This window comes from Cronobacter sp. 153480017-3 (assembly GCF_053627815.1).
Map to the genome: position 1 here is coordinate 225941 of NZ_JBSEYN010000007.1, position 57671 is coordinate 283611.

A 57671-nucleotide genomic window follows, 5' to 3' on the forward strand; every position below is an offset into this window, starting at 1 on the left:
AAGAGGGCGATTTTTTTAGTGCGCCTGTGAGGCGGTTGCGGTATTCACCGGCGAGCGGGCAGGGCCGTTATTTTTATCCAGCGAGTAGATATCGTAAAACGATAAGGCTTTCTTACGAGTCAGCATCTTCTCAAGCTGCGCTTTTTGTTCAGCGCTCACGCGCGGGGACGCCTGAATTTCTTCTATCAGACTCTCCGGCACGTCGCGGGTGTTATACCATTCGCCGTTATAGCACACGCGCAGATCCAGCACGTCGATATCTTCGTAGCGGTAGCGTGGATTCACGTCAAAAAAGAAAAAGCCGTTTAACAGCACAAACAGCACGACCAGCAGCCAGACTGAGCCTGCCAGCGTTTCTGACTGTAACATCACCGCAAGCGTTGCCAGCCAGCCCAGATACATAGCGATAAACAGGCCAGGGTGCTTACGGATAAAGCTGATGCTAAAGCGTGGACGGTTGTCGCGCTTCTCTTCTTTGTTGAGTCGGTCAATGGTGGCCGTCAGCAGTCGCTGGATTTCAGTCATGCAAAACCTTCAGAATCGGTGTCGCGCGTGCGCGGGAATGGGCATTTTATGAGGCCGCCGTTCACGAAAAAAGTAACAGACGGCCAACAAAAAACCATAACAGTTAACCGAAGCGGCGCTCAAAGGCGGCGAATCACCCGCGCCGGATTGCCGGCGACCACGCAGTTGGCTTCCACGGAATGCGTCACCACGGCACCGGAACCGACCACCACGTTATCACCAAGCGTCACGCCCGGATTAATAATCGCGCGCCCGCCAATCCAGACGTTATCACCAAGGGTGACGGGTTTTGCAAACTCCAGCCCGCTGTTGCGCTCGGTCGGATCCAGCGGATGCGTGGCGGTATAAATATGCACGCCGGGTGCCAGCATAACGTTCGCGCCGATATGCACCGGACAGACATCCAGAATCACGCAGTCGAAATTGGCGTAGAAATTCTCGCCCAGGTAAATGTTATAGCCGTAGTCGCAGCGGAAGGTGGGCTCTATGTACGCGTTGCCGGCTTCCCCCAGCAGAGATTTGAGGATCGCCTGACGCTGTGCCTTCGCATCCGGCGCGCTGTGATTGTATTCATGCAGCAGATGCCGCGCGCGCAGGCGGTCCTCACGCAGCTCCGGGTCGTTCGGGCGGTAAAGCTCGCCCGCAATCATCTTGCGTTTCTCTTCGCTCATGGTGGTTTCGCTCCGTGAATGGAAACTCTGATAGTAGCGACTAAACGCGCGGCTGACCATTCACTGCATTTGAGGGGAAGAGAACAGGAGAGAGAAGCCATGCTAATGGAGGACATATCCGGTGTGGCACCCACAACGCGAATCGCTCGACACTAACATGGCGTCGACAATATCAAAGCCAGATAATCACATACAAAATAGCGGGAGATTAACGAACGAACTTCCACACGGCGGTCGGAATTTTATCGTAGAGCTTATTCATCGTCAGTTCAGCCAGACGATGATCCGCCGCTGAATAAAATACCGCCAGTTCGTTGTCGGATAATTCATATTTATTTTTTTCAATAACGCGCTCAAGCGTGTCAATTGTCTGACAACGTCTCAGTCGCATTAAATAATCGGTTTTGGTTAATGGTTTGGTCGTCATAATACACCTAAGTAGTTGTTCTATTTTTAAAAAGACAAGCTTACAGGGTTTTCTTTGCTGGCGTTTACGAAACACCGGAAAAGCCTGTTTCCGGACTTGCGCCATTTTTGTAAATCTTGCGCATTGATACCGTAATTGCTGAACAGCATAAAGGTATCATCCAGATATTCATCTAATTGCTCAATGAGAGCTGCGTCATCTTCATGCTTAATTTTATAATTCAGGCCGAAGCTGGCAATATGCTCAATCAAGTCGTTGAGTTGCAGGTTAACGGCGGAAGTGGGGTCGTTAACCCAGCCATGCTGGTTTTCGCCGAGCGTGGCAAGGCAATCATGATACAGGCTTTCGCAAAGAAATTTAAGCTGCGCTATATCATGCCGTTTTGGTGAGTATTCGTCCATAACGTATCCCCTTTTTAGCGAAAAATTTTAGTCAACAGCACCGCAGGGGCAGATACACAACCAGTGTCTGGAGCCGTGGCGCTCCATTTTTAATCTACTGTTACTATAAAACACCCTGGGGATTTTTTCCTGGCACGATTACGAAAAATTACATTTCCGCGGTTAATCGCACATCGGCGCAGACTCTTTTACGCGAATCAATAAAGGCAAGGCACGCAGACGCATTCAGAAAGAAAACTTAACCTTTAAGTCTTAGTTTAACCTTAGTTTAAAACGTTTATTTATTCACGCCTGAAGAATATTCTGTAATAAAGGTTTTTTCTGCATCAGATTAATCCCAATAAAATATTTATAGCGAAAAAAAGAGAAACGAAAGGCGCGAGTGATGTTTTTTTGCGCGAAGCGTTAAAACACGTATGCAGGGAAGGGGTAAAAAAAAGGCCGCATCTGCGGCCTTTCTTATTAGTGATGCTCAACCGGATGGCTGTGCTCGATATCTTCACTCTTACGGCTGAAGCGGCGGCGAACCACCACAAAGAACACCGGAACGAAGAAGATAGCCAGAATGGTTGCGGTCACCATCCCGCCCATTACGCCGGTACCGACGGCGTTCTGCGCGCCGGAGCCTGCGCCCGAGCTAATCACCAGCGGCATTACGCCGAGGATGAACGCCAGCGAGGTCATCAGGATAGGACGCAAACGCATACGTACCGCTTCAAGCGTCGCCTCGATAAGACCTTTACCTTCTTTTTCCATCAGATCTTTGGCGAATTCCACAATCAATATGGCGTTCTTCGCCGACAGGCCGATAGTGGTGAGCAGACCCACCTGGAAATAAACGTCGTTGTTAAGGCCACGCAGCGAGGCTGCCAGCAGCGCACCGATAACCCCAAGCGGGACCACCAGCATGACCGAGAACGGGATTGACCAGCTTTCATACAGCGCCGCCAGACACAAGAACACCACGATAAGCGAAATGGCGTAAAGCGCAGGCGCCTGGTTGCCGGACAGACGTTCCTGATAGGACATGCCGGTCCAGTCGTAGCCGATACCGGTCGGCAGCTTGCTGGCAAGCTGTTCCATCATCGCCATCGCTTCACCGGTACTCTTACCCTGCACCGCCTGGCCCTGGATCTGCATGGACGGCAGGCCGTTATAACGCTCCAGACGCGGTGAGCCATATTCCCAGTGAGACGTCGAGAAGGCAGAGAATGGCACCATCTGGCCGTTTGTCCCACGCACATACCAATTGTTGATATCACCTGGCAGCATACGGTATTGCGCCTGCGACATGACGTACACTTTCTTCACGCGACCGCGGTCGATGAAGTCGTTGACGTAGCTGCCGCCCCACGCAGAAGCAAGCGTGGTGTTGATATCGCTGATAGAAACGCCCAGCGCCTGTGCTTTTTCCTGGTCGATGTCGATTTTAAATTGCGGCGTATCTTCCAGACCGTTCGGACGCACCTGCGAGAGCAGATCCGGGTGCTGCGCCGCTTCGCCCAGCAGCTGGTTACGGGCCTGCGTCAGCTTGTCATGCCCAAGGTTGCCCTGGTCGATAAGCTCGAAGTCAAAGCCGGTCGCCGTACCGAGTTCCACAATCGCCGGCAGGTTAAAGGCGAACACCATCGCATCTTTAATCTGCGAGAAACGGCCCATCGCACGGCCGGTAATAGCCGGAACTTTGTTTTCCGCACCCGGACGCTCATCCCAGTTTTTCAGCGAGACGAACGCCAGACCGGTGTTCTGGCCGCGACCGGAGAAGCCAAAGCCGTTAACGGTAAAGACGGAGTTAACGTTGTCTTTCTCCTGGGTGAGGTAGTAGTCGGTCACCTCATCCAGCACCTTCTGGGTACGCTCCTGGGTGGCACCCGCTGGCAGCTGCGCCATCGTCAGGAAGACGCCCTGATCCTCATCCGGCAGGAACGAGCTTGGCAGACGGATAAACAGGAACGCCATCGCCACGACAATCAGCAGATAGAGCAGCAGATAACGACCGGTGCTGCGCAGAATGTTGCCTACGCTGTCGGTGTAATGGTGCGTGCTCTTGTCGAACATGCGGTTAAACCAGCCGAAGAAGCCTTTTTTGCCTTCGCCGTGATCGCCTTTCGCGACAGGTTTAAGCATGGTGGCGCACAGCGCTGGCGTCAGGATCAACGCCACGATAACCGACAGCACCATCGCGGAAACGATAGTAATGGAGAACTGACGGTAAATCGCACCGGTCGAGCCGCCAAAGAACGCCATCGGGATAAATACCGCCGAGAGCACCAGCGCGATACCGACCAGCGCGCCCTGAATCTGACCCATCGATTTGCGGGTCGCTTCTTTGGGCGGCAGGCCTTCTTCAGCCATCACACGCTCGACGTTCTCAACCACCACGATGGCGTCATCCACCAGCAGACCGATGGCGAGCACCATCCCGAACATGGTGAGGGTGTTTATCGAGTAACCGAAGGCCGCCAGTATCGCAAACGTACCGAGCAAGACGACTGGCACCGCAATGGTCGGGATAAGCGTCGCGCGGAAGTTCTGGAGGAACAGATACATCACCAGGAACACCAGCACGATTGCTTCGACCAGCGTTTTCACCACTTCGAAAATAGAGATTTTAACGAACGGCGTGGTGTCGTACGGGTAAACAACTTTCAGACCGCTTGGGAAGAACGGCTCAAGACCGGCAATGGTCTTGCGCACCGCTTCAGCGGTATCCAGCGCGTTCGCGCCGGTCGCGAGCTTGATACCGAGACCCGCCGCCGGCTGGCCGTTATAGCGTGCGATAATGTCATAGTTCTCGCCGCCGAGCTCAACCTTCGCCACGTCTCGCAGCAGCACGCGCGAACCATCCTGATTGACTTTCAGCAGGATTTTGCTGAACTCATCGGCAGACGTCAGACGGGTCTGCGCGATAATCGAGGCGTTCAGCTGCTGGCCTTTCACCGGCGGCGTACCGCCAAGCTGACCGGCCGCCACCTGGGCGTTCTGCGCTTTAATGGCGCTGATAACGTCCACTGGCGTTAACTGGAAGTTGTTCAGTTTGTTCGGGTCGAGCCAGATACGCATCGCGTACTGAGAACCGAAGAGTTGTACGTCGCCCACGCCCGTGGTACGGCTGATCGGGTCTTTAATGTTCGCGCCCGCGTAGTCCGCGATATCTTCCTGCTTCATCGAGCCGTCGGTGTTAATAAGGCCTAACACCATCAGGAACGAGCTGGAGGATTTCTCAACGCTCACGCCCTGTTGCTGCACTTCCTGCGGCAGGAGCGGCATAGCGAGCTGCAGTTTGTTCTGCACCTGTACCTGCGCGATGTCCGCGTCGGTGCCGGATTCGAACGTCAGCGTGATCTGCACGGTGCCCGAAGAGTCGCTGGTGGAGGACATGTACATCAGGCCATCGATACCGTTCATGTTCTGTTCGATAACCTGCGTCACGGTATCCTGCACCGTTTTCGCATCCGCGCCCGGATAGGTCGCGTTAATCGTCACCGCTGGCGGCGCAATCGACGGATATTGCGCCACGGGCAGTTTCATAATGGACAAGCCACCTGCCAGCATGATGATGATGGCGATCACCCACGCGAAGATGGGGCGATCGATAAAAAACTTAGCCATGTTTTAACGGCTCCTGTTAACTCAAGACTGCGGTTGCTGTGACTGCGTCTGACCAGCGGCGCCGGATTGCTTTTGTTGCTGCTGGTTGTCAGTCACTTCCTGCGCTTTGACCTGCGCGCCCGGGCGAACCTTCTGCAACCCGGTGACGATCACGCGATCGCCGGCCTTCACGCCGTCCGTCACGACCCATTTGTCGCCCATCGCCTGGCCGACCTGCACCGGACGCACTTCCACTTTGTCGCCTTCGCCCACGACCATGACGGTCGCGTCACCGCGCGGAGTACGGGTTACGCCCTGCTGCGGTACCAGAATCGCGTTCGGGTTAACCCCTTCTTCGAGACGCGCGCGGACAAACATGCCCGGCAGCAGCGTGTGGTCAGGGTTCGGGAAAATCGCGCGCAGCGTGATGGAGCCGGTGGTCTGATCCACAGTCACATCGGAGAACTCCAGCGTGCCGTCCTGCGGATATTTCAGGCCGTCAGCGGTTGAGAGTGTGACTTTCGCTTTCCCGTTTTCCTGTTTCAGCTGACCGCTCGCCAGTTCCTGTTTAAGGCGCAGGAAATCGTTGCTGGACTGAGTCACGTCAACATAGATAGGGTCAAGCTGCTGAACGACGGCGAGCGCGGTGGTCTGGCCGTTCTGCACCAGCGCGCCTTCGGTCACGTTCGATTTACCGATACGACCGCTGATAGGGGAGGTCACTTTGGTGTACGCGAGGTTGATACGCGCGGTTTCAACCGCCGCTTTCGCCGCGACCACGGCGGCGTTTGCCTGCTGGGCTTCGGCCTGCGCATTGTCATAATCCTGCTTGCTGATGTACTGCGTGCCGAGCAGTTTCTGATAACGGCTGAGCGTCACCTGCGCGATATTCGCGCTGGCCTGGGCTTTCGCCAGATCGCCTTTCGCGCTTTCGTAAGAGGCCTGATAAGGTGCCGGGTCGATTTGATAAAGCGACACGCCAGCCTTGATCTCGCTGCCTTCTTCAAAATTACGCTTGAGAATAATGCCGCTGACCTGCGGACGAACTTCCGCCACACGATAAGCGAGGGTGCGGCCCGGGAGTTCAGTTGTGATTTGCAGAGGTTCGCTTTTCAGCGTCACTACACCCACTTCGGGCGCCTGTGGCGCTTGTTGCTGAGCCTGTTCACCGTCACATCCTGTTAGCGCAAAGCTGCCTGAGAGCATCAGAACGACCGCCAGAGGCGTGAACCCTCTGTTTTTGTTCATATCTAAACCTCGAGTGTTCGATTCCAAAAAATGACCAATGGATCAAAAGTCCGCAAACCCATTGCTGCGTTTATAGTGTCGTCATGCTATGGTACATACATACAAAAATGTATGTAAGTCTGACTCCTGTAAATTCACCGACCTATGGCACGAAAAACCAAACAGCAAGCCCTGGAGACGCGTCAACACATTCTGGATGTGGCGATTCGCTTGTTCTCGCAACAGGGTGTGTCAGCCACGTCCCTTTCAGATATTGCTCAGGCGGCGGGCGTAACGCGAGGCGCGATTTACTGGCATTTCAGGAACAAGTCGGATTTGTTTAGTGAAATCTGGGAATCATCAGAGGCCAGCATTGGCGATCTTGAAAATGAGTATCGGGCAAAATTCCCAGACGATCCACTCTCTGTTTTACGGGAGATTCTCGTTTATATACTTGAAGCTACGGTGACAGAAGAGCGCCGTCGCCTGATGATGGAAATAATTTATCACAAATGTGAGTTTGTTGGAGAAATGGCTGTGGTGCAACAGGCGCACCGCAGTTTGTGCTTCCAGAGTTACGACCGTATCGAACACACATTAAGGCAGTGCATACAAAGCGGCATGCTGCCGGAAAACCTGCAAACCCGCCGCGCCGCTATCCTGATGCGCAGCTATATTTCAGGCCTGGTGGAAAACTGGCTTTTTGCGCCACAGACGTTTGATCTTAAAAGCGAAGCGCGCGAACTGGTGGCGATTTTACTGGAGATGTATCAGTTTTGCCCGAGCCTGCGCCGCGCCCCGGATGCCGCGCCCGCACAAGACGCCTGCTAAAATATTCTTAAAGCCCGGCGGGCCGCTATTCCATGCGCGAGAGCCGTGGTATTCTCAGCGCCGTTCCAGTATCCCCGCAGGCATTCCGCGTGCGGTCCGGCCATGACTTCATTCAAATGATTATGCAGCACACAATCCTTTCGCGACGCCTGGCGTCCGCTGTACTTTTTGCCGTTCTGCTGGTGTTCGGCGCGCTGTTGTCCGTTGCGGCGCAGGCGGCTCCTGCGAGCGGCGATCTTCCGTCACGCGCTGACGTGCAGGCGCAGCTCGACGCGCTCGGCAAACAAAAAAACCACTCCGCGCAGGACAAACTGACAACCGAAGATTTGACGGCGACGCTTGAGACGCTGGATAAAATCGAGCGCATCAAACAAGAAACCGTGCAGTTGCGCCAGCAGGTCATGCAGGCGCCCGAGAAAATGCGCCAGGCGACAGACAACCTCAGCGCGCTGCAAAACCAGGACAGCGACGAGGTGGTGCGCCAGACGCTGAAAAACCTGTCGCTGCGCCAGCTGGAGTCGCGCGTCACCTCCGTCCTTGACGACCTGCAAACCGCACAAAACGATCTCGCGACGTACAACAGCCAGCTGGTCTCGCTACAGACCCAGCCGGAGCGCGTCCAGAACGCGATGTACAACGCCTCGCAGCAGCTTCAGCAGATCCGCAATCGCCTGAATGGCACCGCACCTGGTGAAGAGGCACTGCGCCCGTCGCAGCAGACGCTCCTGCTCGCGCAACAGGCACTGCTCAACGCCCAGATAGAACAGCAGCGTAAAAGTCTTGAAGGCAACACGGTTCTGCAGGACGCGCTGCAGAAACAGCGCGACTACACCACCGCGAATATCAACCGTCTTGAGCATCAGTTACAGCTGTTGCAGGAGGCGGTGAACAGCAAACGTCTGACGCTGACCGAGAAAACCGCGCAGGAGGCGATAGCCCCGGAAGACGCTTCCAGCATTCAGAACAACCCGCTGGTACGCCAGGAGCTGGAGATCAACCACCAGCTCAGCCAGCGCCTGATCGACGCGACCCAGAGCGGCAATACGCTGGTGCAGCAGAATATCCGGGTGAAAAACTGGCTCGACCGCGCGCTGCAATCTGAGCGCAACCTCAAAGAACAGATCTCTGTGCTGAAAGGCAGCCTGTTGCTGTCGCGCATTCTGTATCAGCAACAACAAACGCTGCCTTCCGCCGATGAGCTGGAAGATATGACCAACCGCATCGCGGATCTGCGTCTTGAACAGTTCGAGGTGAACCAGCAGCGCGACGCCCTGTTCCAGAACGACGCCTTCGTCGAGAAGCTGGAAGAGGGGCACAAAAGCGAAATTAATGACGACGTACATGACGCGCTGTTACAGGTAGTCGATATGCGCCGTGAGCTGCTGGATCAGCTCAACAAGCAGCTCGGCAACCAGCTGATGATGGCGATTAACCTGCAAATTAATCAGCAGCAGTTAATGAGCGTCAGCACCAACCTGCGGGAAATGCTCACTCAGCAGATCTTCTGGGTGAACAGTAACAAACCGATGGACTGGGAGTGGGTGAAAGCCTTCCCGCAGGCGCTGCACGATCAGTTGAAGTCGATGAAAATCACCTTTAACTGGGAGAAAGCCTGGCCTGCGATGTTAAAAGCGCTGCTGGCGGGGCTGCCGCTGTTGCTGATTGCCGGGCTTATCCGCTGGCGTTTCGGCTGGCTGCGCCAGTACCTGAATACGCTTGCGGGTGAAGTCGGTCAGCTGCGCAACGACAGCCAGTTGCACACGCCGAAAGCGATACTGATTAACCTCGTCCGCGCGCTACCGGTTTGCCTGATTATTCTGGCCGTCGGGCTCATTCTTTATGTGATGCAGCTGAACATCAGCGATCTGCTCTGGGCGTTCAGCAAAGAGCTGGCGGTGTTCTGGCTGGTCTTCGGCCTCTGCTGGCGCGTGCTGGAAAAAGACGGTATGGCGGTCAGCCACTTCAATATGCCAGCCACGCTGACCAGCCACTGGCGTCGTCAGATTGTGCGCGTCAGCCTGGCGCTGCTTCCGCTGCTGTTCTGGTCGGTGCTGGCAGAACTCTCACCGCTGCATCTGATGGACGACGTGCTCGGCCAGAGCATGATTTTCCTGAATCTGCTGTTAATCAGCGCCCTGGTGTGGCCGATGTGCCGCGACAGCTGGCGTGATAAAGAGTCGCACACCATGCGGCTGGTCACGGTCACTGTGCTCTCGATTGTACCGGTCGCGCTGCTGGTGCTCACCGCCACAGGCTATTTCTATACCACGCTGCGTCTCGCCGGGCGCTGGATAGATACCGTCTATCTGGTGATTGTCTGGAACTTGCTTTATCAGACCGTGTTGCGCGGCCTGAGCGTAGCGGCGCGCCGCATTGCGTATCGCCGCGCGGTGGCCCGTCGCCAGAATATGGTGAAAGAGGGCGCTGAAGGGGCTGAGCCGGTAGAGGAAACGTCGCTGGCGCTCGATCAGGTGAACCAGCAGACGTTGCGTATCACCATGCTTTTAATGTTCGCGCTGTTTGGCGTGGTGTTCTGGGCTATCTGGTCTGATTTAATCACCGTTTTCGCCTATCTCGACAGCATCGTGCTGTGGCACTACAACGGCACCGAAGCCGGGGCGGCGGTCACGAAGAACGTGACGCTCGGCAGCATTCTGTTCGCGGTGGTGGCGTTTATGGTCGCCTGGGCGCTGATTCGCAACTTACCAGGCCTGCTGGAAGTGCTGGTGCTTTCACGCCTGAAAATGCGCCAGGGCGCGTCGTACGCCATTACGACCATCCTGAACTATGTGATTATCGCGGCAGGCGCGATGACCGTGTTCGGTTCGCTCGGCGTGTCGTGGGATAAACTGCAATGGCTGGCGGCAGCGCTGTCGGTGGGTCTCGGTTTCGGCCTCCAGGAGATCTTCGGTAACTTCGTCTCCGGCCTGATTATCCTGTTTGAGCGCCCGGTGCGTATCGGCGATACCGTCACCATCGGCACCTTCTCGGGCACGGTCAGCAAAATCCGCATCCGCGCCACGACCATTACCGATTTTGACCGTAAAGAAGTGATTATCCCGAACAAAGCGTTTGTGACGGAGCGTCTCATCAACTGGTCGCTGACGGACACCATCACCCGCGTGGTGATCCGCATTGGCGTGGCGTATGGATCGGATCTCGACAAAGTGCGCGAGATCTTACTGAAAGCGGCGATGGATCACCCGAAAGTGATGCACGATCCGGAACCGGCGGTGTTCTTCACCACCTTCGGGCCAAGCTCGCTGGATCACGAACTGCGTCTGTATGTGCGTGAACTGCGCGACCGCAGCTATACCGTGGATGAGCTGAACCGCACCATCGACAGACTGTGCCGTGAAAATAATATCGATATCGCCTTCAACCAGCTGGAAGTGCATCTGCATAACAACAACGGCGAGACGCACACCGAAGTGAAGCGCGATTTACGCAGTGACGATAACGGCGAGGCGAACGCCGCCAAAGCCTGACGCCGGTGCTCGCCCTTTCCCCACCAGGGGGAAGGGCGATTACTGTTCTGCTTCGGCAAGCTTTCGCAGATAGTCGTTACGCACAATCTCCAGCGCCGCCAGCACCGTCTGCGGCGCAATGTCATGATTCTCCAGCAGCATAATCAAATCGACCGCGAGTTTGACCTCATCAGGGGCTTGTTCCAGCGACATCGTTTCTCTCCTCGTCATTGATTCAGCGCGTAATGCGCTCAAGCGCGCGCTCGGTGCGGGCGATAGCCGTGCGACAGCGCGTAAGGCGCTCGTCAAGCGCGGTGATTTCACGCGCCAGTTGCGGGTCATGGCGTTCAGCATAGCGCTGCTCGCGCTCGCTTTTCATTGCCAGCAGGCGACGTTCATATTCCTGATACTCCGCAAGCCGCGCGTGCAGCCGACCGCCGGGCAAATGCGCGTTCTCATGACGACGCAGCGTGGCGGTGGCCGCCTCGCGCTGTAACGCCTCGATTTGAGCCGCGAGCCGTTCGGCAAGCCACGCCACGCGCGTCGCGTCACCCTGATTCACCGCCGCTTCCAGGTGCGTGAGGCTCTCTTCGGCTTCCGTCAGATAATCACCGAGCCGTGCGCCGCGGCATGCAAACAGTTGTCTGTCGAAGCGCGGTGAAAAGTGACGCTGCGAGGCGAGCGGCCCGATAAGCGTATGCAGCGCGGCGACACGGGTCTTCAGCGATTGTAATAATAGGGGCGTTCTCATTTTACTCCGGGCGTCTGGCCATGCGGGCTGTGCTACAGTACATCACCTGCTTTCGCGAGTACGATTATGCAAAGGACTATTTTACTCATCCTGGGGTGGCTGGCGGTAGTGCTGGCGACGCTCGGCGTGGTGCTGCCGCTGCTGCCGACGACGCCGTTTCTGCTGCTGGCGGCCTGGTGTTTTGCGCGCTCATCGCCGCGTTTTCATCACTGGCTGCTCTACCGCTCGTGGTTTGGCGGTTATCTGCGCCACTGGCAGCAGCACCGCGCAATGCCGCCCGGCGCGAAACCGCGTGCGATGCTTTTTATTCTCGCCACGTTCGCTATCTCACTGTGGCTGGTGAAGATTTTCTGGGTGCGTATTCTGCTATTGGTCATCCTTTCCGGGCTGTTGATTTTCATGTGGCGCATCCCGGTGATTGATGAAAAACAACAAAACGGGTAAAGCCTGCCCGCAGTGGTTGCATTTACCGCGCGCAGCCAGTAAATTCGAGCGTTTTCGAGTACAGGGGCCGTTGATTAAAGGGTGAGCAAATTCGCCTTTCAGTCGTGTCCGGCAACCTGTGAGTAATACCGTTTTTATCAGGCATACATCCATGACCGCAACTGCGCAGCAGCTTGAATATCTTAAAAATAGCATCAAAAGCATTCAGGATTACCCGAAGCCGGGCATTCTCTTTCGCGACGTCACCAGCCTGCTGGAAGACCCTAAAGCCTATGCGCTGAGCATCGAACTGTTAGTGGAGCGCTATAAAAACGCGGGCATCACGAAGGTGGTGGGCACCGAAGCGCGTGGTTTCCTGTTCGGCGCGCCGGTCGCGCTGGCGCTGGGCGTGGGTTTTGTCCCGGTGCGCAAACCGCGTAAGCTGCCGCGTGAAACGATCGCAGAAAGCTATGAGCTGGAGTACGGCACCGATCAACTGGAGATCCACGTTGACGCGATCAAGCCTGGCGACAAAGTGCTGGTGGTCGACGATCTGCTGGCGACCGGCGGCACCATTGAAGCCACCGTGAAGCTTATCCGTCGTCTGGGCGGCGAAGTGACCGACGCGGCGTTTATCATTAATCTGTTCGACATCGGCGGCGAAGAACGCCTTAACAAGCAGGGCATTACCTGCTACAGCCTCGTGCCGTTCCCGGGCCACTGATCTTCCTTCCCGGCAGCCTCGCCCATCGGGTGGGGCTGTGTTAGCATTACCCCTTCAGAATCCACCACTCAAGCGTTTCAGAGCCTGCCCATGAGTTATCAGGTCTTAGCCCGAAAATGGCGCCCACAAACCTTTGCTGACGTCGTCGGCCAGGAGCACGTGCTCACCGCCCTGGCGAACGGTTTATCGCTGGGCCGAATTCACCACGCCTACCTCTTTTCCGGTACGCGCGGCGTCGGCAAGACTTCTATCGCCCGTCTTCTGGCGAAGGGGCTGAACTGTGAAACCGGCATCACCGCCACGCCGTGCGGCGTGTGCGACAACTGCCGTGAAATCGAGCAGGGGCGTTTTGTCGATCTGATTGAAATCGACGCCGCCTCGCGCACCAAAGTGGAAGATACCCGCGACCTGCTGGATAACGTCCAGTACGCGCCCGCCCGTGGCCGCTTTAAAGTTTATCTGATTGATGAAGTGCACATGCTCTCGCGCCACAGCTTCAACGCGCTGTTGAAAACGCTGGAAGAGCCGCCTGCGCATGTGAAATTTCTGCTTGCGACTACCGATCCGCAAAAGCTGCCGGTGACTATCCTCTCCCGCTGTCTGCAGTTCCATCTGCGGGCGCTGGATCCGGATCAAATCCGCCAGCAGCTTGAACATGTGCTAACGCAGGAAGGCATCGCGAATGAGCCGCGCGCGCTGCAACTGCTGGCCCGCGCCGCCGATGGCAGCCTGCGCGACGCGCTTAGCCTCACCGATCAGGCCATCGCCAGCGGCGACGGGCAGGTGACCGCCCAGGCGGTAGGCGCGATGCTCGGCACGCTGGATGACGATCAGGCGTTAAGCCTCATTGAAGCGCTGGTCGCCGCCGACGGCGAGCGCGTCATGCAGCAGATTAACGACGCTGCCGCGCGCGGCGTCGAATGGGAAGCGCTGCTGGTCGAAATGCTCGGCCTGCTGCATCGTGTCGCGATGGTGCAGCTCTCGCCGTCAGCGCTCGGCGCGGATATGGCACCGCTGGAGCCGCGCCTGCGCGAACTGGCGCGCGTCGTGCCGCCGGGTGATATTCAGCTCTACTACCAGACGCTGCTCATCGGTCGCAAAGAGCTGCCGTGGGCACCGGAGCGCCGGATGGGCGTGGAAATGACCATGCTGCGCGCGCTGGCGTTCCACCCGCGCGCGCCGCTGCCGGAACCCGAGCGCGAGGTACAGCCTGCCGCCGTACTGCCGGTGGTGAACGCGCCTGAAGCGCCGGCAATGCCTGCCTCTCAGCCCGCTTATCAGACCCAGTCGCAGCAGCCCGTTTCGCCAGCCGTTTCTCAACCGCAGCCGGGCGCGCAGACGCCGCTGCCCGACACGACAAGCCAGCTTCTACAGGCGCGCAGTCAGTTGCAGCGCGCGCAGGGAGCGGCCAAAACAAAAAAGAATGAACCGGCAGCGCCAGCCACAGCGCGGCCGGTGAATAACAGCGCGCTGGAGCGGCTGGCGTCCGTGACCGAGCGCGTGCAGTCCCGGCCCGCGGTGGTCAAAGAGGACGCCCCGGCCAAAAAAGAGGCGTATCGCTGGAAAGCGAAAAATATCGTGCCGCAGGCGCAGCAGGCCCCCGTCGCCACGCCGCGGGCGCTGAAAAAAGCGCTGGAGCATGAAAAGACGCCGGAGCTTGCCGCCAAACTCGCCGAAGAGGCGATTGCCCGTGACGAATGGGCCGCCGAGGTCAGCCGCCTGCAGGTGCCGAAGCTGGTGGAGCAGGTGGCGCTGAATGCATGGAAAGAGCAGGACGGGCAGACGGTTCGCCTGCATCTGCGCCCGTCGCAGCGTCATCTTAACTCGGCGTCAGCACAGAAAACGCTCGCTGACGCGCTGGGCGTTTTGTACGGCGCGCCGGTTGAACTGACTATCATTGAAGATGATAATCTGGCGCACCGGACGCCGCTGGAGTGGCGGCAGGCGATTTACGAAGAGAAACTCGCCCAGGCGAGAGAAGCGATTATCGCGGATACCAATATTCAGACGCTGCGTCGTTTCTTCGATGCGGATCTGGATGAAGAGAGTATTCGCCCCCTTTGACAGGCAGTGCCGCTGCCTGTTGTAACCCTTGGCCTCGCTGTCGGCACTGCCGTCAGCGACCTGAAGCAAAAGAGAGAAGCTTATGTTTGGTGGTAAAGGCGGTCTGGGCAACCTGATGAAACAGGCCCAGCAGATGCAGGAAAAAATGCAGAAGATGCAGGAAGAAATCGCTCAGCTGGAAGTAACGGGCGAATCTGGCGCTGGCCTCGTTAAAGTGACCATCAACGGCGCGCACAACTGCCGTCGCGTGGAAATCGATCCGAGCCTGCTCGAAGACGATAAAGAAATGCTGGAAGATCTGGTTGCCGCCGCGTTCAACGACGCCGCGCGCCGCATCGAAGAGACGCAGAAAGAGAAAATGGCGTCTGTCTCTTCTGGCATGCAGCTGCCGCCAGGCTTCAAAATGCCGTTCTGATGTCCCCCGGACGGCAGGCTCCGCCTGTCGTCCCGCTTTTCCCCTCTAAATCTCTTCTATATCTTTGATTCTGGCCGGAACGCCGGTTCTGAAGACGCCAGTAAAACTCTCTTTAAGTATTCGTTAATTGTATGAATTCCCCATGATTATTACTATGCGTGAATATTATTTCCCTCCTGAATTTATATGGTTCAGAGAGGTGTAATAATAATGGCCGGTTTTATCACGGCTTTTCAGGTCGGGAAATACCGCCATTCAACAATGAGAGTAAAAAGGAGTTAATTCTCGATTTAGTAATGCGAATGGAATTAATAAAGTCACAGGAATGCTTTGTTAATTTATCTAAAGGAATAAATCAAATTATGATGCAATTAACGAAAGGCGGTTGCGGTGTTATTGCCGTGCTTGCAGCGCTGTGTGCTTCTGAAGCGGCGCTCGCCAATAGCCAAACCATCACATTCAACGGAAAAGTGCTTGATGCCGCCTGTACGGTAACAGTAGGCGACGGCAGTTCCACTGTTGAATTAGGTGAAACCGTTAAATCGGATCTGGTAAATAAAGGCGATACGGGTGCGCCTAAACTTTTTACCATCACCCTTTCTTCCTGCCCGGCAGGCAGTCCTGCGAAAGCCAATATTAAATTTAACGGCGAAACCGATGGCGATGACAGTTATTTCAAAAACATCGCCACGACCGATGCCGCGACAAATGTTGGCGTGCTTTTGAAACAGTATGGCACCGACACGGTATATGTGAACGACGGTAATACGGATATTACGTTACCGGCGGAAGGCGGCGACGTCACTGTGGATTATACCGCGCAACTGGTGGCGACCGGCACCGGCGTCACGAAAGGGAATGTGGTTAGCACATTAACGTACAGCATCAGTTACCAGTAATCAAAGGAGGGGCAACCCTCCTTCTATCCGGAGTTTTCTATGAAACCGTTAGCAATCGCGCTGCTTTGCGCACTTTCTGTCAGCGCCGCACAGGCGAGTGTTGTCGTCGGCGGCACGCGTGTCATCTTCGATGGTCAACAAAAAGCGGCGACATTATCCGTACAGAATAAAGACAAAACCGCCAACCTGGTGCAGTCCTGGATATCGCCTGTCTCGGCAGATTCCGCAGCAAAAGACACGATGATTATTACGCCGCCGCTGTTTCGTCTGAACGCCGGTGAAAAAGCCTCTGTGCGTATTGTTCGCTCCGGAAAAACGTTGCCTGACGATCGCGAGTCTATGTTCTGGCTGAATGTCAAAGGGATTCCGGCAATGGAGGGAATACCTGCCAAAAATGAAGTGCAAATTGCCATTAACTCGCGCATTAAATTAATTTACCGCCCGGCTAGCCTGCGTGGCAATGTGCCCGAATCCGTCGCCGATAAATTAACGTGGAGCGCTGACGGTAATGCAGTAAAAGTAAATAACCCCACGCCGTATTATATGAATTTCTCCACCGTCACGGTGAATAATACACCGGTGAAGAGTGCCACGTTTGTCGCGCCTTTTTCCAGCGCCGATTTTTCACTGCCCAAAGCACAAAATCATGGTGACGTGAAATGGCAGATAATTAACGATTTTGGCATGCGTGGAAACGAACACACCGCCAGATATTAATTTTTGCATTTATGACCGGGCATCGCGCAATGACATCATTAACGAAAATACGGCCAGTGATTACCCTCGGGATAATCTGCGCAGCGTTTTCTGCAATGCGAGTAGCCCGGGCAAATGAATATTTTAATCCGCATTTGCTGGAGACCAGCGAAACGTCAGCCTCAGCGCTTGATCTGAATTTATTCAGCGAGGAGCAAACTCCGGCGGGGGATTACAACGTCGATATTTATATCAATGGTGAATTAGTCGATGCCGGTACTTTTACTTTCCGTTATGTCGACACGGCGGAGAATAAACGCCTGCTGTTGCCGTGCCTGACGCTGGAACAGCTCCGCCACTGGAACATCAAGGTTGAAAATTATCCGGATCTGACAAAACAGGGTGAGACCTGCGCTAACCTGCTGGCTATCCAGGGCGTGTCCGCCCGGTTAATACTCAATCAGCAACGTTTTGAACTCTCCATTGCACAACTGGCGATGACGCATCGCGCGCGCGGTTATGTGCCCGAAGAAAAATGGGATGACGGCATCACCGCCGGGCTTTTGAATTACAGTTTTTCCGGGCAGACCACCACGTCGCGCGTGAACGATGCCGTGCGTCACAGCCAGTTCGTCAGCCTCCAGCCGGGGTTTAACTTCGGGGCCTGGCGACTGCGTAACTACTCAACGCTTAACATCAACGATGGAAAACATCAGTGGCATTCGGTCTACAGCCACGTCTCCCGTGATATTCGCACGCTGAAAAGCCGGCTGATGATAGGCGAAGGAAATACTGACGCCAAAGTCTTCGACAGTGTCGCGTACACCGGCGTGTCGCTGGCGTCCGATAATGACATGCTGCCGGACAGTCAGCAGGGCTTCGCGCCTGTGGTACGCGGTATTGCCCGCAGCGACGCAGAAGTGACGGTTTATCAGAACGGCAACAGCATTTACAAAACCTCTGTGCCGCCGGGGCCGTTTGAAATCGATGATATCTACCCGACCGGTAGCGCGGGTAACCTGAACGTGACGGTGAAAGAGTCAGACGGCAGCGAGCAGAATTTTGTCGTGCCTTTTGCGTCGCTGGCGGTGTTACAGCGCGAGCATCAGTTAACGTATTCGCTGGTTGCCGGCACGACCCGCAGCGATGGCGATGCAAAAAACGCGCTGGATTTTATCCAGTCTGACGCGGCCTGGGGGCTATCCAACGCGCTCACGTTCTACGGGGGTATCACTCAGGCGCAGGATATCTACTCCAGCTATGCGCTGGGGATTGGCGCGAATCTCGGGAATTTCGGCGCGCTGTCGGTAGATGTGACACAGGCCAAAGCGCAACTCGCCGATCGATTAACCCCCGGCAATATGAAAAGCAGTACCGGGCAGGCCTGGCGTATGCGCTATAGCAAAACGTTGCAGGAAACCGGCACGGATATTTCCGTCGCCAGTTATCGCTACGCGACGCGCGGCTTTTACTCTTTTCAGGATCTGATTAACGCCCGCGACACCGCTGAAGAGATCGATAACACCGATCATGCGCAGCACCGCTTTGACGTCACGTTATCGCAAAGTACCAAAGTGGGCTCGCTTTCGTTGTCGCTGATGAAAGAGCGCTACTGGAACCAGTCGCAAATGACCTCCATGAACCTGGGATATGGCAATAACTGGGGGCAGATTACTTATTTTATTAGCTATGCCCGGAACATGAACGTTACCGGCAGCGATGACACTAAGCGAACCAACGATAGCCTTATTGCGTTGACTGTCAATGTGCCCTTCAGTGCGTTCGACCATAAGGGGGAACTCGCCTCCGCCTCAATGAACTATGCCATGAACAGCAGCGCGCACGGCGCCACAATGCACAGCCTAGGCATGAGCGGTTCGGCGCTTGCCGGCAATAGCCTCAACTGGCAGGTGCAGGAAGGCTATAACGCCACCAATAAGAAAACGAACGGCAACGTCAGCCTTAACTATCAGAATTCATGGGGCGAAATGTCCGGCGGCTACGGTTATGACAATTTTACCAGCCGCTATAACTATGCGCTGCGGGGCGGAATGGTCGCGCACGCCGATGGCCTGACGTTTTCCCGCACGCTAAATGAGAGTGTCGCGATCGTCACGGCACCTGGCGCGAAGGATATTCCGGTCAATGGGCAGAACAATGTCCACACCGATGCTCACGGCAACGCCGTCGTGCCTTATGTTCGCCCATATCACGAGAATGCGATTTCGCTCGATGAGAGCGGGCTTGCGCACGAAAGCGATACCGACATTGAAAATATCACCAAAAAAGTGGTGCCGACGCGCGGTGCCGTGGTGAAAGCGCGCTACCAGACCTTTGCCGGGCTGAAAGCGATGCTGACGCTCACCTTTCATGGCAAACCCGTGCCTTTCGGTGCGCTGGTCACAACATCGGATAACCCGGACCCGACAGCGAACAGCGATATCGTCGGCGAGGACGGGCAGGTTTATCTGGCCGGGCTGAGCCCGAAAGGGCAGTTGCAGGTCAGGTGGGGAGCGGAGAGCGCGCAGCAGTGTCGGGTTGACTATACGCTGCAACCGGCTTCAACCGCTGGCGGGATTATTTTTCAGCAGGCGGCGTGTGAGTAAGCACCGCCTCTTTCACGGGAGTGAACAAATGATGAAGTCGTGGTTGCGCGACGTTTTTTCTGGCCGCTGGCGTCGAATGGCGTTAGCGCTGCTTATCAGCAACGCACTGATTCCCGTATCGGGGCTGGCGGCAGGCAGTCAGGATACGATTAACTTTTCCGTCACCGGCACGATTATTCGGCCTTCCTGCAACATCGAAGCGCCGAGCGTGGTGAAGCTTGGCACGTTCAACCGACAGGATTTGTCTATCGCCGGTGCCAATAGCGCCAGCATTCCTGTGCTCGTTAAGTTAACCGGCTGTACGGCTGGCCTGAGCGAAGCGACGGCACAGTTCAGCGGTCAGCCTTATGACAATGGTGCGATGGGAACCGCGATTTACGCTAATCAGGCGGAAAATGGCGCGGGCGATCTTGGGCTGCAATTAATTAATTTCGACGGCAAACCGCTGGTGAATCTCGCCAACGGTGTCAGTTACAGCGTGCCCATTAAGGCCGATACCCATAGCGGCATGTTAAGCCTCATTGCCCGCATGTACTCGCCGCTGGGGAAACCCACCGCCGGGGATTTCAGCAGTTCCGTCACGATTAATTTTATTTACCCGTAATCTTCACTGAATAACGCTTAAGAGTTTGATATGCGCTGGCCTGTTTTGATGTTCATGCTTTTTTTCTCGCTTCTTTCTACCACGACCCACGCCGCGTGCCAGCGTGACCGCAGTGACGATATTTCCGTCTCGTCGGTGCATTTGCCGGAGCATATCGTGGTGGAAAGCGGCTCTTATGCGCAAGATACGGTGTTATATGACTCCGGTTATATTGCGGGTAGCGATGATAAAGTGACGATACATAACTGTAACATGGGCTATTTTGTTGGCTTTATCTATCTGAATGCGCCACAAACGGGCGACTCGCTGGGCGGGCATATTTACCCCACGAACCTGGACGGCGTTGGGGTGCGCGTATTTACCCTCAACCAGGCCGGGCCGTATGACGATGAAACCACTATTGATAACGACTGGCGCAATGGCGACGGCAGCCTGTTTGGCAGCAGCCATACGCTAAATGGCTCCGCGTACCGTTTACAGCTGGTGGCAACGGGCGGGAAAATCAGCAGCGGCCGCCTGATTTTGCCATCCCCGCTGGCGCGCGTGGATTTCCGCGAGCGCGAAAATATAAGTTCGAACGGCGATATCGCCTCGCAGCTTGATGTCTCTTCCTCTGCGGTGGATGTAAAGGCGATGGGATGCACCGCAGACACGGCCTCGCTGAATTTTGTGATGGGTGATATCGACGCGGCAGCGTTTGATAACAACTCACAGGTGGGCGAGGCGCAAAAAACGGTCACGCTCTCGTGCGAACCGGGCACCAACGTCACGCTGGAAGTCCAGGCGCCTCAGGCCGGCGGCGACACGGCGAATAATACGGTTATCGCGCTCTCGGATACCGGCGCGTCAGACGTGGCGACCGGCGTCGGCGTTCAGTTGAATCTGAAACTCGCGTCTGGCGGCTACGACAGCGGGAAAGCGGGTCTCCCCATCGGCACGCCGATCCCGCTGCTCACGTCTCAGCGCACCTATGATGTGGAGCGCGGCTACAGCTATTTTACCGATCCGGCGAATCCCGGCGGCGCAGGCGCATCGGAAACGCTGCTCTTTACAGCCAACTACTACAAAACCGGCGCTGAGGTCACGCCTGGCAAAGCCAACGCGGCCGGGACGCTTACGCTATCCTATAACTAAGCAGGTTTAGGGTGCGTGCATAAAGGCGCAAGTGGTAATCTACACGCTTTGTTTTTGGTTAAGGAATTTCACTGATGCAGACCAGTCCTCTGCTGACTCAACTGATGGAAGCGTTGCGCTGCCTGCCGGGCGTGGGCCCGAAATCGGCGCAGCGCATGGCGTTTACGCTGCTGCAACGCGATCGCAGCGGCGGGATGCGGCTTGCTCAGGCGCTGACCCGCGCCATGTCGGAGATAGGCCACTGCGCCGATTGCCGCACCTTCACCGAGCAGGAAAAATGTAATATCTGCACCAATCCGCGCCGTCAGGAAAACGGACAGATTTGCGTAGTGGAAAGCCCGGCGGATATCCACGCCATCGAGCAGACCGGCCAGTTCTCGGGCCGCTATTTCGTACTGATGGGCCATCTTTCGCCGCTCGACGGTATCGGCCCGGACGATATCGGGCTTGATCGCCTGGAGCAGCGCCTCGCCGCCGAGCCGCTAAAAGAGATTATTCTCGCGACCAACCCGACGGTGGAAGGCGAGGCTACGGCCAATTACATCGCCGAGCTCTGCGCCCAGTATGGCGTTGACGCAAGCCGTATCGCGCACGGCGTGCCGGTGGGCGGCGAGCTCGAAATGGTCGACGGCACCACGCTTTCGCACTCGCTTGCCGGGCGGCATAAAATGACGTTTTAAGCGTCAAACGATTCTACTTACGAAAGCCGCATTGTGCGGCTTTTAACCAGTCAGCGTTCCCCGCTTTGCCTGCCGCTTGAAAAATTTCTCCGCTATCCCCATCTCTGCCTCAACCGTTTTTGTTCACTGTGGCCTGTTTTGTTGAGGTATCACCATTATGAAAGGACAAGAGACCCGTGGTTTTCAGTCAGAGGTCAAACAGCTTCTGCACCTGATGATCCATTCTCTCTATTCAAATAAAGAGATTTTCCTGCGTGAGCTTATCTCCAACGCCTCGGATGCCGCGGACAAACTGCGCTTCCGTGCGCTTTCTAATCCCGATCTCTATGAAGGCGACGGCGATCTGCGCGTGCGCGTGTCGTTTGATAAAGACAAACGCACCCTGACCATCGCCGATAACGGCATCGGGATGACCCGCGATGAGGTTATCGACCATCTCGGTACTATCGCGAAATCGGGCACCAAAGCATTCCTTGAATCGATGGGCTCTGACCAGGCGAAAGACAGCCAGCTTATCGGCCAGTTCGGCGTAGGCTTCTACTCGGCGTTTATCGTCGCCGATAAAGTGACTGTGCGCACCCGCGCGGCAGGCGCAAGCGCCGATGAAGCGGTGTTCTGGGAATCAGAAGGCGAAGGCGAATATACCGTTGCGGATATCAGCAAAGCGGATCGCGGTACCGAAATCACGCTGCACCTGCGCGAAGGCGAAGATGAGTTCTTAAACGACTGGCGTGTGCGTTCGATCATCAGCAAATACTCCGACCATATCGCGCTGCCGGTTGAGATTGAAACCCGCGAGGAGAAAGACGGCGAAACCATCGTCTCCTGGGAGAAAATCAACAAGGCACAGGCGCTGTGGACCCGCAGTAAAGGCGAAGTCAGCGACGACGAATACAAAGAGTTCTATAAACACATCGCGCACGACTTCACCGATCCGCTGACCTGGAGCCACAACCGCGTGGAAGGGAAGCAGGAGTACACCAGCCTGCTGTACATCCCGTCCCAGGCGCCGTGGGATATGTGGAACCGCGATCATAAACACGGTCTGAAACTCTACGTGCAGCGCGTGTTTATCATGGATGACGCCGAACAGTTCATGCCGAACTACCTGCGCTTTGTGCGCGGCCTGATTGACTCTAACGATCTGCCGCTCAACGTGTCGCGCGAAATTCTTCAGGACAGCTCCATTACCCGCAACCTGCGCAGCGCGCTGACCAAACGCGTATTGCAGATGCTGGAGAAACTGGCTAAAGACGACGCCGAAAAATACCAGACCTTCTGGAAACAGTTCGGCCTGGTGCTGAAAGAAGGCCCGGCGGAGGACAGCGCCAACCAGGAAGCGATCGCCAAGCTGCTGCGTTTCGCCTCCACGCATACCGATTCCGCTGCGCAGACCGTGTCGCTTGCAGATTATGTCTCCCGCATGAAAGAAGGGCAGGAGAAGATCTACTACATCACCGCCGACAGCTACGCCGCCGCGAAGAGCAGCCCGCATCTGGAGCTGCTGCGTAAGAAAGGCATCGAAGTGCTGCTGCTTTCCGATCGCATCGACGAATGGATGATGAGCTATCTCACCGAGTTTGACGGTAAAGCGTTCCAGTCTGTGGCGAAAGCCGACGAATCGCTGGAGAAACTGGCGGATGAAGTCGACGAAAGCGCCAAAGAAGCGGAAAAAGCGCTGGAGCCGTTTGTTGAGCGTGTGAAAACCCTGCTCGGCGATCGCGTGAAAGAGGTGCGTCTGACGCATCGTCTGACCGACACGCCAGCCATTGTCACCACCGACAACGACGAAATGAGTACGCAAATGGCGAAGCTTTTCGCCGCGGCGGGCCAGGCGGTGCCGGAAGTGAAATACATTTTTGAGCTGAACCCGGATCATCAGCTGGTGAAACGCACCGCCGATACTCAGGACGAGGCGCAGTTTAAAGAGTGGGTGGAGCTGCTGCTCGATCAGGCGCTGTTCGCCGAGCGCGGTACGCTGGAAGATCCTAACCAGTTTATCCGCCGTATGAACCAGCTGCTGGTCTCCTGATCGCGCGTCAGGGGCGTTTTAAGGAGGTGGGTGCGCTAACGCTTACCCACCCTACAACGAGGGCGTTGTAATAACGTAGGGCGGGTAAGCGAAGCGCACCCGCCGTCGCAACGCTCTTTACCGTCGCAAACGCCCACACCCATTACATCACTGGTAAAAAGGCGGACATCTCGCGTGCCCGCCTTTTTTATACCGCATACGCCATTTTCTGCCCGTCACGCCCCGGTGAAACCATTCACCCTCCGCCGCGTTTGTTGTCGGCATAGCGCCTTTAATGGTATGGTTTTCGCTTCAATCACGTAGTGAAAATGCAAACGTATGGAGAATTACGCAATGCGTATTATTCTGCTCGGCGCTCCGGGCGCAGGAAAGGGGACTCAGGCACAATTCATCATGGAGAAATACGGCATTCCGCAAATCTCCACCGGTGACATGCTGCGCGCGGCAGTGAAATCTGGCTCTGAGCTGGGTAAACAGGCGAAAGACATTATGGACGCCGGCAAGCTGGTTACCGACGAGCTGGTGATTGCGCTGGTCAAAGAGCGTATCGCCCAGGAAGATTGCCGCAACGGTTTCCTGCTGGACGGTTTCCCGCGCACCATTCCTCAGGCGGACGCCATGAAGGAAGCGGGCATCAACGTTGACTACGTGCTGGAATTCGACGTGCCGGATGAACTGATTGTCGACCGTATCGTTGGCCGCCGCGTTCACGCGCCGTCTGGTCGCGTTTACCACATCAAATTCAATCCGCCGAAAGTGGAAGGCAAAGACGACGTGACCGGTGAAGAACTGACCACGCGTAAAGACGATCAGGAAGAAACCGTGCGTAAGCGTCTGGTGGAATACCATGAGATGACCGAGCCGCTGATCGGTTACTACCGCAAAGAAGCGGAAGCGGGCAACACCCGTTACGCCAAAGTCGACGGCACCAAAGCCGTTGGCGACGTGCGCGCCGAACTGGAAAAAATCCTCGGTTAAGCCGAAGAGATATGACCAACGCCGGGCTCTGCCCGGCGTTTTGCTATCTGTGCCTCACATCCTTGCCGCCTGCGCCTTAAATTTTCCTGCCTGAGGGCGTATAACGTTTGCGGATCAATACACAGGAAACCCGCATGTTCAGACAGACTCCGCTCCTGGATGAGTCCACCGCCCGGCTGATTGTCCGGCGCGCCATGAGCATCATCGACTACCCGGTTAACGTCATGGACAGCCACGGCGTCATCATCGCCTCCGGCGATCCGCAGCGCCTGATGGAGCGTCACGAAGGGGCGCTGCTGGCGCTCGCCGAGAGCCGCGTCGTGGAGATAGACGCCGCCACCGCGCGCCATCTGAAGGGGGTGCGCCCTGGCATCAATCTGCCGTTCTGTTTTCGCCAGCGCCAGATTGGCGTTATCGGTATTTCCGGCGAGCCCTCGCAGGTGCGCGCCTGTGGCGAACTGGTAAAAATGGCGGCCGAACTGATGGTCGAACAGGCGGCGCTGCTTGAGCAAAACCAGTGGGAGAAACGCTACCGCGAAGAACTCACGCTACAGCTGCTCGCAGGCGGCGGCGACACAGAGGCGCGTGAATCGATGGCCGCGTGGCTTGGCGTTGTGCTCTCGGTGCCCCGCATCGCGTGGATAATCGAACTGCGCGACGGCAACCCGCAACAGATGCGCGAACTGCTCGCGGAGCTTGAGCGCGAGGCGCGCGACGCGCTGTTCGCCATGACCGGTTTTAGCGAAATGGTCATGCTGCGTCCGGCGAGTATGGAAAACGGCCAGTGGAGCCCGCAGCAGGAACGTCACCAGGCGCAGCATTTGCATGCGCTCTGGCAGGGGCGGTTTAACGTGCGGTTGATCCTGGGCGGCTTTTACCCCGGCGACGCGGGGCCGTCCCGTTCGCTGCGCGCGGCACGGGCCACGCAGTCGATGGCGCGCCGTCTTAAGCTTCGCCACAAAACCCTGGTTTATGATGAAAATCCGCTGGCGGCGTTGCTTTGCGATCTCGGCGACGACTGGCGCGCCGAAGAGCTGGGCGCGCCCTGGCGCAGGCTGGCGGAACACGATGATAAAGGCGTATTGCGCCAGACGCTGCGCCACTATTTTTCCCGAAACTGTGAGCAGGCGCAGACGGCGAGCGCGCTGCATATCCACGTCAACACGCTACGCTATCGGCTACAGCGTATTGAGGCCATCACCGGCCTTAAAATCAACCAGTTATCTGACTGCCTCCAGCTTTATGTCGGGATGCTGACACAGGCGTGAGTTGTAGAAACCCACAAACGCAAGCGGGCGGGGGCACGCTTTCTTTGTGGGTTTCGCTCAGGCTTTCCCCGCGGCGCGACGCTATGTTGTCCAGACCCTTACCTCAAAGAGAAAACAATAATGACAACGGTATCCACTCTCGGCGCGCTGACGGCGCTGGTCGTCGCGATTGTATTAATTCTGCGTAAAGTGCCACCGGCTTACGGCATGCTGGCGGGCGCGCTGGCAGGCGGCCTGGTCGGCGGCGCGGATCTCGTCCATACGGTCAGCCTGATGATTGAAGGCGCGCAGGGCATCACCAACGCGGTGATGCGTATTCTGGCGGCGGGCGTGCTGGCAGGCGTGCTGATTGAGTCCGGCGCGGCGCACACCATCGCGGAGACCATCGTGCGCAAGGTCGGCGAAAAGCGCAGCCTGCTGGCGCTCGCCATCGCGACGCTTATCCTGACGGCGGTCGGCGTGTTTATCGATGTGGCGGTGATCACCGTCGCGCCCATCGCGCTCTCTATCGCTCAGCGCGCGGGCATCTCGCGTATCGCTATCCTGCTCGCCATGATTGGCGGCGGCAAAGCGGGTAACGTGATGTCGCCAAACCCGAATACCATCGCCGCGGCGGATAACTTCCATGTGCCGCTCACCTCCGTGATGCTGGCGGGCGTCATTCCGGGGCTGTTTGGCCTGGCGATGGCCTGTTTTCTGGCGAACCGCTTAAGCAATAAAGGCAGCCGGGTCACCGAGCAAGAGCTACTGGTACAGGATACCGGCCCGCGTCCGGGTTTCGCCGCGGCCATCAGCGCGCCGCTGGTAGCGATTCTGTTGTTGTCGTTGCGCCCGATCGCGGGCATCGCCGTTGACCCGTTAATCGCGCTTCCGGCGGGCGGGCTTGCGGGCGCGCTGCTGATGGGGCGGCTGCGCCAGTGCAATACGTTTATGGTTTCAGGCTTAAGCCGCATGGCGCCGGTGGCCATTATGCTGCTCGGCACCGGGGCGCTGGCGGGCATCATCGCCAACTCGGGGCTTAAAGATGTGCTGATCGACACGCTGACCCACACCGGGCTGCCCGCGTGGCTGCTGGCGCCGCTCTCCGGCACGCTTATGTCGATGGCAACGGCCTCCACCACCGCAGGCACCGCCGTGGCGTCCGCCGTCTTTAGCCATACGCTGCTGGAGCTTGGCGTCAGCGGCATTGCCGGGGCGGCGATGATCCACGCGGGCGCGACGGTGCTCGATCACCTGCCGCACGGCAGCTTTTTCCACGCGACCGGCGGCAGCGTCGGGATGACCGTGCATGAACGACTTAAACTCTTACCGTATGAAACGCTGGTGGGCTTTACCATTGCCACCATTTCAGCGCTGATGTTCGGCGTACTGGGTGTTGCTGCTTAAGGAATAAACTATGACAACCCTGAAAAAAATCGTTATCGCACCGGATTCATTTAAGGAAAGCCTGAGCGCAATGGATGTCGCGAAGGCTATCGAAGCGGGCTTTCGTGAAATTTACCCGCAGGCGCACTACGTCTGTGTGCCGATGGCGGACGGCGGCGAAGGCACCGTCGAGGCGATGGTCGCCGCGACCGGCGGGCAGATCATCACCACGCCGGTGACCGCGCCGCTCGGCAACAAAGTCGACGGTTTTTTCGGCCTGCTGGGCGACGGTGAAACGGCGGTGGTGGAAATGGCGGCGGCCTCCGGTCTGCATCTGGTGCCAGCCGCGCAGCGCGATCCGCGCATCACCACGAGTTACGGCACCGGCGAGCTTATCCTCGCGGCGCTGGAGCGGGGCGTTAAGGCGATTATCATCGGCATCGGCGGCAGCGCCACCAACGATGGCGGCGCGGGCATGATGCAGGCGCTGGGCGCGCGGTTTCTCAACGGCGAGGGGCGTGAGCTGGCACCCGGCGGTGCGGCGCTGGCCAGGCTGGAACGGCTTGATCTCTCGGCACTCGACCCGCGCCTCGCGCAGGTCAGCGTGACCGCCGCCTGCGACGTCGATAACCCGCTGTGCGGTGAGAAGGGCGCGTCGGCGGTGTTCGGCCCGCAAAAAGGTGCCACGCCTGCCATAGTGACAGAGCTGGACGCCGCGCTCAGGCGTTTCGGCGAACAGCTCGAAGCCGCGACGGGCAAAGCGATTATCAGCGCGCCGGGGGCGGGGGCAGCGGGCGGCATGGGGGCCGCGCTGCTCGGTATGCTGAACGCAGAGCTGCGTCCCGGCATTGAGATTGTTATTGAATTCCTGGGGCTTGCGCAGGCGGTGCGCGACGCGGATCTGGTGATTACCGGCGAAGGGCGGCTCGACAGCCAGAGCATCCACGGTAAAACGCCTGTTGGCGTGGCGCGCGTGGCGAAACAGTTTCAGCGCCCGGTGGTGGCGATTGCGGGTAGCCTGACGCCCGATTATCAGATAGTGCATGAGCACGGCATTGACGCCGCGTTTTCGGTGATTGACCGCATCGTCACGCTTCAGGAGGCGCTGGACGACGCCGAACGCAACCTGCGAGTGACCGCCCGCAACGTGGCGGCGCTCTGGCGTCTGGCCGAAAACCGGCGCTAACGCCTTTTGCTGTTATCGGTTCCGATAAATAACTTTTACGTTACAATGATTTTCATTCGCAGCGGTGCGGCAGGTCTCCTGAGGCGCACCGTTCGCGCCGGACATCAATGAGGAACCGTGATGCAGTCAGTGAAAAGCGGCGTTTTATTAGTCAATCTCGGCACCCCGCAGGCGCCTACCCCGGCAGCCGTTAAACGTTATTTAAAGCAGTTTTTAAGCGACCGGCGCGTCGTGGATGTGCCGCGTTTTATCTGGTGGCCGCTGCTGCGCGGCGTTATTCTGCCGCTGCGTTCGCCGCGCGTGGCGAAACTTTATAAATCCATCTGGATGGAAGAGGGTTCGCCGCTGATGGTCTATAGCCGTCGCCAGGAGAAAGCGCTGAGCGCGGCGCTTGGCGATGTGCCGGTGGCGCTTGGCATGAGCTATGGGCAGCCGTCGCTCGACAGCGCCGTGCAGAAGCTGCTCGACCAGCATGTCGATCACATCATTGTGCTCGCGCTCTATCCGCAATACTCCTGCTCTACCGTGGCGGCGGTATGGGATGAGCTGGCGCGCATTACCGCCCGCTACCGTAAGCTGCCGTCCATGACCCTTATTCGCGATTACGCCTGCGAACCGGCTTACATCAGCGCGCTGGCGCAGTCAGTACAGCGCTCGTTTGAAAAACATGGCGAGCCGGATCTGCTGCTGCTCTCTTACCACGGCATTCCGCAGCGTTACGCCGATGAAGGCGACGACTACCCGCAGCGCTGCCGCGACACCACGCGCGAGCTGGTGTCGGCGCTTGGCATCGCGCCGGAAAAAGTGATGATGACCTTTCAGTCGCGCTTTGGCCGCGAGCCGTGGCTGACGCCGTACACCGACGAAACCATGAAGATGCTGGGCGAGAAAGGCGTGAAGCATATTCAGGTGATGTGTCCGGGGTTCTCCTCGGATTGCCTGGAGACGCTCGAAGAGATCGCCGAGCAGAACCGCGAGATTTTTATCGAGGCGGGCGGTGAAAAGTACGAATACATTCCGGCACTTAATGATGAGCCTGCGCATATCGCGATGATGAAGGAGCTGGTCGACCGTTACCGTTAATCGCGCGCGGGGCGGGGAGTGTGCTACCATTCCCCGCCTGATTAGCTACCCGCACGCAATACCATGAAATTTCCCGGCAAACGTAAGTCCAAACACTATTTTCCCGTCAGCGACCGCGATCCGCTCCTGCAACAAATTCAACCTGAATCCGATGTCAGCGCCTCCTGGGTGGTGGGTATCGACCAGACGCTGGTGGATATCGAAGCCCGCGTGGATGACGCCTTTATCGAACGCTACGGGCTGAGTCTCGGCCATTCGCTGGTGATTGAAGACGATGTCGCCGAAGCGCTGTATCAGGAGCTGGTGCGTGAAAATCTCATCACCCATCAGTTTGCCGGTGGCACCATTGGTAACACGATGCACAACTACTCCGTACTGGCGGACGACCGCTCGGTGCTGCTGGGCGTCATGTGTAATAACGTGCAGATTGGCAGCTACGCCTACCGTTATCTCTGTAACACCTCAAGCCGTACCGATCTGAACTATCTCCAGGGCGTCGACGGCGCGATTGGCCGCTGCTTCACGCTGATAAGCGAGCAGGGCGAGCGCACCTTCGCCATCAGCCCAGGCCAGATGAACCAGCTGCGCCCTGAGAGCATCCCGGAAGAGGTGATTGCCGGCGCGTCGGCGCTGGTGCTGACCTCCTATCTGGTGCGCTGCAAACCCGGCGAGCCGATGCCGGAGGCCACCATGACCGCCATTCGTTACGCCAAAAAGCATAACGTGCCGGTGGTGCTGACGCTCGGTACCAAATATGTGATTGCCGATAACCCGCAGTGGTGGCGCGATTTCCTGAAAGAGCACGTGTCGATTCTCGCGATGAACGAAGAAGAGGGCGAGGCGCTGACGGGCGAAAGCGATCCGTTGCTGGCGTCTGATAAGGCGCTCGACTGGGTGGATCTGGTGCTCTGCACCGCCGGGCCGGTCGGGCTCTATATGGCGGGCTTTACCGAAGAGGAAGGCAAGCGCAAAACCCAGCATCCGCTGCTGCCGGGCGCGATCGCCGAGTTCAACCAGTATGAATTCAGCCGCGCGATGCGCTTTAAAGATTGTGAAAAGCCGCTGCGTATTTTCTCCCATATCGCCCCGTACATGGGCGGGCCGGAGAAGATAATGAACACCAACGGTGCCGGCGACGGCGCGCTGGCGGCGCTGCTGCATGATATTACCGCCAATAATTATCACCGTACCAACGTGCCGAACTCCAGTAAGCATAAATACGCCTGGCTGACCTATTCGTCGCTGGCGCAGGTTTGTAAATACGCGAACCGCGTGAGTTATCAGGTGCTGAACCAGCATTCGCCGCGTCTGACGCGCGGTCTGCCGGAACGCGAAGATAGCCTCGAAGAGGCGTACTGGGAACGTTAACCGTTACGTTATGGCGGGTGCGCTAACACTTACCCGCCCTACGGTTAAACGACCTGGTTTTGTAGGGTGGGTAAGGCGCAGCGGGGACGTTAACAATTAACGTTATTGCGGGCGCGCTAACGCTTACCCGCCCTGCGGTTAAACGGCCTGGTTTTTGTAGGGTGGGTAAGGCGCAGCCGCACCCACCTTTTTCACCGTCACGCACGCCTTCCCGCCCATCAACTGTGGCTCAAAATCTCCTGCGCCTGCTCGGGCTTATCGAGCATACGCAGCATCGTGCTTGCGATTTCCCGCTCGCCCATCACCACCTCATTCGCGCCGCGCTCGGTGATGTAATCCACCTCGTCGTCATAATGCGCGCGGGCGATGATTTCGATATCCGGGCGCTTCTCACGCGCGGCAGCGACGATTTCACCGGCTTCATAACCGTTCGGGATGGTCAACAGCAGCCAGCGCGCACAGTCGAGATGCGCCAGCGTCATCGTCTGCTCGTTGGCGGCATTGCCAAGCACCGCGCGAACGCCGCGCTCGCGCAATGCCTCGACGCGGGTGCGCGAGGTTTCCACCACAACCAGCGGAATACCCTCGGCGATAAGCTTCTCGCCAAGCAGGCTGCCGACGCGACCATAACCCACCAGCAGAGCGTGATTGCAGATATCCACTGGGTTCTGCTGTTCCTCTTCCATCGCCTCTTCCAGCGTCTGCTCCTCCAGCTCGTCGTGACGCGACAGGAAACGCTCCAGCAGCACAAACAGCACCGGGTTAAGCATAATGGAAAGGATCGCGCCCGCCAGCACCAGGTTCTGCCCGTCCTGTGGCAGCAGATCCAGCGCCATGCCAAGCCCGGCCAGGATAAAGGCGAACTCACCGATCTGCGCGAGGCTCACCGCAATCGTCAGCGCGGTACGGCGCGAGTGGCCGAACAGCTTCACCAGCGCAAACGCGGCAATCGACTTGCCGAACAGGATAATCAGCAGCGTGCCCAGCACCGCCAGCGGTTGCTGAACCAGAATCATCGGGTCGAACAGCATCCCGACCGAGACGAAAAACAGCACCGCGAACGCATCGCGCAGCGGCAGCGTATCGTGCGCGGCGCGGTGGCTCAGCTCCGATTCGTTCAGCACCATGCCAGCGAAGAACGCGCCCAGCGCGAACGAGACATCAAACAGCTCGACCGCGCCGAAGGCAATGCCGAGCGCCAGCGCCAGCACCGCGAGCGTAAACAGCTCCCGCGAGCCGGTGGCGGCGCTGCGCGCCAGGATCCACGGCACCAGGCGGCGGCCCACCAGCATCATCAGCGCGATAAACGCAATGACTTTGCCAAGCGTAATGCCCATATCGAGGCTCAGCGTTGCAAGACCGAGATCGCCTTTCTCCAGCATCCCGGCGACGGCGGGCAGCAGCACCAGCGTCAGCACCATCACCAGATCTTCAACAATAAGCCAGCCGATGGCTATCTGCCCGCGCTGGCTCTCTATCAACTGCCGCTCTTCAAGCGCGCGCAGCAGCACCACGGTACTGGCGGTAGAAAGACACAGACCGAACACAATGCCGGTCATCAGTGACCAGCCGAGGAAGGTGGAGAGCCCGGCGCCCAGCAGCGTCGCCACGGCTATCTGCAAAATCGCGCCGGGAATGGCGATAGACTTTACCGCCATCAAATCCTTCAGAGAAAAATGCAGACCCACTCCGAACATCAGCAGGATCACGCCAAGCTCCGCCAGCTCCGGCGCAAGCTTTGTATCCGCGACAAAACCGGGCGTAAACGGCCCGGCCACCACGCCTGCGAGCAGGTATCCCACCAGCGGTGAGATACGCAGCCGGTTGGCGAGCATACCGAGAATAAAGGCCAGAACAAGGCCACCGACAAGTGTGGTGATAAGCGGTGTGGCGTGATGCATTCCGTCTCCTTTCGTTGAATGTGATACACCGGATGTTTTGCGTGCAACTCGTAACAGTTTATGACAATTTTCGGCAGCGCGGGGCAGTTTATTAGCGAAAACTTTCTGAAATCGCTCATTAAGAGCAAAAAATGCGAACCGGACGCAGAAATCCATATTATCAGGAACAAACCGAGAAGATATGCGGATAACAGGTCGGGCCATTTTGTGCTTTCACTGACAAAAGTACGTGTTTTAAGAAAGGAAAAAGTAAACGACGCTTTGATAACGCTGCCCAGATGAAAAATGGCGCTTTTTTGACGAGAAGATGAACGTAAGGTGATAGCAATTCAGTGAATTTGCCGTGCAGAGACCTTTTTTTGTTTGTGAGCCATTAAATCGCCGCTTTTGTAACAAGACATAAACCTTGCTTGCCGTTACGCTGTGGTTTTGAGGAAAGTCGCAAATCTGAAAACAAAGTTGAGTATGTTCGGCAGGCGCTGTAATTTCAGCATTCACGTTAAGGATAGGGAGAGTTGTCATGGGGTTAGCCAGAAAAGGGTTGGCTGTCGCGCTGCTGGCGGGGCTTAGCCTGCTGAGCGGCGGGGCATCCGCCTGGGAGCAGGATAAAACGTATAACATCACCATTTTGCACACCAACGATCATCACGGTCATTTCTGGCGCAACGAATATGGCGAATATGGTCTGGCGGCGCAGAAGACGCTGGTGGACAGCGTGCGGCGTGAAGTCACCGCGCAGGGCGGCAGCGTGCTGTTGCTCTCCGGCGGTGATATCAACACCGGTGTGCCGGAATCTGATTTACAGGACGCCGAGCCCGATTTTCGCGGCATGAACCTCATTGGTTATGACGCGATGGCCGTCGGCAACCATGAGTTCGACAACCCGCTGAGCGTGCTGCGCCAGCAGGAAAAGTGGGCCAAATTCCCGCTGCTCTCCGCCAACATCTATCAGAAAAGCACCAATGAGCGCCTCTTTAAACCCTGGGCGATTTTCAAACCGCAGGGCATTAAAATCGCGGTGATCGGGTTAACGACCGACGACACCGCGAAAATCGGCAATCCGGAATATTTCACCGATATCGAATTCCGCAAGCCTGCCGACGAAGCGAAGCTGGTGATTCAGGAATTACAGCAGAATGAAAAACCGGACGTCATCATCGCCGCCACCCATATGGGTCATTACGATAACGGCGATCACGGCTCTAACGCGCCCGGGGATGTCGAGCTGGCGCGCGCGCTGCCGGCAGGCGCGCTGACGATGATTGTGGGCGGTCACTCACAAGATCCGGTCTGTATGGCGTCAGAGAATAAAAAACAGGTCGATTACGTGCCGGGCACGCCGTGTGCGCCGGATCGGCAGAACGGCACCTGGATTGTGCAGGCGCATGAGTGGGGCAAATATGTCGGCCGCGCGGATTTCCAGTTCCGCAATGGCGAAATGAAGCTGGTGCGCTATCAGCTCATCCCCATCAACCTGAAGAAAAAAGTGACGTGGGATAACGGCCAGACCGAGCGCGTGCTCTACACGCCGCAGATCCCGGAGAACCCGCAGATGCTCTCGCTGCTGACGCCATTCCAGAAAAAGGGCCAGGCGCAGCTGATGGTCAAAATCGGCAGCGTCAACGGGCGGCTTGAAGGCGATCGCAGCAAAGTGCGTTTTGTGCAGACCAGCATGGGCCACTTAATTCTTAACGCCCAGATAGCCCGCACCGGCGCGGATTTCGCGGTGATGAGCGGCGGCGGCATTCGTGATTCCATCGAAGGCGGTGACATTACCTATAAAGACGTGCTCAAGGTCCAGCCGTTCGGCAATACGCTGGTGTATGTCGATATGACGGGTAAAGAGGTGCTGGAGTACCTGACCGCTGTCGCGCAGAAAAAACCGGATTCCGGCGCTTATCCGCAGTTCGCCAACGTAAGCTTTACGGCCTCGGGCGGCACGCTGAATGATGTCAAAATCAAAGGCGAACCGGTCGATCCGGCGAAAACCTATCGTATGGCGACGCTCAGCTTTAACGCGACGGGCGGCGACGGTTATCCGCCCATCGATAAAAAGCCGGGTTACGTGAATACCGGTTTTGTGGATGCTGAAGTGCTGAAGCAGTACATCCAGCAGAGTTCGCCGCTGGATGTAAACGCCTTTGAGCCGAAAGGCGAAGTGAGCTGGCAGTAATCAGTCGCGGCGGGCGATATCGGCGAACTGCGCGTTCAGCAGTTTCGCTAAATCCGCCGCCGCCAGTTCAATATCCAGCCCGCGCTTGCCGCCGGAGATATAAATGGTCGGGAAGTCGCGGGCGGGCGCGTCAATCAGCGTCGGCAGGCGCTTTTTCTGCCCGAGCGGGCTGATGCCGCCTACCAGATACCCGGTGGTGCGCTGCGCTATCATCGGGTCCGCCATTTCCACTTTCTTGGCGCCGAGCGCCTTCGCGACCTTTTTCAAATCCAGCTGTGTGGCGACTGGCGTGACGGCGACGGCCAGATGTTTCATATCGCCATTCACCGCCACCAGCAGCGTTTTATAGACCTGCTCTGCATTAAGCCCGAGCTTGCGCACCACTTCATCGCCGAAGTTGGTTTCATTCGGGTCGTGCTCATAGGCGTGCAGCGTAAAAGCTATCTTATTTTTTTCGAGTAGATTAACCGCGGGCGTCATGTTTCCTTTCCCATTTCTGTGACCTGTCGGCACAGCATAGCGCCAGACAGGGGCGAAAAAATTGTATCAGCTTGCGGGATTATATTGGCAGCGTGGATGGTTTGCGCGACAATCGCCGCAACCGTCCGCCGTCGCGGGCGGCATAACGACAATAACGAAAAGTTCCTCTTTGACGGGCCAGTAGCGATACTGGCCTTCTTTTTAAGAGGCGCGAAACATCGCCGGCAGGTTATCTTCGCCGTAAAGATGCAGCGCGCCGACGGCTACTACATAACGCCCCGGCGGCAGCGAGAGCAGGTAGTGATGCCACTGCCGGTTACGCTGCTGCATCAGCATATCGCCAAGCTCGGCGCTGAAAGTGTTCGGCAGCGCGACGCTGCCTGCCGCCTCTGGCGGACGCGCCATCCACCAGCCCATCATAATCTGCAACAGCCGCGCGTTGGTGTGCCAGTGGGTTAACGTATCTTCAAGCAGCGCCAGACCGTCCTGCGGCAGGCGACGCAGCAGCTCCACCTGACTCTGTGCGCCCTCCAGTTCGCTCACTTTCACCTGGTGCGTCTGCGCGGCGTTTAAGAGCTGATAATCGATGCCGAAATCGGGCCGCAGGCCGAGGCGCTGCGCCTGGTGCGCCTGTAAAATCAGCGCCACCTGCCAGAGCGGCAGCGTATCGAGCCGGGAGAGCGGCAGCGCCAGATCGTCGATAAGTTTTTCAAGCTGGAGAAACAGCGCCTCGTCGAGACGCTCGCCGAGCGGCGGGCAGGGCGGCGGATCGCCAAAGGGCGAGCTATCGCCGCGAATATCGGCTTCGACAATCAGCGCGTCGGCGCGCCGCAGTTTTTCCACCAGCCGCGCGGGGAGCGGCGCCATATCCGCGGTGCCCATATGAATGCTGCCGACCAGGTGCAGGTAGCGCCCGCCGGGCAGCGTAATATCCACCGCCGGCCACGGATAACCGGGGCGCAGCGTGTCAAACCAGGTGCGCAGACGACGTAACAGGCCCATAACCACTTCCCCTGACGTAAAAAGCCATGCTAACGCGCAGGCGGGACGGGTGCAAACGAGAGGGCTTCAAACCCTCCGGGCGGAGCGTTCACCGGCAGGCAGGCGACTGTGGTGCAACACGGCGAGCACGATAATGCCGGGCTCAGGCGCGGTGTAATAAATACTATGGCTGGTTCAGGGGAAACGGCGTAGCGGGCAACCTGGCTGGTTTTCCGAATCTGCATCACTATGTTGCGGCCATAAAAAAGCCCGCCGGAGCGGGCTTGCGCTTATTTTTTCGGGTTAAACCGCAGCAGCCGGTTGGCGTTACTGACGACGGTAATCGATGAGAGCGCCATCGCCGCGCCTGCGACCACCGGGTTCAGCAGGGTGCCGGTCAGCGGCCACAGCACGCCTGCCGCCACGGGAATGCCGAGCGCGTTATAGATAAAGGCACCGAGCAGGTTCTGTTTCATATTGCCAAGCGTCGCTTTGGAAATCGCCATCGCGTCGGCGACTCCCGTCAGGCTGTGGCGCATCAGCGTGATCGCGGCGGTTTCAATAGCCACATCGCTGCCGCCGCCCATCGCGATCCCCACTTCCGCCTGGGCCAGCGCCGGGGCGTCGTTGATGCCGTCGCCAATCATCGCCACTTTGCGACCCGCCTGCTGAAGCTTCTGAATCGCCTGCGCTTTGCCATCTGGCAGGACGCCTGCAATCACTTCATCAATGCCCGCCTCGCGGGCAATAGCGTTCGCGGTGACGGCGTTGTCGCCGGTCAGCATCACCAGCCGGTAGCCTTCACGGTGCAGGCGCGCCAGGGCATCGGCGCTGTCCTCACGCAGCGGGTCGCGAATAGCGAAGAGGGCCGCCAGCGTACCGTTCACCGCCAGCAGTACCGGTGTGGCACCAAGGCTTGCCTGACGCTGCGCCTCATCGCGCAGCGCGTCGGTCGGAATACCGTTTTCCTCCAGCAACGCCTGATTACCGAGCAGCAGCGTTTTGCCCTGCGCCTCACCGCTAACGCCCAGCCCGCGCAGCGTGCGAAAACCGCTGACGGCGGGAAGGTCTGCGCCGCCGGCACGTTCGATAATAGCGCGCGCCAGCGGGTGGCTGGAGCCTTGCTCCAGCGCGGCGGCGAGGCGCAGCGCGTCCGCTTCGGTGATGTCGCCCGTGGTGGCGATGGCCGCCACCTGCGGTTTGCCTTCGGTTAACGTACCGGTTTTGTCGAACACCAGCGTGTCGACGTCGCTCGCCCGTTGCAGCGCGTCGGCGTCACGCACCAGCACGCCAAACTCCGCCGCGCGCCCGACGCCAGAGATAATCGACATCGGCGTGGCAAGGCCCAGCGCGCAGGGGCAGGCGATAATCAGCACCGTGGTGACAATCACCAGCGTATAGACGATCTGCGGAGCCGGGCCTGCGAAATACCAGACCGCGCCGCTGAACAGCGCAATCAGCACCACGACCGGAACAAAAACCGCGGAGATGCGGTCGGCCAGCTTGCCGATTTCCGGCTTGCTGCTCTGCGCCTGGCGCACCATGCGAATAATGCGCGACAGCGTGGTATGGTTGCCCACCGCGGCGGCGCGGAACAGCACGCTGCCATCCTGTACGACAGTGCCCGCGTGAATGGCATCACCCGCCGCTTTTTGCTGCGGCACCGGTTCGCCGGTCAGCATCGCTTCGTCAAACCAGCCTTCGCCATCGGTAATGTCACCATCCACAGGGACGCGATCGCCGGTGGTGAGGCGCAGCGTCATGCCCGGCGTCACTTCCGCCAGCGGCACGCTTTTTTCGCCTTCCGGCGTGACGACGCGCGCAACCGGCGGCGTCAGATCCAGCAGGCGCTCCAGCGCCTTCGATGAACGCTGGCGGGCGCGCGCCTCCAGCATATGGCCGAGGTTAATCAGACCAATAATCATGGCGCTGGCTTCGTAATAGAGATGGCGCGCTTCCATCGGGAAATGCTGCGGCCAGAGGTTGACGCTCATGGAGTAGAGCCAGGCCGCGCTGGTGCCGAGCGCCACCAGCGTATCCATCGTCGCGCTGCGGTTGCGCAGGCTTTTCCAGGCGCTGGTATAAAAATGACCGCCCGCGAAAATCATCACGCCGAGCGTGATAAACCCAATGACCAGCCAGAGCGAACGGTTGGCGTCGGTGACCATCATGTTGTCGCCGAACATGCCCCAGATCATCACCGGAATGCCGACGGCGAGCGCCAGCGCCGCCTGCCAGCGAAAGCGTTTCATAGCCGCCTGCGCGGTCTGCTTCTGGCGTTCCCGGCGTTCGGCGTCGTCATCGATAGCCTCTGCGCCGTAGCCCGCTTTTTCAACCGCCGCGATTAAATCAGCGGCGGAGGCATGGCCCATCACCAGCGCCGTGCGCTCCGCGAGATTGACCCGTGCCTGCGTGACGCCCGCCACCCCCAGCAGGGCGTTCTGAACGCGGCTCACGCAACTGGCGCAGCTCATGCCGTTGATAAGCAGCTGTCGGCTGTCGTCATCGTCGGCGTTATCTGCTGCCGGAAGCTCAGGTTGCGCCGCTGTCAGTGCTTCCGACGGGGTTGATGACTCTGTCAGCGGGTTAGCCTTTGGGTGTGCGAGGATCGCGTCGTAACCGGCCTGTTTCACCGTCTCAATCAGGGCGTCCGCAGGTGCGGTGGTGATGACGCTGGCATGTTCAATCGTGACATCCGCGCGTTCAACATCCGGGCGCTGCTCCAGGCTCTCTTTCACCCGTTTTACGCAGTGTCCGCAGGAAAGCCCGTCCAGGGCCAGTTCTATGGTGTTTGACATACGTTGTCTCCTCAGTAAGCGGTCAGCCTCGGGTTGACCAGAAAACTCAATTCGTTCTACTGTTACTTAGCGTAAACCTTCCATCAAGGGGAAGGTCAAGGGGGAAACGTGAATATCAGCGATGTGGCAAAAAAAACCGGGCTGACCAGCAAAGCGATTCGTTTTTACGAAGAGAAAGGGCTGGTGACGCCGCCGCTGCGCGGCGATAACGGCTACCGCACCTATTCGCAGCGGCATATCGATGAATTGACGCTGCTGCGCCAGGCGCGGCTGGTGGGGTTTAACCTGGAAGAGTGTCGCGAACTGGTGCATCTGTTTAACGATCCGGCGCGCCACAGCGCGGACGTGAAAGCGCGCACGCTGCAAAAGGTGGCGGAAATCGAAAGCCATATCGAAAGCCTGCGGGCGATGCGCCAGCAGTTGCTGGATCTCGCCGCCGCATGTCCTGGGGATGACAGCGCCGACTGCCCGATTATCGATAATCTCTCCGGCTGCTGCCACCGGCGGGCAGACGCGTAAAATCAGCGCTCGCCGTTCATCACGAAAATCACCGCGCCGCGATACCAGGGCGATGCCGCAAGGGTTTTCTCCTGCGCCTTATCCCACTCGCCATTCTGCGCGATGCCAATTTTAAACGGAATGCGCAGGCCGAGCAGGGCGGGTAAATACCGCGCGTAGCCCGGCACCGTGTGTCGCCCCTGATAAGTCTGCACCACCAGTTCATCCACCGGCAGGGCGTTAAGCTGCGCGACGCTGCCGGTCTGCGCCCAGTCGAGCAGCCCTGTCACGCCGAGTGCGAAACGGCCATCCAGTCGCGCCCGCAGCCGCGTTAAAAACTGGCCATAATCCCCGATGCGCCGGGTCGCTGCGTCAAAATCAATCTGTAACCCGGTCACCGGATTTCCCGCCTGCGCCCAGCGCACGGGCAGGCGGGCCAGCGTGTCGAGCATCTCATCGCTGAGATCGAGCCGCTCAAGCCGCACGGTGAGCCAGAGGGCAGGCGCGCGCAGGCGGGCGACCGGCTGGCCGAGGCGCACAAACGCGGGCTTGCCCTGGCGCGTGACCACATCGCCCTGATGCAGATAGATGACCTCAGCCTCACGCAGCGCCGCAGACGGCCTGACGCCCGACCAGAGCCAGAAGGCCCGGTAGTCGGCGTCATTCGCCCGCGTCGCCTGCGCCCACGCGCTCATTGTCGCCAGCAGCAGGCTTACCAGTAATATTTGAGCTGCTGCGCCCATGGGCTTCCCGGCCAGTTTTTCTTAAGCTGCCCGAACCAGGCTTTGCGCGTCGCTTTATCGACATCCTCGCCGCCGCAGTCGTTATACCCTGACGGCGCATAGCACATCACGGCGCGGTACAGCGCGTAGCTTTTATCTTCCGGCTCGGCTTTGGGGTTGGCGATCACCTGCTGGTAATAGTGCTGACGGTTCGGCAGCCCGACCGGGTGTTCGGTGCGGGTCACGGTATCGAGTGTGCTGTTACCGCCGCTGTCGCCGCACGGGTTGACCTGCGCGCCCGTCAGGCGGAAAAACTCGCCGAGGCAGTTCAGCGCGTGGCTGTCGTCCGGGTGAGCCGCCAGCGTTTTCGCGGTCTCGTCAAGCGGCCTGCAGGCGTAGCCTTTCGCCACATCGTCGCCTTTCCAGTTGAAAATGGTCAGGCTGACGTCACCGTATGTCTTCTCATCCAGCGGTTTGAGATCGCCGGCCAGCGCTTTATCCTGGAGATAATCCTGGTAGCGGCCTTCGGTCAGATGACGGGTGAGCAGCGTGTGCAGCGCAATCGTGCGCTCTTCGTTGTTCATGCCGTGCAGCGCCTGATCTTTTAGGAGCTCCAGCGGCGCTCTGGTTTTCAGCACCAGTGAGCGGTAGCGCAGGCCCGTCACCAGGCTCTGCGGCGCGAAAATCGCCGCCGTTTCGTTGTTCTCAACCAGCGCGGCCGCCAGTTTCATCTGCAATAGCTGCTGTTCAGCGCCCGGTTTGGCGGATTTCAGCAGGCGCTGCCAGTGGTCGCGCGCGGCGGCCCACTGCTTTTGCGCGCCCAGCGCGTCGCCGTACAGCACCTGCTCGCTGAAGGCGAGAATATCGTTCTGCGGCACGCTGTCGGCAGGCTTAATCGCCGCCACGACGGCCGCGTAATCCTGCTGCTGCCAGAAGAGCCACGCGTTTTGCAGGTAGTTCCACAGCGGCATCAGCCCCGCTTTTTCATAGATGGGTTTGTAATCGTCGAGCATCTGGCGCGTCACGTGCGGGTTTTTGTCGGCTTTACGTTCATTTTCGCGCAGCCAGCGCAGCGTCTGGGTAAAGGTGAGCAGCGGCGCGTCCGGGCTGCTGACAAACCAGGTGTCGCCGCTGGCGTCTTTGCTTTGCAGTTTGGTGTCGTTTTCTAAAAGCAGCGCGCGCAGGGCGTCGGCGTCCGGTGCCGCTTTCAGCGCCTGCTCGTAGCGCGGAGCCAGCGCGTCCCAGTCCTGGAGATACCAGTAGATGCGACGCTGCATACCGCGTGCGGAGTCGGCGTAGTCGCCCTGCGGCCAGGCGTTCAGGTACGCCTCGGAAAAGGCGAGCGCCTGGCGCGCGGCGTTGTTGTCGATTTTAGTGGTATCAAACAGGCCGTAATCGTCGTCCACCGCCGCGGCGCTGCTCTGGTTAAGCGCCACGCGCATCAGCATATAGGCGGCGGTCTGCGCCACCCATGGCTGGCTGCCGGCTTTAAGCGCGCTAAAACGTTCCGTCGCGGCGGGGTAGTCGCCCTGATAAAACGCGCTCGCCGCGCCAAGATATTCATCGAACGCGGCGGCGGCCGATCCCTGCGGCGCGTTGAGGCTCTCTGGCGTGCTGTCAGGCGCCTGATAGATACTCAGACGCGCCTGCGCCAGATGTTGACGCTGCGCGTCGGTCAGCGATTTTTCATTATTCAGCGCGGTCAGAAACGCGATGACGCTCTGCGAATTATTGGAGACAAAACGGTTTTCACGGTCGGCGTCGCTCTGCGTCGCGGCGGCCGGGTCGAGATGCATACTGGTCAGCAGCGTTGCCAGCGGGTCCGGCGCATCGCCTGCGGCGGTGCCGGGCGCGGCAGTTTCCGTGACATCTTCTTCGTGATAGCCGAAGTGGTAATCGCGGGTGGTGCGCGTGTCGGCGGGCAGCGGCCAGACCGGCAGCGCGAAATGTTTCTGCTCGCTGATAAGGCGAATCAGGTTGTCGCGGGTGTCGTTATTCACATTAAGCCAGGGCTCGCCTTGCAGAACGCAGCCCGGCGTGCCCCACGTGCAGTCTTCAATATCAGAAGAGGCCTGCGCGCAGAGCGTGGGCAGCGTCAGCAGCGCGAGGGCGATCCCTGTCAGTCGTAGCGTCATAACGTCGTTTCCTTGTGAATATTTTGTAAAAAAGCCTGTCCGGATCATGCCCGAACAGGCTTTTATTGAACAGTGCTGTCTTGCGAGAATCGGCTATTGCGTCCGGCTCGCCTGCACGCGCAGGCGAATGCCGTCGAGCGCGACCACTTCAACAACTGTACCTGCCGGTAAATCGCTGCTCGCCACGACCGGCCAGACGCTATCACCGACGGTAATTTGCCCGCGGCCATTCTCCAGCGACTGCGTCAGCATAAAGCGCTGGCCAATCAGCTGCTGACCGCGCTGGTTAAGCGCGTTGTCAGGCCGCGGCTGTGCGCGACGCGACAGCCAGCGCCACCAGAGCCAGACGGCGATAAGCATGAACAGCGCGAAACTCACGCCCTGCCACTCCCAGCCCAGCGGCAGAAGCCAGGTCAGCAGCCCGGTCGCTACCGCCGCCACGCCGCTCCAGAGCAGAAAGCCGTTGCCGCCGAGCATTTCCGCCGCCAGCAGCAGTCCGCCCAGGCAGAGCCAGAAGACGTGAGGGTGAGAGAGGATAAGGGTCATCATGGGCGTTTACGCTCGTTGCCGCTCTCTTTCATGAGTTCGGCGATCCCGGCTATCGAACCCATCAGGCTTGAGGCCTCCAGCGGCATCATCACCACTTTGCTGTTGCTGGAAGAGCCAATCTGCTGCAGCGCGTCGGTATATTTCTGCGCCACAAAGTAATTTACCGCCTGAATATCGCCCGCGGCGATCGCTTCGGAAACCATTTTCGTGGCGCGCGCTTCTGCCTCGGCCGAACGCTCACGGGCTTCCGCCTGCAAGAACGCCGACTGGCGATCGCCTTCCGCTTTGAGGATCTGCGACTGTTTTTCGCCTTCGGCTTTGAGGATCTCCGCCTGGCGCACGCCTTCGGCCTCCAGAATATAGGCGCGTTTGGTACGTTCGGCTTTCATCTGGGCGTTCATCGAGGCGATAAGCTCGGCGGGCGGGCGCACGTCGCGGATTTCGATACGCGTGACTTTGATGCCCCACGGATTGGTGGCTTCATCGACAATGTGCAGCAGGCGGGTGTTGATGCTGTCACGCTGCGACAGCATTTCGTCCAGTTCCATCGAGCCCAGCACGGTACGGATATTGGTCATGGTCAGGTTGATGATGGCAAGCTCCAGGTTGCTCACCTCATACGCCGCGCGCGGCGCGTCGATCACCTGAATAAAGCAGACGGCGTCGATAGTGACGTTGGCGTTATCTTTAGAGATAACCTCCTGCGACGGGATATCGAGCACCTGCTCCATCATGTTGATTTTGCGGCCCACGCGATCCATAAACGGCACCACGAGATTCAGGCCAGGCTGCAGGGTTTTGGTATAGCGGCCAAAGCGCTCCACTGTCCACTGGAAACCCTGCGGCACGATTTTGACGCCAGCCATAACGATAACCAGCGCGACGAAAATAAGTACGGGGATAATAAACAGCATCGAACCAACCTCCTGTTGTGTGCAATAGCGACTATTCTACCGCCTGCCAGCGCCGGGCGCAGCGCCCGAATCTGGCAGGGGAATGTCACGGCATCCTTGCCGGCGGGGATCAGTAGAGCAGGGAGTAGAGCTGACGGCGATATTTTGACGCCAGCGCGTCACCGGTGCCCAGCGCGGCCAGGATTTCCTGGAACATTTTACGCGCCTGACCGTCGGCGGCGTTAAGATCTTTCTTCAGGTGGTCAAAAAGCAACTCCAGCGCCTCTTCGTTACGGCCGACCTGATGCAGTTGCAGCGCAAGCTGGCTGGCGAGCTGCGCGTCATCCGGGTGTTGCTCCACCTGTTGCTGCAGCTGCTGGATCTCCGGCGTGTCCGCCGCCTGTTTCAGCAGGTCTATCTGCGCCACCAGGCCCTGATAGCGGGTGTCCTGATCCTGCAACGGAATGGTTTTCAGCACCGCTTCGGCGTCTTCAGAGCGGTTAAGCGCTATCTGCGCCTGCGCCAGCAGCAGGCCGATTTCGCTCGCCTGGTTCGACATCTGCCAGGCCTCTTTCAGCAGCGGCAGCGCTTCAAGATGTTTGCCTTCCTGCATCAGCGCCATCGCTTCCTGCGCTTTCAGCTCTTCTTCACGCGGCAGCACTTTGTCCAGCAGCGCACGGATCGCTTCTTCCGGCTGCGGGCCCTGGAAGCCGTCCACCGGCTGCCCCTGGCTGAACAGATAGACCGTCGGGATGGCGCGCAGGCCAAACTGCGCGGCGATGGCCTGTTCGTTATCGCAGTCCACTTTCGCGAGGATAAACTGGCCCTGATACTGGTTCGCCAGTTTTTCCAGTACCGGCGTCAGCTGCTGGCAGTGCTGGCTGCGATCGGACCAGAAATAGAAGAGCACCGGCACAGTCATGGATTGCTCCAGGATCTGGTGCAGGTTCGCTTCGCTGAGGTTGATAATATTCTGTTCGGACATGAGTCACTCTCTGTTGTCGATTTCTTTTTTACATGGGGGCAGGGCGCTCGCCTTCAACTTACCCGTGTAAAATTTTGTCCATAATTCGCGTCGGCAGTAGCCGTTTAAGTATGCCTACCGCATGCGTCACCAGCGTGACCGGATAGCGAATGCGCGGATTCGGGCTCTCAAAAGCATGGCGCACTTTGGCGACGACCGCCTCCGGGCCGAGTGTAAAACGCGCGGCGATGCCGGGGTTTTCGACCGGTTTATCCGTCTGCGTCTGGTTGACGTTTTCCGTAAAGCGCGTGCGAATAGGGCCGGGCTCAATCAGGCTCACCTTCACGCCGCTGTAGCGCAGCTCCATGCGCAGCGCGTCAGACCACGCCTCCAGCGCATATTTGCTGGCGGCATAGGCGCCGCGTCCGGGGGTTGAAATTAACCCCATGACCGAACTGGTATTGACGATGCGCCCTTCGCCGTGCGGCAGCATCGCGGGCAGCAGCAGCATGGTGAGCTGATGCGCGCCGAAAAAGTTCGTCGAGAACTGCTGTTCCATCTGCGCGCGGCTGATGGTGGAGAGCGGCCCGTACACGCCGTAGCCGCCGTTATTGAAAATCCCGTACAGGCGGTTATTCGTCAGGCGAATCACCTCCTGCGCGGCGGCCTCCACGCTCTGCGGGGAGTCGAGATCGAGTTCAATGCCGATGAAACCCAGCGTGTTCATGCGCGCCACATCGTCCGGCTTGCGGCAGGCCGCAAGGATTTGAAAGCCCTGGCGGCGCAGCTCATGCGCGCAGGCAAGACCAATACCGCTGGAACATCCTGTAATTAAGAGTGATTTTTGCATAACTTTACCCGCTCAGCGCCCCGCAGGGTTATGAGTCGTGTTTAACTAAAGGGGCCAGTCGCTGCGCCATCCAGTCGGCAATAAACGGCTGGGCGTCGCGATTGGGATGAATGCCATCGTCCTGCATCCACTGCGGTTTGAGGTAAACCTCTTCCATAAAAAAGGGCAGCAGGGGGATGGAAAAAGATTGCGCCAGTTCCGGGTAAATCGCTTCAAACGCCTGATTGTAGCGGCGTCCGTAGTTCGCTGGCAGGCGGATCTGCATCAGCAGCGGCTCCGCGCCCGCAGTTTTAACCTGTTCTATGATTTTCCTGAGCGTGGCGGAAAGCGTATCCGGCGGAAAACCGCGCAGGCCGTCATTCCCGCCAAGCTCTATCAGCACCCAGCGCGGCTGATGCTGTTTAAGCAGCGCAGGCAGGCGCGAGAGCCCTTGCTGAGCGGTGTCGCCGCTGATGCTCGCGTTGACCACGCGCACGTCGCGCTGCTGCCATTTATCGTTGAGCAGCGCGGGCCAGGCGGCGTCCGCCGCCATACGATAACCGGCGCTCAGGCTGTCGCCCAGCACCAGTAACGTGTCCGCCGCGGCGGCGCGAAAGCTTAATAACGCCAGTAACAGGAAAGGGAAATGCCAGCGGAAAACATTCTTGAAGTTCATCATCTTAATAAATCCGTCGGTCAGGGGGAACACGCCCTGTCCATCCTTACCGGAGTTGAACTGGTTGTCAAACCGGGCCAGAGCATCGCGCTGGTGGGCGAGTCCGGCTCCGGCAAGTCAACGCTGCTGGCCATACTCGCGGGGCTGGACGACGGCACCAGCGGCGAAGTGCGCCTTCTTGGCGAGCCGCTGCATCAGATGGACGAAGAAGCGCGGGCGCGGCTGCGCGCGCGGAACGTCGGCTTTGTGTTTCAGTCGTTCATGCTGATCCCGACACTCAACGCGCTGGAGAATGTCGAACTGCCCGCGATGCTGCGTGGCGAAACCAGTAAGGCCAGCCGCCAGCAGGCGCAGGCGTTGCTGGAACAGCTCGGGCTTGGCAAACGCCTCGATCACCTGCCCGCGCAGCTCTCCGGCGGCGAACAGCAGCGCGTGGCGCTGGCGCGCGCGTTCAATGGCCGCCCGGCGGTGCTCTTTGCCGATGAACCGACCGGCAATCTGGATCGCCTGACGGGCGATCGCATCGCCGATCTGCTCTTCTCCTTAAACCGCGACAGCGGCACGACGCTTATCCTCGTGACGCACGATCCTGAACTGGCGGCCCGCTGCGATCGCACGCTGCGGCTGCGTGACGGCAAGCTGTGGGAGGAAGCATGACGGCCCGCTGGTTCTGGCGCGAATGGCGCTCGCCGTCGCTGTTAATCGTCTGGCTGGCGCTGAGCCTGGCGGTCGCCTGCGTGCTGGCGCTCGGCAACATCAGCGACCGCATGGAGAAAGGCTTAAGCCAGCAGACGCGTGAATTTATGGCGGGTGATCGGACATTGCGCAGTTCCCGCGCGGTGCCGCAGGCGTGGCTCGATAAAGCGGGGGAAGAGGGTCTTGCCGTCTCCCGGCAGCTCAGTTTTTCCACCATGACGTTTGCCGCCGACCGCCCGCAGCTGGCGAGCGTTAAGGCGGTGGATACGCGCTACCCGCTCTACGGCACGCTGCAAACGCGCCCGCAGGGGCTTCTGCCCGCGCCGGGCACGGTGCTGCTGGCACCTCGCCTGATGGCGCTGCTTGGCGTGAAACCCGGCGATCCGGTGGACGTGGGCGACGCGACGCTGAAGGTGGCGGGCGAGGTGATCCAGGAGCCGGACAGCGGCTTTAACCCGTTCCAGATGGCCCCGCGACTGCTGATGAACCTGGCGGATGTCGAACAGACCGGCGCGGTGCAGCCCGGCAGCCGTCTCACCTGGCGCTATAAATTCGCAGGCGCGCCTGAGGCGCTCGCGCAGTATGAACGCTGGCTGCTGCCGCAGCTTCAGCCGGAACACCGCTGGACCGGCCTTGAGGAGGACGACAGCGCGCTCGGTAAATCGCTCCAGCGCTCGCAGCAGTTCCTGTTGCTCTCGGCGCTCCTGACCCTGCTGCTGGCGGTGGCCGCGGTGGCGGTGGCGATGAGCCACTACTGTCGCAGCCGTTATGACCTGGTGGCCATTCTGAAAACGCTGGGTGCCGGACGCGCGGCGCTGCGCAGGCTTATCGTCGGCCAGTGGCTGATGGTGCTGCTGCTGGCGACCGTCACCGGCGGCGTGGCGGGCCTGCTTTTTGAAGCGATCCTGATGCGGTTGCTCAAACCGGTGCTGCCTGCCGCGCTGCCGGAAGCGAGTTTCTGGCCGTGGCTATGGGCCGTGGGCGCGATGGTCGTGATTTCGCTGCTGGTGGGGCTGCGGCCTTACCGGCTGCTGCTTGCGACACAGCCGCTGCGGGTACTGCGCCGCGACGCGGTGGCAAATCTCTGGCCGCTGAAAATCTATTTGCCGGTAATGGCGCTGATTGTGGTGGCGCTGCTTGCCGGATTAATGGGCGGCCGGATGCTGGTCTGGGCCGTTCTCGCGGGTGCCGTCGTGCTGGCGGCGCTGTGCGGGCTTGCGGGCTGGGCGCTGCTGTGGGCGATGCGTCGCCTGCGGTTGCGCTCGCTGGCGCTGCGTCTCGCAGTCAACCGCCTGTTGCGCCAGCCCTGGCAAACTCTGAGCCAGCTCGCGACGTTTTCGCTCTCTTTTATGCTGCTGGCGCTGCTGCTGGTGTTAAGAGGCGATCTGCTCGACCGCTGGCAGCAGCAGTTGCCGCCGGAAAGCCCGAACTATTTTCTGATTAACATCGCACCGGAGGAGCGCGACGCGGTGAAAGCGTTTCTGGCGGAGCATCAGATTATCCCGCAGGCGTTTTACCCCATCGTTCGCGCGCGGCTGACGCAGATTAACGGCAAGGCCACCGTGGGTAATGAGGATGAGGCGCTCAATCGCGAGCTCAATCTCACCTGGCAGGCGGAGCGCCCGGAGCATAATCCGCTCACCGCAGGACGCTGGCCGCCGCGCGCGGGCGAAGTCTCGATGGAAGAGGGGCTGGCGAAACGCCTGAATATCGCGCCTGGCGACAGCGTGACCTTCACTGGCGACACCCAGGCGTTTACCGCGAAAGTGACCAGCCTGCGTAAAGTGGACTGGGAGAGCCTGCGGCCTAACTTTTTCTTCATCTTCCCGCCGGGCGCGCTGGACGGGCAGCCGCAAAGCTACCTGACCAGTTTCCGCGCTGACAAGGCCGATACTATGCTGACGCAGCTTAACCGGGAGTTTCCGACGGTGAGCGTGCTGGATATCGGGGCGATCCTCAGACAGATAGGCCAGGTGCTGGAGCAGGTGAGCCGCGCGCTGGAGGTGATGGTCGTGCTGGTGACCGTCTGCGGCGTGTTGCTGCTGCTGGCGCAGGTGCAGGTGGGCATGCATCAGCGCCGCCAGGAGCTGGTGGTCTACCGCACGCTGGGTGCCGAGAAAAAACTGCTGCGCGCCACGCTCTGGAGCGAGTTCGCGCTGCTTGGCCTGGTGGCGGGGCTGGTGGCCGCCATCGGGGCGGAAGTGGCGCTCGGCGTGCTGCAAACCCGCGTGTTTGACTTCCCGTGGGAGCCGGACTGGCGGCTATGGGCGATGCTGCCGCTCTGCGGCGCGTTGTTATTGTCGCTGTGCGGCGGCTGGCTCGGCGTGCGGCTTTTAAAAGGCAAAGCGCTGTTTCGCCAGTTTAACGGCTAGCGTAGTAGCGGTGACGCAGCCAGGCGTCCACCTGCTGGTAGTCGCCGCGAAACGCGATCTGCTGCGCTTTTTTCTCTAACTGATAGCGATACATCGGGTCGTAATAGCCTTCGAGCAGCGGCGCAAGCCAGGCGAAATGCGCGTGTGTTTCACCGGTGCGCTGCTGATGGACGAGCGCAGCCTCCTGAAGGGCGGCCAGCTCGGCGTAGCGCGCAAGCCCCAGACGGCGGCGGATGGCGTAAAGCCCGTGGTGCAGGTAGTCGCCATAAGCGCGCCAGCCTTCGGCTTCATCGCCGAGCGCTGCCTGAAACGCGGCCTGCATCTGCACAAAATACTCCTCACGCAGCCGCTCCAGACGGCGTTCCAGCGGCTCTTCGACCACCGCAACAGGTGCCTGTAGCATCTGTTCGCGCAGTACGGCGGGCAGATGGTTGGCACCTATCATTTTGCCTTCATCTTCCAGCACCCAGAACGGGTTGCTGAGGGTCGTCCAGCGGGCGTGATGGTTAAGCATCGCGGCGGCGAGATGGTTTTCAAAACTGGCCTGCGCCCGTTGCGGCGTCAGCGTCCGGCCAAATGACGAGCCGCGATGATGCGCCAGCCCTTCCAGATCGATGCCGGTCGGCAGCGCTTTCACCAGTTGCGTTTTGCCGCTGCCGGTACACCCGCCAATAAGCACCATCGGCAGGCGGCTTAAGCGATCCGTGGCGTCCATCGCCGCCTGGCGCAGCCGTTTGTAACCGCCTTCCACCAGCGGATAGTCGATGCCGCGCTCATGCAGCCACTGCTGAACGATATGGCTGCGCATTCCGCCACGGGCGCAGCAGAGATAGCCCTCGGGATGATGCTCGCAGGCGAGACGCCACGCGTTAAGCCGGGCTTCGCGCACCTCGCCGCACACCAGACGGTGGCCGAGCGCCAGTGCGGCCTGCTGGCCGTGCTGTTTGTAACAGGTACCGACCGCCGCGCGCTCGTCGTTATTCATCAGCGGCAGATTAATCGCCCCTGGCATCGCGCCCTGCGCAAACTCCACCGGCGCGCGAACGTCAATCAGCGTGACGCCGCGTGTAATAAGCGCCAGCGCGTCGTCGCTGTCTGGCCGCCGTTGTGCATCCTTTTGCATGTTGTTCTCATCTTTTTTAAAACGCCGCCATTGTACGCCGCTCACTCTTGCCGGGGTATACGGAAAACATCCCGGGCGGCTTCGATAAATTCCGGCAATCTAAATGCGCAAACTGGCAAAAGCGGGCGTCTGTATAAGAAAAAATGGCGAAAATCGCAGCAAAAACGCCTCATTCAGCCATCGATATTTCCGGACGACTTTACCGCTTGCCTTCTTTACCGCCAGAACAGCAGAGAATATTCCATCTGGTTCTAAAGACCCGCGAATGATTCTTTAACCGCCAAAAAACGCAGTCCTATCATTTGGCCATTCTCTGATGACTGGATAAACCGACCATGTCGATAGTCGATTCTGTAACCTCTCTTATCGGGCAGACGCCGCTGCTGCGCCTTGCAAAGCTCGATACCGGCCCGTGTGAACTGTTGCTCAAACTGGAAAACCAGAACCCCGGCGGTTCGATTAAAGACCGCGTGGCGCTCTCAATGATTAACGAGGCCGAACGCCAGGGGCGGCTTGCGCCCGGCGGCACCATTATTGAAGCCACGGCGGGCAATACTGGTCTCGGCCTTGCGCTTATCGCCGCCCAAAAGGGCTACAAGCTGATTCTGGTGGTGCCGGACAAAATGAGCCGCGAGAAAATTTACCACCTGCGCGCGCTGGGCGTGGACGTGCGCCTCACCCGCTCGGACGTTAACAAAGGCCACCCGGCCTATTATCAGGATTACGCGCAGCGCCTCGCCGATGAAACGCCCGGCGCGTTTTACATCGACCAGTTTAATAACCCCGCCAACCCGCTGGCGCATCAGACCACCACCGCGCCGGAGCTTTTTGCGCAGGCGGAAGGGCGCATTGACGCCATCGTGGTGGGCGTTGGCTCCGGCGGCACGCTCGGCGGGCTTCAGGCCTGGTTTCGCGAACACTCTCCCCACACTGAATTCGTGCTCGCCGATCCGGCAGGATCGATCCTGGCCGATCAGGTTGAAACGGGGCGCTATCACGAGGCGGGATCGTGGCTGGTGGAGGGCATCGGCGAAGATTTTATTCCGCCGCTCGCGCATCTGGAGGGCGTCCGGCAGGCTTTTCGCGTGACCGACGCCGCCGCGTTCGCCGCCGCGCGCGATCTGCTGAAAATCGAAGGCGTGCTGGCGGGCTCCTCCACCGGCACGCTGCTGGCCGCCGCGCTGCGCTACTGCCGCGCGCAGACCACGCCGAAACGCGTGGTGACGTTCGCCTGCGACAGCGGCAATAAATATCTCTCGAAAATGTTTAACGACGACTGGCTGCGCCAGCAGGGGCTACAAACGCGGCCCGCCGTGGGCGATCTGCGTGATTACATCGCGTTTCGCCATGACGAAGGCGCAGCTGTGACTGCGGCCCCTGATGATTCGCTTGCGACGGTGCTCGCCCGGATGCGGCTTTACGATATCTCGCAGCTTCCGGTGCTGGCGCAGGGGCGCGTGGTGGGCATTGTCGATGAGTGGGATTTGTTGACGTTTATCCGCGGCGACAGCCAGCGCTTTCTCACGCCTGTCTCGGCGGCCATGAACCGTGAAGTGGTGACGCTTGATAAAAGTGCCAGCGAGCGGGAACTGTTTGAGGTTTTCGAACGCGGTCTGGTGGCGGTGATTACCGACGAGACGCGCTTTCTCGGGCTTATCACCCGTACCGATGTGCTGAACCGCTGGCGCAACCAGCTTGAATCTTAAGGAGTTTTATCATGGATAAATTCGCAACGCTCAGCGTGCACAGCGGCACGCATCACGATCAGCATGGCGCGGTGATGCCGCCGATTTACGCCACTTCCACCTACGCGCAGCCCGCGCCCGGCGAGCATACCGGTTATGAATATTCGCGCAGCGGCAACCCGACGCGCCACGCGCTGGAGCGCGCCATCGCGGAGCTTGAAGCGGGCAGCCAGGGATTCGCGTTTGCCTCCGGGCTGGCGGCGATTTCCACGGTGCTGGAGCTGCTCGACAAAGAGAGCCATATCGTGGCGGTGGACGATGTGTACGGCGGCACGTACCGGCTGCTGGAAAATGTGCGTAAGCGCACCGCGGGGCTGACCGTCTCCTGGGTGAAGCCGGACGATCTCGCGGCGCTGGAGGCGGCGATCCGCCCGGAAACCCGGATGATCTGGGTCGAAACGCCGACCAATCCGCTGCTGAAACTGGCGGATCTCGAAGCGATTGCCGGGCTGGCGCGCAGGCGCGGGCTGATAAGCGTGGCGGATAATACGTTCGCCTCGCCCGCCATTCACCGCCCGCTGACGCTCGGGTTTGATATTGTCGTGCATTCAGCCACCAAATACCTGAACGGCCACTCCGACGTGGTGGCGGGGCTGGCGGTGGTCGGCGATAACCCTGCACTGGCGCAGCAGCTGGCCTATCTGCAGAACGCCGTCGGCGGCGTGCTCGACCCGTTCAGCAGCTTTCTGACGCTGCGCGGCATTCGCACGCTGGCGCTGCGTATGGAGCGGCACAGCGCCAGCGCGCTGAAGATTGCGCAGCGGCTGGCGCAGCATCCGCAGGTGGAAAAGGTGTTTTTCCCGTGGCTGGAAAGCCATCCGCAGTATGCGCTGGCGCGACGTCAGATGGCGCTCTCAGGCGGCATGATTTCCATCGTGGTGCGCGGCGATAACCAGCGTGCGGCGCAGGTGATTAAAAAGCTGCGGCTCTTTACGCTTGCCGAAAGCCTCGGCGGCGTGGAGAGCCTGGTGAGCCAGCCGTTCAGTATGACGCACGCCTCGATTCCGCTTGAGCAGCGGCTGGCGAATGGCATTACGCCGCAGTTGATTCGGTTGTCGGTCGGGATTGAAAACGCGGAGGATTTGCTCGCGGATCTCGAGCAGGCGCTGGAGGGGTAATGCTGGCCCGGCGGGTGCGCTTCGCTTACCCGCCCTACGGGGATGAGCAATGGTGAATGGTAGGGTGCGTAAGCGCAGCGCACAGGCCGGTATTAAACCGTTTGTAGGGTGGGTAAGCGCAGCGCACCCACCATTCAAACACCCATCACACTCCGTAAAAAGGTGAATGGTAGGGTGGGTAAGCGCAGCGCACCCACCAGTAAACCACCCGCCACACCCAATAGAAAAGCACCCCGCAGGGTGCTTTTCTTATCGCAAATGCGCCTGCGCCCAGGCGATGCCGCTTGCGTATTCCGGCGGCAGCAACGGGGCGAGGGCTTCCAGCGTGGCGTCAATCAGCGTAGCTTCGGCATCGCTCAGATTCAGATGCCCGACTTTACGGCCTTCACGCACCTCTTTGTCATACCAGTGCAGATGCACCAGCGGCAGTTTCAGCCAGTCGTAATTCAGATCGGTGCCGATCAGATTCACCATCACCGACGGGCCGCTCACTACCGGCTGCGGCAGCGGCAGATTGGTGACGGCGCGCAGGTGCAGCTCAAACTGGCTGATGGATGCGCCGTTCTGCGTCCAGTGACCGCTGTTATGCACGCGCGGCGCAAGCTCGTTAATCAGCAGGCCTTGCGGCGTGACGAAACATTCCATCGCCATCACGCCAACATAGTTAAGCTCGTCCATAATCGCGCGCAGCATCGCTTCGGCCTGCTTCTGCTGGGTGGCGTTCGCCTGCGGGAAGGCCACGCTGGTGCGCAGAATACCGTCCTGATGCAGGTTGTGGGTCAGCGGATAAAAGACCGCGCTGCCGTCATGCGCGCGCGCGCCCACCAGCGACACCTCGCCGGTAAAGTTAATGCCCCGCTCGACGATGCACTCGCCGTAACATTCAGCGGGCAGCGTCTCCGTCTCGTTTTCGCGAAGCCGCCACTGGCCGCGGCCATCGTAGCCGCCGGTGCGGCGCTTGACGATAGCCAGCTCACCGAGGCTCTCAAAAATCTGCGGCCATTCGTCGCTGCTTGCCAGCAACTGCCACGGCGCGGTGGGGAGATTGAGCTTATCGAGCAGCTGTTTCTGGGTGAAACGGTCGGCGATAAGCGGGAAAACATCGCGGTTAACGAACGCGTTGTGGCGCGCCAGCTCGCGGGTCAGGGCGGTTTCCGGCCAGCGTTCAATTTCCGCCGTGATAACGCTCTGTGCGAACGGCACCGCCTGCGGATCGGCGTCGAGCCCTACCGGCCAGACGCGAATGCCAAGCGGTTCGCCCGCCTGGCGCAGCATTCTGCCAAGCTGGCCGTTACCCAGCACGCATACCTGCTTCATGCCTCACCCCGCGGGTCCGGATTCTCCAGCACTTCCTCGGTTTGTTTCTGGCGCCAGTGTTCAAGACGCGCCAGCAGCGCGCTGTCGTGCTGCGCCAGGATCTGGGCGGCCAGCAGAGCCGCGTTCGCCGCGCCCGCTTTGCCGATAGCCAGCGTTCCCACCGGAATGCCGCGCGGCATCTGAACGATAGAGTAGAGGCTGTCCAGCCCGCTCAACGCCGCGCTCTGCACCGGCACGCCCAGCACCGGCACCAGCGTTTTCGCGGCAATCATGCCCGGCAGATGCGCCGCGCCGCCTGCGCCCGCGATGATCACCTGAAACCCGTTCTCCTGCGCGCGCTCGGCGAAGCTGAAGAGTTTATCGGGCGTGCGGTGCGCGGAAACCACTTCAACGTGGTGAGGAACATCCAGGGCATCGAGAATTTCTGCGGCAAACTGCATGGTGGCCCAGTCGCTTCTGGAACCCATGACGATGGCGATACGCGCCGGGGTGTGGCTGGAAGACATACGTCTCAAAACTCCTGTGGTCAGGCGGCAAAATCAACGGGGTCGCCGTTACGAGGGCCTCGAGAATATCACGGAAAACCGGCAAGGAAAACGGTTGCGTAGGCGCGAGCGCGGCAAAAAGCGCTGCGCTAATCAGAACGGAAACGCTACCAGTTCCACGTTGTCGGGGGTGACTTTGACCATCCAGCCTTCGCTGTGCCAGGCACCTAACACCACGCGGTGCGCGGGCTTGCCGTTCGCCTCAAGCGTATGGACGGCAGGGCGGTGGGTGTGGCCGTGAATGAGCCACTGCACCTGCTGGCGTTCCATGGTATCGACCACTGCCTGCGGGTTGACATCCATGATGGCGAGATCTTTCTGGCTGTTAGAGGCTTTACTGCCGGCGCGCATGCGGGCGGCGATGCGGCGGCGCAGCCGCAGGGGTAATGCGAGGAAAAGGGTTTGCAGCCACGGCTTATGCACTTTGGCGCGAAACGCCTGATAACCAGCATCGTCGGTGCACAGCGTGTCGCCATGCATAATCAGGACGCGTCTGCCGTAGAGATCCAGCACCTGCTCTTCGGGTAACAATTGCATACCGCTTTCGCGGGCGAAGCGACGGCCAAGCAGGAAATCGCGGTTGCCGTGAATGAAATAGCAGGGGACGCCGGATTGCACGAGCGCGCGCAGGGCGGCAGCTATCTCACGGTGCAGCGGTTCCGGGTCGTCATCGCCAATCCAGGCCTCAAAGAGATCGCCCAGAATGTAAAGGGCGTCCGCTTCACGCGCGGTACCGGCTAAAAAACGCAGAAAACCGGCGGTAATCGCCGGTTCTTCTGAGCACAGATGAAGATCTGCAATAAAGAGCGTCGCCACGAATTACTCGCTGACGGTTACGCGCTCGATAATCACGTCTTCTTTCGGCACATCCTGATGCATGCCGCTGCGGCCGGTGGAAACGCCTTTGATTTTATCAACCACGTCCATACCTTCGACCACTTCTGCGAACACGCAGTAGCCCCAACCCTGCAGGCTTTCGCCGCTGAAGTTCAGGAAGTCGTTATCCACCACGTTGATGAAGAACTGGGCCGTTGCGGAGTGCGGCGCCTGGGTGCGCGCCATAGCCAGCGTACCGCGGGTGTTCTTCAGACCGTTGTTGGCTTCATTTTTGATAGGATCTTTAGTGCTTTTCTGTTTCATGCCCGGCTCAAAACCGCCGCCCTGAATCATAAAGCCGTTGATTACACGATGGAAAATGGTGTTGTCGTAGAAACCTTCGCGGCAATAGTCCAGAAAGTTTTTTACCGTTTCCGGCGCTTTGTCATCGAACGTCTTGATTACGATGTCGCCGTGATTGGTGTGAAAAGTAACCATGTCTGCATCCTGTTTTGTTTCAGTGGTGCTTCGGCTTCCGAAAGAAGCCACAGTAGGAGGCTGTTATAGCATAACTCACCGCTTGCTTCACCTTGCAAAGTGGGGTGCTTGCGCTTTCAATTATGGGTAATATAGGGGTTTTATCTGCTTACCACACACTGACACGGAAACTTCTGATGTTAAAAATCTTCAATACCATGAGTCGCCAGAAAGAGGAATTTAAGCCTATTCATGCCGGGGAAGTCGGCATGTATGTGTGTGGTATTACCGTTTACGACCTCTGTCACATCGGTCATGGCCGTACGTTCATCGCGTTTGATGTTGTGGCGCGCTACCTGCGTTTTCTCGGCTATAAGCTGAAATATGTGCGTAACATTACCGATATTGACGACAAAATCATTAAACGCGCGAACGAGAACGGCGAAG

Annotated in this window: 51 protein-coding genes and 1 other annotated feature (1 of these 52 cut by a window edge); of the genes, 27 read left to right on the plus strand and 24 right to left on the minus strand. The window is 58.9% G+C overall.

Translation table 11 applies throughout. The annotated features are described in order from the left end of the window. Window positions 1-15: 15 nt before the first annotated feature. The 6 genes from ACUW6V_RS16590 to acrA all read right to left on the minus strand — a co-directional run bounded on the left by ACUW6V_RS16590 (window position 16) and on the right by acrA (window position 6863). Window positions 16-525 (minus strand): YlaC family protein, encoded by a 510-nt coding sequence (locus tag ACUW6V_RS16590; RefSeq protein WP_007891920.1) that lies wholly within the window; start codon window positions 523-525, stop codon window positions 16-18. A 119-nt stretch (window positions 526-644) separates the two neighbouring features. After that, a complete protein-coding gene (gene maa / locus ACUW6V_RS16595) occupies window positions 645-1196 on the minus strand; it encodes a maltose O-acetyltransferase (RefSeq protein WP_038881336.1) in 552 nt (183 codons plus the stop codon). A 208-nt stretch (window positions 1197-1404) separates the two neighbouring features. Continuing rightward, the gene (locus tag ACUW6V_RS16600) at window positions 1405-1623 is read right to left on the minus strand and encodes an HHA domain-containing protein (protein WP_004386909.1); all 219 of its coding nucleotides are present in this window, start codon (window positions 1621-1623) and stop codon (window positions 1405-1407) included. Window positions 1624-1649: 26 nt separating this feature from the next. Beyond that, entirely contained in the window at window positions 1650-2024 is a 375-nt protein-coding gene (gene tomB, locus ACUW6V_RS16605) for an Hha toxicity modulator TomB (RefSeq protein ID WP_004386908.1), read from the minus strand. 462 nt (window positions 2025-2486) lie between these two features. Next, a complete protein-coding gene (gene acrB / locus ACUW6V_RS16610; protein ID WP_007848020.1) occupies window positions 2487-5636 on the minus strand; it encodes a multidrug efflux RND transporter permease subunit AcrB in 3150 nt (1049 codons plus the stop codon). Between the two features lie 21 nt (window positions 5637-5657). After that, window positions 5658-6863, minus strand: a complete 1206-nt coding sequence (gene acrA / locus ACUW6V_RS16615; RefSeq protein WP_007848022.1) for a multidrug efflux RND transporter periplasmic adaptor subunit AcrA — start codon at window positions 6861-6863, stop codon at window positions 5658-5660. 144 nt (window positions 6864-7007) lie between these two features. Here acrA and acrR point away from each other — a divergent pair, with 144 nt between their 5' ends. Beyond that, window positions 7008-7673, plus strand: a complete 666-nt coding sequence (gene acrR, locus ACUW6V_RS16620; protein ID WP_007848023.1) for a multidrug efflux transporter transcriptional repressor AcrR — start codon at window positions 7008-7010, stop codon at window positions 7671-7673. A 116-nt stretch (window positions 7674-7789) separates the two neighbouring features. Continuing rightward, window positions 7790-11161: a mechanosensitive channel MscK gene (mscK, locus tag ACUW6V_RS16625; RefSeq protein ID WP_454038633.1), complete on the plus strand. Its 3372-nt coding sequence runs from the start codon at window positions 7790-7792 to the stop codon at window positions 11159-11161. Window positions 11162-11200: 39 nt separating this feature from the next. Here the strand turns inward: mscK and rsmS are convergent, their stop codons facing one another. Both rsmS and priC read right to left on the minus strand, forming a co-directional pair. After that, window positions 11201-11353 carry a pleiotropic regulatory protein RsmS gene (gene rsmS, locus ACUW6V_RS16630; protein WP_007781495.1) on the minus strand — a complete coding sequence of 51 codons (153 nt, stop codon included), beginning with the start codon at window positions 11351-11353 and terminating at the stop codon, window positions 11201-11203. Between the two features lie 22 nt (window positions 11354-11375). Further along, window positions 11376-11891, minus strand: coding sequence for a primosomal replication protein PriC (gene priC, locus ACUW6V_RS16635; protein WP_087600691.1), 516 nt, complete (start codon window positions 11889-11891; stop codon window positions 11376-11378). A 66-nt stretch (window positions 11892-11957) separates the two neighbouring features. On the opposite strand from priC, the gene ACUW6V_RS16640 reads away from it, so the two are divergent. From ACUW6V_RS16640 to ACUW6V_RS16720, 17 genes are all read left to right on the plus strand, one after another. After that, complete coding sequence (locus ACUW6V_RS16640; RefSeq protein ID WP_012125447.1) at window positions 11958-12335, plus strand: DUF454 family protein; 378 nt, start codon at window positions 11958-11960, stop codon at window positions 12333-12335. Window positions 12336-12486: 151 nt separating this feature from the next. After that, on the plus strand, window positions 12487-13038 hold the full coding sequence (apt, locus tag ACUW6V_RS16645; protein WP_004386902.1) for an adenine phosphoribosyltransferase: 552 nt from the start codon (window positions 12487-12489) through the stop codon (window positions 13036-13038). A gap of 90 nt (window positions 13039-13128) precedes the next feature. Continuing rightward, on the plus strand, window positions 13129-15102 hold the full coding sequence (gene dnaX / locus ACUW6V_RS16650; protein ID WP_454038634.1) for a DNA polymerase III subunit gamma/tau: 1974 nt from the start codon (window positions 13129-13131) through the stop codon (window positions 15100-15102). Next, window positions 14435-14499, plus strand: a sequence feature (DnaX frameshifting element). (Overlaps the previous gene by 65 nt.) Before the next feature lie 82 nt (window positions 15103-15184). Then, window positions 15185-15517 carry a YbaB/EbfC family nucleoid-associated protein gene (locus tag ACUW6V_RS16655; protein WP_004386900.1) on the plus strand — a complete coding sequence of 111 codons (333 nt, stop codon included), beginning with the start codon at window positions 15185-15187 and terminating at the stop codon, window positions 15515-15517. 158 nt (window positions 15518-15675) lie between these two features. Next, window positions 15676-16416 (plus strand): fimbrial protein SthA, encoded by a 741-nt coding sequence (locus ACUW6V_RS16660; protein ID WP_234006812.1) that lies wholly within the window; start codon window positions 15676-15678, stop codon window positions 16414-16416. A gap of 39 nt (window positions 16417-16455) precedes the next feature. Then, window positions 16456-17133, plus strand: a complete 678-nt coding sequence (locus ACUW6V_RS16665) for a fimbrial assembly chaperone (protein WP_032989220.1) — start codon at window positions 16456-16458, stop codon at window positions 17131-17133. A 95-nt stretch (window positions 17134-17228) separates the two neighbouring features. After that, window positions 17229-19718: a fimbria/pilus outer membrane usher protein gene (locus ACUW6V_RS16670; protein WP_454038635.1), complete on the plus strand. Its 2490-nt coding sequence runs from the start codon at window positions 17229-17231 to the stop codon at window positions 19716-19718. 28 nt (window positions 19719-19746) lie between these two features. Next, window positions 19747-20322, plus strand: a complete 576-nt coding sequence (locus ACUW6V_RS16675) for a fimbrial protein SthD (protein WP_171964033.1) — start codon at window positions 19747-19749, stop codon at window positions 20320-20322. 48 nt (window positions 20323-20370) lie between these two features. Further along, window positions 20371-21456 (plus strand): type 1 fimbrial protein, encoded by a 1086-nt coding sequence (locus ACUW6V_RS16680; protein WP_237714212.1) that lies wholly within the window; start codon window positions 20371-20373, stop codon window positions 21454-21456. A 74-nt stretch (window positions 21457-21530) separates the two neighbouring features. Beyond that, window positions 21531-22136 (plus strand): recombination mediator RecR, encoded by a 606-nt coding sequence (gene recR, locus ACUW6V_RS16685; RefSeq protein WP_004386895.1) that lies wholly within the window; start codon window positions 21531-21533, stop codon window positions 22134-22136. A 157-nt stretch (window positions 22137-22293) separates the two neighbouring features. Further along, window positions 22294-24168 carry a molecular chaperone HtpG gene (gene htpG / locus ACUW6V_RS16690; RefSeq protein ID WP_454038636.1) on the plus strand — a complete coding sequence of 625 codons (1875 nt, stop codon included), beginning with the start codon at window positions 22294-22296 and terminating at the stop codon, window positions 24166-24168. Between the two features lie 333 nt (window positions 24169-24501). Continuing rightward, window positions 24502-25146 (plus strand): adenylate kinase, encoded by a 645-nt coding sequence (gene adk, locus ACUW6V_RS16695; RefSeq protein ID WP_004385036.1) that lies wholly within the window; start codon window positions 24502-24504, stop codon window positions 25144-25146. A gap of 134 nt (window positions 25147-25280) precedes the next feature. Next, window positions 25281-26414, plus strand: a complete 1134-nt coding sequence (locus ACUW6V_RS16700) for a sugar diacid recognition domain-containing protein (protein WP_454038637.1) — start codon at window positions 25281-25283, stop codon at window positions 26412-26414. A gap of 120 nt (window positions 26415-26534) precedes the next feature. Further along, window positions 26535-27800: a GntP family permease gene (locus ACUW6V_RS16705; RefSeq protein WP_007864336.1), complete on the plus strand. Its 1266-nt coding sequence runs from the start codon at window positions 26535-26537 to the stop codon at window positions 27798-27800. A 10-nt stretch (window positions 27801-27810) separates the two neighbouring features. After that, on the plus strand, window positions 27811-28965 hold the full coding sequence (locus tag ACUW6V_RS16710) for a glycerate kinase (RefSeq protein ID WP_454038638.1): 1155 nt from the start codon (window positions 27811-27813) through the stop codon (window positions 28963-28965). 120 nt (window positions 28966-29085) lie between these two features. Next, complete coding sequence (gene hemH / locus ACUW6V_RS16715; protein WP_004387931.1) at window positions 29086-30048, plus strand: ferrochelatase; 963 nt, start codon at window positions 29086-29088, stop codon at window positions 30046-30048. A gap of 63 nt (window positions 30049-30111) precedes the next feature. Next, entirely contained in the window at window positions 30112-31416 is a 1305-nt protein-coding gene (locus ACUW6V_RS16720) for an inosine/guanosine kinase (protein ID WP_004387930.1), read from the plus strand. A gap of 218 nt (window positions 31417-31634) precedes the next feature. Here the strand turns inward: ACUW6V_RS16720 and ybaL are convergent, their stop codons facing one another. Beyond that, window positions 31635-33317, minus strand: a complete 1683-nt coding sequence (gene ybaL, locus ACUW6V_RS16725; protein ID WP_004387268.1) for a YbaL family putative K(+) efflux transporter — start codon at window positions 33315-33317, stop codon at window positions 31635-31637. A gap of 520 nt (window positions 33318-33837) precedes the next feature. On the opposite strand from ybaL, the gene ushA reads away from it, so the two are divergent. Next, window positions 33838-35490 carry a bifunctional UDP-sugar hydrolase/5'-nucleotidase UshA gene (ushA, locus tag ACUW6V_RS16730; RefSeq protein WP_004387266.1) on the plus strand — a complete coding sequence of 551 codons (1653 nt, stop codon included), beginning with the start codon at window positions 33838-33840 and terminating at the stop codon, window positions 35488-35490. Here ushA and ybaK read toward each other — a convergent pair whose 3' ends face one another. The 3 genes from ybaK to copA form a co-directional block, all read right to left on the minus strand. Beyond that, the gene (ybaK, locus tag ACUW6V_RS16735) at window positions 35491-35970 is read right to left on the minus strand and encodes a Cys-tRNA(Pro)/Cys-tRNA(Cys) deacylase YbaK (RefSeq protein ID WP_004387265.1); all 480 of its coding nucleotides are present in this window, start codon (window positions 35968-35970) and stop codon (window positions 35491-35493) included. Window positions 35971-36171: 201 nt separating this feature from the next. Then, on the minus strand, window positions 36172-36972 hold the full coding sequence (locus ACUW6V_RS16740) for a TraB/GumN family protein (RefSeq protein WP_038881315.1): 801 nt from the start codon (window positions 36970-36972) through the stop codon (window positions 36172-36174). A 269-nt stretch (window positions 36973-37241) separates the two neighbouring features. Continuing rightward, window positions 37242-39749 carry a copper-exporting P-type ATPase CopA gene (gene copA, locus ACUW6V_RS16745; protein ID WP_454038639.1) on the minus strand — a complete coding sequence of 836 codons (2508 nt, stop codon included), beginning with the start codon at window positions 39747-39749 and terminating at the stop codon, window positions 37242-37244. 108 nt (window positions 39750-39857) lie between these two features. Between copA and cueR the strand changes: the two genes are divergently transcribed. Then, window positions 39858-40268, plus strand: coding sequence for a Cu(I)-responsive transcriptional regulator (gene cueR, locus ACUW6V_RS16750; protein ID WP_004387263.1), 411 nt, complete (start codon window positions 39858-39860; stop codon window positions 40266-40268). A gap of 2 nt (window positions 40269-40270) precedes the next feature. On the opposite strand, the gene ACUW6V_RS16755 is transcribed toward cueR, so the two are convergent. The 7 genes from ACUW6V_RS16755 to tesA form a co-directional block, all read right to left on the minus strand. Continuing rightward, the gene (locus ACUW6V_RS16755; protein ID WP_454038640.1) at window positions 40271-40990 is read right to left on the minus strand and encodes a DUF3142 domain-containing protein; all 720 of its coding nucleotides are present in this window, start codon (window positions 40988-40990) and stop codon (window positions 40271-40273) included. After that, window positions 40960-43104, minus strand: coding sequence for a hypothetical protein (locus tag ACUW6V_RS16760; protein WP_454038641.1), 2145 nt, complete (start codon window positions 43102-43104; stop codon window positions 40960-40962). Before ACUW6V_RS16760 ends, ACUW6V_RS16755 begins: the two co-directional genes overlap by 31 nt. 93 nt (window positions 43105-43197) lie before the next feature. After that, window positions 43198-43653, minus strand: a complete 456-nt coding sequence (locus tag ACUW6V_RS16765; RefSeq protein WP_012125431.1) for an NfeD family protein — start codon at window positions 43651-43653, stop codon at window positions 43198-43200. Further along, the gene (locus ACUW6V_RS16770; protein WP_004385479.1) at window positions 43650-44567 is read right to left on the minus strand and encodes an SPFH domain-containing protein; all 918 of its coding nucleotides are present in this window, start codon (window positions 44565-44567) and stop codon (window positions 43650-43652) included. The genes ACUW6V_RS16765 and ACUW6V_RS16770 overlap by 4 nt, the downstream gene beginning before the upstream one ends. A 109-nt stretch (window positions 44568-44676) precedes the next feature. Then, entirely contained in the window at window positions 44677-45531 is an 855-nt protein-coding gene (locus ACUW6V_RS16775; protein ID WP_007864309.1) for a co-chaperone YbbN, read from the minus strand. A gap of 58 nt (window positions 45532-45589) precedes the next feature. Then, on the minus strand, window positions 45590-46360 hold the full coding sequence (locus ACUW6V_RS16780) for an SDR family oxidoreductase (RefSeq protein WP_087600681.1): 771 nt from the start codon (window positions 46358-46360) through the stop codon (window positions 45590-45592). A 28-nt stretch (window positions 46361-46388) separates the two neighbouring features. Next, the gene (tesA, locus tag ACUW6V_RS16785; RefSeq protein ID WP_004385476.1) at window positions 46389-47018 is read right to left on the minus strand and encodes a multifunctional acyl-CoA thioesterase I/protease I/lysophospholipase L1; all 630 of its coding nucleotides are present in this window, start codon (window positions 47016-47018) and stop codon (window positions 46389-46391) included. Between tesA and ybbA the strand changes: the two genes are divergently transcribed. Both ybbA and ybbP read left to right on the plus strand, forming a co-directional pair. After that, window positions 46986-47672 (plus strand): putative ABC transporter ATP-binding protein YbbA, encoded by a 687-nt coding sequence (gene ybbA, locus ACUW6V_RS16790; protein WP_104672054.1) that lies wholly within the window; start codon window positions 46986-46988, stop codon window positions 47670-47672. The two genes, tesA and ybbA, sit on opposite strands and share 33 nt — an antisense overlap. After that, entirely contained in the window at window positions 47669-50083 is a 2415-nt protein-coding gene (gene ybbP / locus ACUW6V_RS16795; protein WP_454038642.1) for a putative ABC transporter permease subunit YbbP, read from the plus strand. Before ybbA ends, ybbP begins: the two co-directional genes overlap by 4 nt. Here ybbP and mnmH read toward each other — a convergent pair. After that, window positions 50073-51206 carry a tRNA 2-selenouridine(34) synthase MnmH gene (mnmH, locus tag ACUW6V_RS16800; RefSeq protein WP_454038643.1) on the minus strand — a complete coding sequence of 378 codons (1134 nt, stop codon included), beginning with the start codon at window positions 51204-51206 and terminating at the stop codon, window positions 50073-50075. The two genes, ybbP and mnmH, sit on opposite strands and share 11 nt — an antisense overlap. A 103-nt stretch (window positions 51207-51309) precedes the next feature. Between mnmH and ACUW6V_RS16805 the strand changes: the two genes are divergently transcribed. The 3 genes from ACUW6V_RS16805 to ACUW6V_RS16815 are packed head-to-tail and all read left to right on the plus strand — an operon-like array spanning window position 51310 to window position 54069. Beyond that, the gene (locus ACUW6V_RS16805) at window positions 51310-51483 is read left to right on the plus strand and encodes a hypothetical protein (RefSeq protein ID WP_454038644.1); all 174 of its coding nucleotides are present in this window, start codon (window positions 51310-51312) and stop codon (window positions 51481-51483) included. 58 nt (window positions 51484-51541) lie between these two features. After that, window positions 51542-52912: a pyridoxal-phosphate dependent enzyme gene (locus tag ACUW6V_RS16810; protein WP_454038645.1), complete on the plus strand. Its 1371-nt coding sequence runs from the start codon at window positions 51542-51544 to the stop codon at window positions 52910-52912. A gap of 11 nt (window positions 52913-52923) precedes the next feature. Beyond that, window positions 52924-54069 (plus strand): trans-sulfuration enzyme family protein, encoded by a 1146-nt coding sequence (locus ACUW6V_RS16815; RefSeq protein WP_454038646.1) that lies wholly within the window; start codon window positions 52924-52926, stop codon window positions 54067-54069. Between the two features lie 249 nt (window positions 54070-54318). On the opposite strand, the gene purK is transcribed toward ACUW6V_RS16815, so the two are convergent. From purK to ppiB, 4 genes are all read right to left on the minus strand, one after another. Beyond that, window positions 54319-55386, minus strand: a complete 1068-nt coding sequence (gene purK / locus ACUW6V_RS16820) for a 5-(carboxyamino)imidazole ribonucleotide synthase (RefSeq protein ID WP_105603600.1) — start codon at window positions 55384-55386, stop codon at window positions 54319-54321. Then, window positions 55383-55892 (minus strand): 5-(carboxyamino)imidazole ribonucleotide mutase, encoded by a 510-nt coding sequence (purE, locus tag ACUW6V_RS16825; RefSeq protein WP_004387147.1) that lies wholly within the window; start codon window positions 55890-55892, stop codon window positions 55383-55385. The genes purK and purE overlap by 4 nt, the downstream gene beginning before the upstream one ends. A 132-nt stretch (window positions 55893-56024) precedes the next feature. Then, window positions 56025-56747: a UDP-2,3-diacylglucosamine diphosphatase gene (lpxH, locus tag ACUW6V_RS16830; protein ID WP_454038647.1), complete on the minus strand. Its 723-nt coding sequence runs from the start codon at window positions 56745-56747 to the stop codon at window positions 56025-56027. 3 nt (window positions 56748-56750) lie between these two features. Then, complete coding sequence (ppiB, locus tag ACUW6V_RS16835) at window positions 56751-57245, minus strand: peptidylprolyl isomerase B (RefSeq protein WP_004387145.1); 495 nt, start codon at window positions 57243-57245, stop codon at window positions 56751-56753. Window positions 57246-57421: 176 nt separating this feature from the next. On the opposite strand from ppiB, the gene cysS reads away from it, so the two are divergent. Then, window positions 57422-57671, plus strand: the 5' end (the start) of a protein-coding gene (cysS, locus tag ACUW6V_RS16840) for a cysteine--tRNA ligase (RefSeq protein WP_014729387.1). Its footprint extends 1136 nt past the window's final position; the window shows 250 of its 1386 coding nt (coding positions 1-250); the start codon lies at window positions 57422-57424; its stop codon lies off the right edge, out of view.

What these genes read in the sequence shown, in the direction of transcription:
- ACUW6V_RS16590 (WP_007891920.1), bottom strand. Translation starts at nt 525, where the DNA reads ATGACTGAAATCCAGCGACTGCTGACGGCCACCATTGACCGACTCAAC.
- maa (WP_038881336.1), bottom strand. Translation starts at nt 1,196, where the DNA reads ATGAGCGAAGAGAAACGCAAGATGATTGCGGGCGAGCTTTACCGCCCG.
- ACUW6V_RS16600 (WP_004386909.1), bottom strand. Translation starts at nt 1,623, where the DNA reads ATGACGACCAAACCATTAACCAAAACCGATTATTTAATGCGACTGAGA.
- tomB (WP_004386908.1), bottom strand. Translation starts at nt 2,024, where the DNA reads ATGGACGAATACTCACCAAAACGGCATGATATAGCGCAGCTTAAATTT.
- acrB (WP_007848020.1), bottom strand. Translation starts at nt 5,636, where the DNA reads ATGGCTAAGTTTTTTATCGATCGCCCCATCTTCGCGTGGGTGATCGCC.
- acrA (WP_007848022.1), bottom strand. Translation starts at nt 6,863, where the DNA reads ATGAACAAAAACAGAGGGTTCACGCCTCTGGCGGTCGTTCTGATGCTC.
- acrR (WP_007848023.1), top strand. Translation starts at nt 7,008, where the DNA reads ATGGCACGAAAAACCAAACAGCAAGCCCTGGAGACGCGTCAACACATT.
- mscK (WP_454038633.1), top strand. Translation starts at nt 7,790, where the DNA reads ATGATTATGCAGCACACAATCCTTTCGCGACGCCTGGCGTCCGCTGTA.
- rsmS (WP_007781495.1), bottom strand. Translation starts at nt 11,353, where the DNA reads ATGTCGCTGGAACAAGCCCCTGATGAGGTCAAACTCGCGGTCGATTTG.
- priC (WP_087600691.1), bottom strand. Translation starts at nt 11,891, where the DNA reads ATGAGAACGCCCCTATTATTACAATCGCTGAAGACCCGTGTCGCCGCG.
- ACUW6V_RS16640 (WP_012125447.1), top strand. Translation starts at nt 11,958, where the DNA reads ATGCAAAGGACTATTTTACTCATCCTGGGGTGGCTGGCGGTAGTGCTG.
- apt (WP_004386902.1), top strand. Translation starts at nt 12,487, where the DNA reads ATGACCGCAACTGCGCAGCAGCTTGAATATCTTAAAAATAGCATCAAA.
- dnaX (WP_454038634.1), top strand. Translation starts at nt 13,129, where the DNA reads ATGAGTTATCAGGTCTTAGCCCGAAAATGGCGCCCACAAACCTTTGCT.
- ACUW6V_RS16655 (WP_004386900.1), top strand. Translation starts at nt 15,185, where the DNA reads ATGTTTGGTGGTAAAGGCGGTCTGGGCAACCTGATGAAACAGGCCCAG.
- ACUW6V_RS16665 (WP_032989220.1), top strand. Translation starts at nt 16,456, where the DNA reads ATGAAACCGTTAGCAATCGCGCTGCTTTGCGCACTTTCTGTCAGCGCC.
- ACUW6V_RS16670 (WP_454038635.1), top strand. Translation starts at nt 17,229, where the DNA reads ATGCGAGTAGCCCGGGCAAATGAATATTTTAATCCGCATTTGCTGGAG.
- ACUW6V_RS16675 (WP_171964033.1), top strand. Translation starts at nt 19,747, where the DNA reads ATGATGAAGTCGTGGTTGCGCGACGTTTTTTCTGGCCGCTGGCGTCGA.
- ACUW6V_RS16680 (WP_237714212.1), top strand. Translation starts at nt 20,371, where the DNA reads ATGTTCATGCTTTTTTTCTCGCTTCTTTCTACCACGACCCACGCCGCG.
- recR (WP_004386895.1), top strand. Translation starts at nt 21,531, where the DNA reads ATGCAGACCAGTCCTCTGCTGACTCAACTGATGGAAGCGTTGCGCTGC.
- htpG (WP_454038636.1), top strand. Translation starts at nt 22,294, where the DNA reads ATGAAAGGACAAGAGACCCGTGGTTTTCAGTCAGAGGTCAAACAGCTT.
- adk (WP_004385036.1), top strand. Translation starts at nt 24,502, where the DNA reads ATGCGTATTATTCTGCTCGGCGCTCCGGGCGCAGGAAAGGGGACTCAG.
- ACUW6V_RS16700 (WP_454038637.1), top strand. Translation starts at nt 25,281, where the DNA reads ATGTTCAGACAGACTCCGCTCCTGGATGAGTCCACCGCCCGGCTGATT.
- ACUW6V_RS16705 (WP_007864336.1), top strand. Translation starts at nt 26,535, where the DNA reads ATGACAACGGTATCCACTCTCGGCGCGCTGACGGCGCTGGTCGTCGCG.
- ACUW6V_RS16710 (WP_454038638.1), top strand. Translation starts at nt 27,811, where the DNA reads ATGACAACCCTGAAAAAAATCGTTATCGCACCGGATTCATTTAAGGAA.
- hemH (WP_004387931.1), top strand. Translation starts at nt 29,086, where the DNA reads ATGCAGTCAGTGAAAAGCGGCGTTTTATTAGTCAATCTCGGCACCCCG.
- ACUW6V_RS16720 (WP_004387930.1), top strand. Translation starts at nt 30,112, where the DNA reads ATGAAATTTCCCGGCAAACGTAAGTCCAAACACTATTTTCCCGTCAGC.
- ybaL (WP_004387268.1), bottom strand. Translation starts at nt 33,317, where the DNA reads ATGCATCACGCCACACCGCTTATCACCACACTTGTCGGTGGCCTTGTT.
- ushA (WP_004387266.1), top strand. Translation starts at nt 33,838, where the DNA reads ATGGGGTTAGCCAGAAAAGGGTTGGCTGTCGCGCTGCTGGCGGGGCTT.
- ybaK (WP_004387265.1), bottom strand. Translation starts at nt 35,970, where the DNA reads ATGACGCCCGCGGTTAATCTACTCGAAAAAAATAAGATAGCTTTTACG.
- ACUW6V_RS16740 (WP_038881315.1), bottom strand. Translation starts at nt 36,972, where the DNA reads ATGGGCCTGTTACGTCGTCTGCGCACCTGGTTTGACACGCTGCGCCCC.
- copA (WP_454038639.1), bottom strand. Translation starts at nt 39,749, where the DNA reads ATGTCAAACACCATAGAACTGGCCCTGGACGGGCTTTCCTGCGGACAC.
- ACUW6V_RS16755 (WP_454038640.1), bottom strand. Translation starts at nt 40,990, where the DNA reads ATGGGCGCAGCAGCTCAAATATTACTGGTAAGCCTGCTGCTGGCGACA.
- ACUW6V_RS16760 (WP_454038641.1), bottom strand. Translation starts at nt 43,104, where the DNA reads ATGACGCTACGACTGACAGGGATCGCCCTCGCGCTGCTGACGCTGCCC.
- ACUW6V_RS16765 (WP_012125431.1), bottom strand. Translation starts at nt 43,653, where the DNA reads ATGATGACCCTTATCCTCTCTCACCCTCACGTCTTCTGGCTCTGCCTG.
- ACUW6V_RS16770 (WP_004385479.1), bottom strand. Translation starts at nt 44,567, where the DNA reads ATGCTGTTTATTATCCCCGTACTTATTTTCGTCGCGCTGGTTATCGTT.
- ACUW6V_RS16775 (WP_007864309.1), bottom strand. Translation starts at nt 45,531, where the DNA reads ATGTCCGAACAGAATATTATCAACCTCAGCGAAGCGAACCTGCACCAG.
- ACUW6V_RS16780 (WP_087600681.1), bottom strand. Translation starts at nt 46,360, where the DNA reads ATGCAAAAATCACTCTTAATTACAGGATGTTCCAGCGGTATTGGTCTT.
- ybbA (WP_104672054.1), top strand. Translation starts at nt 46,986, where the DNA reads ATGCCAGCGGAAAACATTCTTGAAGTTCATCATCTTAATAAATCCGTC.
- tesA (WP_004385476.1), bottom strand. Translation starts at nt 47,018, where the DNA reads ATGATGAACTTCAAGAATGTTTTCCGCTGGCATTTCCCTTTCCTGTTA.
- ybbP (WP_454038642.1), top strand. Translation starts at nt 47,669, where the DNA reads ATGACGGCCCGCTGGTTCTGGCGCGAATGGCGCTCGCCGTCGCTGTTA.
- mnmH (WP_454038643.1), bottom strand. Translation starts at nt 51,206, where the DNA reads ATGCAAAAGGATGCACAACGGCGGCCAGACAGCGACGACGCGCTGGCG.
- ACUW6V_RS16805 (WP_454038644.1), top strand. Translation starts at nt 51,310, where the DNA reads ATGCGCAAACTGGCAAAAGCGGGCGTCTGTATAAGAAAAAATGGCGAA.
- ACUW6V_RS16810 (WP_454038645.1), top strand. Translation starts at nt 51,542, where the DNA reads ATGTCGATAGTCGATTCTGTAACCTCTCTTATCGGGCAGACGCCGCTG.
- ACUW6V_RS16815 (WP_454038646.1), top strand. Translation starts at nt 52,924, where the DNA reads ATGGATAAATTCGCAACGCTCAGCGTGCACAGCGGCACGCATCACGAT.
- purK (WP_105603600.1), bottom strand. Translation starts at nt 55,386, where the DNA reads ATGAAGCAGGTATGCGTGCTGGGTAACGGCCAGCTTGGCAGAATGCTG.
- purE (WP_004387147.1), bottom strand. Translation starts at nt 55,892, where the DNA reads ATGTCTTCCAGCCACACCCCGGCGCGTATCGCCATCGTCATGGGTTCC.
- ppiB (WP_004387145.1), bottom strand. Translation starts at nt 57,245, where the DNA reads ATGGTTACTTTTCACACCAATCACGGCGACATCGTAATCAAGACGTTC.